The sequence below is a fragment of the Flavobacterium sp. AC267 genome (assembly GCF_979258715.1).
In genome coordinates this window covers 749,344-807,014 of the sequence record NZ_OZ409875.1, presented here as the reverse complement: position 1 = coordinate 807,014, position 57,671 = coordinate 749,344, and the positions used below count along the sequence as shown (strand labels likewise).

At 34.3% G+C, this 57,671-nt stretch carries 45 protein-coding genes and 10 pseudogenes (1 of these 55 running past the window's edge); 33 read left to right on the top strand and 22 right to left on the bottom strand.

Annotated features, from left to right (window positions below; all coding sequences use genetic code 11):
• The 11 genes and pseudogenes from ACZZ95_RS04285 to ACZZ95_RS04235 all read left to right on the top strand — a co-directional run.
• A pseudogene (locus tag ACZZ95_RS04285) lies at positions 1–248 on the top strand (TonB-dependent receptor domain-containing protein); it begins 2,584 nt to the left of the window's first position.
• An 84-nt stretch (positions 249–332) separates the two neighbouring features.
• Complete coding sequence (locus ACZZ95_RS04280; RefSeq protein ID WP_463468141.1) at positions 333–575, top strand: hypothetical protein; 243 nt, start codon at positions 333–335, stop codon at positions 573–575.
• 50 nt (positions 576–625) lie between these two features.
• Positions 626–1,012 carry a hypothetical protein gene (locus ACZZ95_RS04275; protein WP_463468140.1) on the top strand — a complete coding sequence of 129 codons (387 nt, stop codon included), beginning with the start codon at positions 626–628 and terminating at the stop codon, positions 1,010–1,012.
• On the top strand, positions 999–1,859 hold the full coding sequence (locus ACZZ95_RS04270) for an SGNH/GDSL hydrolase family protein (RefSeq protein WP_463468139.1): 861 nt from the start codon (positions 999–1,001) through the stop codon (positions 1,857–1,859). Before ACZZ95_RS04275 ends, ACZZ95_RS04270 begins: the two co-directional genes overlap by 14 nt.
• A 236-nt stretch (positions 1,860–2,095) precedes the next feature.
• Positions 2,096–3,607, top strand: a complete 1,512-nt coding sequence (gene atpD / locus ACZZ95_RS04265; RefSeq protein WP_463468138.1) for a F0F1 ATP synthase subunit beta — start codon at positions 2,096–2,098, stop codon at positions 3,605–3,607.
• A gap of 92 nt (positions 3,608–3,699) precedes the next feature.
• The gene (locus ACZZ95_RS04260) at positions 3,700–3,981 is read left to right on the top strand and encodes a F0F1 ATP synthase subunit delta/epsilon (RefSeq protein WP_463468137.1); all 282 of its coding nucleotides are present in this window, start codon (positions 3,700–3,702) and stop codon (positions 3,979–3,981) included.
• A gap of 142 nt (positions 3,982–4,123) precedes the next feature.
• Positions 4,124–5,261, top strand: a pseudogene (locus ACZZ95_RS04255) (aminotransferase class I/II-fold pyridoxal phosphate-dependent enzyme).
• Positions 5,262–5,263: 2 nt separating this feature from the next.
• Complete coding sequence (locus tag ACZZ95_RS04250) at positions 5,264–5,668, top strand: putative signal transducing protein (RefSeq protein WP_463468136.1); 405 nt, start codon at positions 5,264–5,266, stop codon at positions 5,666–5,668.
• A 116-nt stretch (positions 5,669–5,784) separates the two neighbouring features.
• Positions 5,785–6,648, top strand: a complete 864-nt coding sequence (locus tag ACZZ95_RS04245) for a TraB/GumN family protein (protein WP_463468135.1) — start codon at positions 5,785–5,787, stop codon at positions 6,646–6,648.
• A gap of 7 nt (positions 6,649–6,655) precedes the next feature.
• Entirely contained in the window at positions 6,656–7,159 is a 504-nt protein-coding gene (locus tag ACZZ95_RS04240; RefSeq protein WP_463468134.1) for an RNA polymerase sigma factor, read from the top strand.
• Positions 7,149–7,763 (top strand): hypothetical protein, encoded by a 615-nt coding sequence (locus ACZZ95_RS04235; RefSeq protein ID WP_463468133.1) that lies wholly within the window; start codon positions 7,149–7,151, stop codon positions 7,761–7,763. Before ACZZ95_RS04240 ends, ACZZ95_RS04235 begins: the two co-directional genes overlap by 11 nt.
• A 45-nt stretch (positions 7,764–7,808) precedes the next feature.
• On the opposite strand, the gene ACZZ95_RS04230 is transcribed toward ACZZ95_RS04235, so the two are convergent.
• The 6 genes from ACZZ95_RS04230 to ACZZ95_RS04205 all read right to left on the bottom strand — a co-directional run bounded on the left by ACZZ95_RS04230 (position 7,809) and on the right by ACZZ95_RS04205 (position 15,946).
• Positions 7,809–8,561: a T9SS sorting signal type C domain-containing protein gene (locus ACZZ95_RS04230; protein ID WP_463468132.1), complete on the bottom strand. Its 753-nt coding sequence runs from the start codon at positions 8,559–8,561 to the stop codon at positions 7,809–7,811.
• On the bottom strand, positions 8,551–10,230 hold the full coding sequence (locus ACZZ95_RS04225; RefSeq protein ID WP_463468131.1) for a DUF7507 domain-containing protein: 1,680 nt from the start codon (positions 10,228–10,230) through the stop codon (positions 8,551–8,553). Before ACZZ95_RS04225 ends, ACZZ95_RS04230 begins: the two co-directional genes overlap by 11 nt.
• Positions 10,130–10,831, bottom strand: coding sequence for a hypothetical protein (locus ACZZ95_RS04220; protein ID WP_463468130.1), 702 nt, complete (start codon positions 10,829–10,831; stop codon positions 10,130–10,132). Before ACZZ95_RS04220 ends, ACZZ95_RS04225 begins: the two co-directional genes overlap by 101 nt.
• A gap of 174 nt (positions 10,832–11,005) precedes the next feature.
• Complete coding sequence (locus tag ACZZ95_RS04215; protein ID WP_463471622.1) at positions 11,006–11,566, bottom strand: T9SS sorting signal type C domain-containing protein; 561 nt, start codon at positions 11,564–11,566, stop codon at positions 11,006–11,008.
• 647 nt (positions 11,567–12,213) lie between these two features.
• Entirely contained in the window at positions 12,214–14,817 is a 2,604-nt protein-coding gene (locus ACZZ95_RS04210; RefSeq protein ID WP_463468129.1) for a PA14 domain-containing protein, read from the bottom strand.
• Between the two features lie 646 nt (positions 14,818–15,463).
• Complete coding sequence (locus ACZZ95_RS04205; RefSeq protein ID WP_463468128.1) at positions 15,464–15,946, bottom strand: regulatory protein RecX; 483 nt, start codon at positions 15,944–15,946, stop codon at positions 15,464–15,466.
• A gap of 279 nt (positions 15,947–16,225) precedes the next feature.
• Here ACZZ95_RS04205 and ACZZ95_RS04200 point away from each other — a divergent pair, with 279 nt between their 5' ends.
• The 8 genes from ACZZ95_RS04200 to ACZZ95_RS04165 all read left to right on the top strand — a co-directional run bounded on the left by ACZZ95_RS04200 (position 16,226) and on the right by ACZZ95_RS04165 (position 29,775).
• Entirely contained in the window at positions 16,226–20,542 is a 4,317-nt protein-coding gene (locus tag ACZZ95_RS04200; RefSeq protein WP_463468127.1) for a hypothetical protein, read from the top strand.
• Entirely contained in the window at positions 20,487–21,290 is an 804-nt protein-coding gene (locus tag ACZZ95_RS04195; protein ID WP_463468126.1) for a T9SS sorting signal type C domain-containing protein, read from the top strand. Before ACZZ95_RS04200 ends, ACZZ95_RS04195 begins: the two co-directional genes overlap by 56 nt.
• A 306-nt stretch (positions 21,291–21,596) precedes the next feature.
• Positions 21,597–21,728 (top strand): delta-60 repeat domain-containing protein, encoded by a 132-nt coding sequence (locus ACZZ95_RS04190; RefSeq protein WP_463468125.1) that lies wholly within the window; start codon positions 21,597–21,599, stop codon positions 21,726–21,728.
• Entirely contained in the window at positions 21,697–23,391 is a 1,695-nt protein-coding gene (locus ACZZ95_RS04185; RefSeq protein WP_463468124.1) for a hypothetical protein, read from the top strand. Before ACZZ95_RS04190 ends, ACZZ95_RS04185 begins: the two co-directional genes overlap by 32 nt.
• A complete protein-coding gene (locus ACZZ95_RS04180; RefSeq protein ID WP_463468123.1) occupies positions 23,273–25,303 on the top strand; it encodes a T9SS sorting signal type C domain-containing protein in 2,031 nt (676 codons plus the stop codon). The genes ACZZ95_RS04185 and ACZZ95_RS04180 overlap by 119 nt, the downstream gene beginning before the upstream one ends.
• A gap of 473 nt (positions 25,304–25,776) precedes the next feature.
• On the top strand, positions 25,777–26,097 hold the full coding sequence (locus tag ACZZ95_RS04175; RefSeq protein ID WP_463468122.1) for a glycine-rich domain-containing protein: 321 nt from the start codon (positions 25,777–25,779) through the stop codon (positions 26,095–26,097).
• Between the two features lie 8 nt (positions 26,098–26,105).
• Positions 26,106–29,519: a beta strand repeat-containing protein gene (locus ACZZ95_RS04170; RefSeq protein ID WP_463468121.1), complete on the top strand. Its 3,414-nt coding sequence runs from the start codon at positions 26,106–26,108 to the stop codon at positions 29,517–29,519.
• Positions 29,482–29,775, top strand: a complete 294-nt coding sequence (locus ACZZ95_RS04165; RefSeq protein ID WP_463468120.1) for a T9SS sorting signal type C domain-containing protein — start codon at positions 29,482–29,484, stop codon at positions 29,773–29,775. Before ACZZ95_RS04170 ends, ACZZ95_RS04165 begins: the two co-directional genes overlap by 38 nt.
• 45 nt (positions 29,776–29,820) lie before the next feature.
• On the opposite strand, the gene ACZZ95_RS04160 is transcribed toward ACZZ95_RS04165, so the two are convergent.
• From ACZZ95_RS04160 to ACZZ95_RS04145, 4 genes and pseudogenes are all read right to left on the bottom strand, one after another.
• The gene (locus tag ACZZ95_RS04160) at positions 29,821–30,687 is read right to left on the bottom strand and encodes a cupin-like domain-containing protein (protein ID WP_463468119.1); all 867 of its coding nucleotides are present in this window, start codon (positions 30,685–30,687) and stop codon (positions 29,821–29,823) included.
• A 79-nt stretch (positions 30,688–30,766) separates the two neighbouring features.
• A pseudogene (gene bioB, locus ACZZ95_RS04155) lies at positions 30,767–31,856 on the bottom strand (biotin synthase BioB).
• A 172-nt stretch (positions 31,857–32,028) separates the two neighbouring features.
• On the bottom strand, positions 32,029–32,466 hold the full coding sequence (locus ACZZ95_RS04150; protein ID WP_463468118.1) for a hypothetical protein: 438 nt from the start codon (positions 32,464–32,466) through the stop codon (positions 32,029–32,031).
• Positions 32,467–32,583: 117 nt separating this feature from the next.
• Positions 32,584–33,514, bottom strand: a pseudogene (locus ACZZ95_RS04145) (bifunctional riboflavin kinase/FAD synthetase).
• Between the two features lie 192 nt (positions 33,515–33,706).
• Here ACZZ95_RS04145 and ACZZ95_RS04140 point away from each other — a divergent pair.
• Genes ACZZ95_RS04140 through ACZZ95_RS04120 form a run of 5 tightly spaced genes read left to right on the top strand, consistent with a single transcriptional unit; the run spans position 33,707 to position 36,417 of the window.
• The gene (locus tag ACZZ95_RS04140; RefSeq protein ID WP_463468117.1) at positions 33,707–34,129 is read left to right on the top strand and encodes a hypothetical protein; all 423 of its coding nucleotides are present in this window, start codon (positions 33,707–33,709) and stop codon (positions 34,127–34,129) included.
• Positions 34,074–34,736 (top strand): reprolysin-like metallopeptidase, encoded by a 663-nt coding sequence (locus ACZZ95_RS04135; RefSeq protein WP_463468116.1) that lies wholly within the window; start codon positions 34,074–34,076, stop codon positions 34,734–34,736. Before ACZZ95_RS04140 ends, ACZZ95_RS04135 begins: the two co-directional genes overlap by 56 nt.
• Complete coding sequence (locus ACZZ95_RS04130; RefSeq protein ID WP_463471621.1) at positions 34,631–35,455, top strand: reprolysin-like metallopeptidase; 825 nt, start codon at positions 34,631–34,633, stop codon at positions 35,453–35,455. Before ACZZ95_RS04135 ends, ACZZ95_RS04130 begins: the two co-directional genes overlap by 106 nt.
• Positions 35,361–35,933 carry a proprotein convertase P-domain-containing protein gene (locus ACZZ95_RS04125; protein ID WP_463468115.1) on the top strand — a complete coding sequence of 191 codons (573 nt, stop codon included), beginning with the start codon at positions 35,361–35,363 and terminating at the stop codon, positions 35,931–35,933. The genes ACZZ95_RS04130 and ACZZ95_RS04125 overlap by 95 nt, the downstream gene beginning before the upstream one ends.
• Entirely contained in the window at positions 35,917–36,417 is a 501-nt protein-coding gene (locus ACZZ95_RS04120) for a T9SS type A sorting domain-containing protein (protein WP_463468114.1), read from the top strand. Before ACZZ95_RS04125 ends, ACZZ95_RS04120 begins: the two co-directional genes overlap by 17 nt.
• A gap of 53 nt (positions 36,418–36,470) precedes the next feature.
• Here ACZZ95_RS04120 and ACZZ95_RS04115 read toward each other — a convergent pair whose 3' ends face one another.
• Positions 36,471–37,154, bottom strand: a complete 684-nt coding sequence (locus ACZZ95_RS04115; protein WP_463468113.1) for a ComF family protein — start codon at positions 37,152–37,154, stop codon at positions 36,471–36,473.
• Positions 37,155–37,252: 98 nt separating this feature from the next.
• On the opposite strand from ACZZ95_RS04115, the pseudogene ACZZ95_RS04110 reads away from it, so the two are divergent.
• The 5 genes and pseudogenes from ACZZ95_RS04110 (at position 37,253) to ACZZ95_RS04090 (ending at position 43,147) form a co-directional block, all read left to right on the top strand.
• A pseudogene (locus ACZZ95_RS04110) lies at positions 37,253–38,792 on the top strand (glycine--tRNA ligase).
• A gap of 269 nt (positions 38,793–39,061) precedes the next feature.
• Positions 39,062–39,880 carry a LytR/AlgR family response regulator transcription factor gene (locus tag ACZZ95_RS04105; RefSeq protein WP_463468112.1) on the top strand — a complete coding sequence of 273 codons (819 nt, stop codon included), beginning with the start codon at positions 39,062–39,064 and terminating at the stop codon, positions 39,878–39,880.
• 176 nt (positions 39,881–40,056) lie between these two features.
• Complete coding sequence (locus tag ACZZ95_RS04100; RefSeq protein WP_463468111.1) at positions 40,057–40,233, top strand: hypothetical protein; 177 nt, start codon at positions 40,057–40,059, stop codon at positions 40,231–40,233.
• Positions 40,234–40,404: 171 nt separating this feature from the next.
• Positions 40,405–42,459, top strand: a complete 2,055-nt coding sequence (locus ACZZ95_RS04095; protein WP_463468110.1) for a tetratricopeptide repeat-containing sensor histidine kinase — start codon at positions 40,405–40,407, stop codon at positions 42,457–42,459.
• The gene (locus ACZZ95_RS04090) at positions 42,449–43,147 is read left to right on the top strand and encodes a response regulator (RefSeq protein WP_463468109.1); all 699 of its coding nucleotides are present in this window, start codon (positions 42,449–42,451) and stop codon (positions 43,145–43,147) included. Before ACZZ95_RS04095 ends, ACZZ95_RS04090 begins: the two co-directional genes overlap by 11 nt.
• Before the next feature lie 92 nt (positions 43,148–43,239).
• Here the strand turns inward: ACZZ95_RS04090 and thiL are convergent, their stop codons facing one another.
• The 6 genes and pseudogenes from thiL to ACZZ95_RS04060 all read right to left on the bottom strand — a co-directional run bounded on the left by thiL (position 43,240) and on the right by ACZZ95_RS04060 (position 48,501).
• Complete coding sequence (thiL, locus tag ACZZ95_RS04085; RefSeq protein ID WP_463468108.1) at positions 43,240–44,286, bottom strand: thiamine-phosphate kinase; 1,047 nt, start codon at positions 44,284–44,286, stop codon at positions 43,240–43,242.
• Between the two features lie 154 nt (positions 44,287–44,440).
• Complete coding sequence (locus ACZZ95_RS04080; RefSeq protein ID WP_463468107.1) at positions 44,441–45,244, bottom strand: T9SS type B sorting domain-containing protein; 804 nt, start codon at positions 45,242–45,244, stop codon at positions 44,441–44,443.
• Positions 45,241–45,549 carry a hypothetical protein gene (locus ACZZ95_RS04075; protein ID WP_463468106.1) on the bottom strand — a complete coding sequence of 103 codons (309 nt, stop codon included), beginning with the start codon at positions 45,547–45,549 and terminating at the stop codon, positions 45,241–45,243. The genes ACZZ95_RS04080 and ACZZ95_RS04075 overlap by 4 nt, the downstream gene beginning before the upstream one ends.
• A 72-nt stretch (positions 45,550–45,621) precedes the next feature.
• Positions 45,622–47,520, bottom strand: coding sequence for a hypothetical protein (locus ACZZ95_RS04070; RefSeq protein WP_463468105.1), 1,899 nt, complete (start codon positions 47,518–47,520; stop codon positions 45,622–45,624).
• A gap of 130 nt (positions 47,521–47,650) precedes the next feature.
• Positions 47,651–48,209 (bottom strand): annotated as a pseudogene (locus ACZZ95_RS04065) (choice-of-anchor L domain-containing protein).
• Entirely contained in the window at positions 48,199–48,501 is a 303-nt protein-coding gene (locus ACZZ95_RS04060; protein WP_463468104.1) for a hypothetical protein, read from the bottom strand. Before ACZZ95_RS04060 ends, ACZZ95_RS04065 begins: the two are co-directional and overlap by 11 nt.
• Before the next feature lie 316 nt (positions 48,502–48,817).
• On the opposite strand from ACZZ95_RS04060, the gene ACZZ95_RS04055 reads away from it, so the two are divergent.
• Entirely contained in the window at positions 48,818–49,297 is a 480-nt protein-coding gene (locus ACZZ95_RS04055) for a DinB family protein (RefSeq protein ID WP_095953827.1), read from the top strand.
• 63 nt (positions 49,298–49,360) lie between these two features.
• Here the strand turns inward: ACZZ95_RS04055 and ACZZ95_RS04050 are convergent.
• Positions 49,361–50,321: pseudogene (locus tag ACZZ95_RS04050) on the bottom strand (helix-turn-helix transcriptional regulator).
• A 168-nt stretch (positions 50,322–50,489) separates the two neighbouring features.
• On the opposite strand from ACZZ95_RS04050, the gene ACZZ95_RS04045 reads away from it, so the two are divergent.
• The 3 genes and pseudogenes from ACZZ95_RS04045 (at position 50,490) to ACZZ95_RS04035 (ending at position 52,818) form a co-directional block, all read left to right on the top strand.
• Positions 50,490–51,194 (top strand): prolipoprotein diacylglyceryl transferase family protein, encoded by a 705-nt coding sequence (locus ACZZ95_RS04045; protein WP_463468103.1) that lies wholly within the window; start codon positions 50,490–50,492, stop codon positions 51,192–51,194.
• Between the two features lie 29 nt (positions 51,195–51,223).
• A pseudogene (locus tag ACZZ95_RS04040) lies at positions 51,224–52,616 on the top strand (radical SAM protein).
• 4 nt (positions 52,617–52,620) lie between these two features.
• Positions 52,621–52,818 carry a hypothetical protein gene (locus ACZZ95_RS04035; protein ID WP_463468102.1) on the top strand — a complete coding sequence of 66 codons (198 nt, stop codon included), beginning with the start codon at positions 52,621–52,623 and terminating at the stop codon, positions 52,816–52,818.
• An 87-nt stretch (positions 52,819–52,905) separates the two neighbouring features.
• Here ACZZ95_RS04035 and ACZZ95_RS04030 read toward each other — a convergent pair whose 3' ends face one another.
• From ACZZ95_RS04030 to ACZZ95_RS04015, 4 genes and pseudogenes are all read right to left on the bottom strand, one after another.
• Positions 52,906–53,523 carry an outer membrane beta-barrel protein gene (locus ACZZ95_RS04030; protein WP_095953832.1) on the bottom strand — a complete coding sequence of 206 codons (618 nt, stop codon included), beginning with the start codon at positions 53,521–53,523 and terminating at the stop codon, positions 52,906–52,908.
• Positions 53,524–53,796: 273 nt separating this feature from the next.
• Positions 53,797–55,594, bottom strand: a pseudogene (gene lepA / locus ACZZ95_RS04025) (translation elongation factor 4).
• 163 nt (positions 55,595–55,757) lie between these two features.
• Positions 55,758–56,460: pseudogene (locus ACZZ95_RS04020) on the bottom strand (NUDIX hydrolase).
• Between the two features lie 56 nt (positions 56,461–56,516).
• A complete protein-coding gene (locus tag ACZZ95_RS04015; protein WP_463468101.1) occupies positions 56,517–57,233 on the bottom strand; it encodes an NUDIX hydrolase in 717 nt (238 codons plus the stop codon).
• Positions 57,234–57,671 lie beyond the last annotated feature (438 nt).

Below are 57,671 nucleotides of genomic sequence, written 5' to 3'. Positions count from 1 at the left end.
TGTTTAAAAATTTCGGATTTAGTGTAAGTGGAAGATGGAATAGCGAATACGAATGGCAGGCAGGTTTTGCTGATGGTATAATTAAATCTGCAACTGTAATTGATGCTCAGATAAATTATGGAATTCCAAAATTGAAATCGGTTGTAAAATTAGGTGCGGCAAATATTGGTGGAAAAGAATACTATCAAGTTATCGGAGCAGGATTAATCGGACAACAGTATTTTGCTTCTTGGACTATTAACCCATAATTGATTATTAACTTAAAGTAAAATTCATTATTTAGGTTTCTGAATTAATAATTTGGAAATAGATAATTTTAAAATATAGAAATTATGATAAAAAATTTCAAGTGGCTTGTATTGGTTTCATTAACCTTTATGGCTTGTAATAGTGATGATGATGTGGTTGTTCCTGTAGATTCATCTGATGGTAAACCTTTGACAGCTGGAAGTGCAGATTTTTCTAAATATGTTGCACTAGGAGATTCTTTTGCGGCGGGTTTTAGTGATAATGCTTTATTTATTAAAGGGCAGGAAGGGGCTTATCCGAATATTTTAGCGCGCAGTTTACTTTAGTTGGAGGAGGAGAATTTAAAACGCCTTTTTCAAATGATAATATAGGAGGATTGTTATTGGGTGGAAGTGTTATTTTTGGTCCTAGACTATATTTTAACAGCACTCCAACTCCAGTTGAAGGAACTCCGACAACAGAAGTTACAGCACATTTGTCTGGAACTTTTGGTAATTTAGGAGTGCCTGGTGCTAAAAGCTTTCATTTGCTGGCTCCTGGTTATGGTAATCCTGCGGGTGTGGCCACGGGAACAGCGAATCCTTACTTTGCCCGTTTTGCATCAAGTACAACAACTACAGTTTTGGCAGATGCTTTAAGTCAGAACCCTACTTTTTTTTCTTTATGGATTGGAGGGAATGATGAATTAGGTTATGCAACTGCAGGTGGAGATCCAACTGTAAATCCTTTGACGCCAACTGCTACTTTTGATGCTCGCGTATAAGGCTTTGGTTGGGCGACTCGTTTCTGGAGGAAGAAAAGGAGTTGTGGCTAATTTGCCAGTTATTACAACGTCGCCTCATTTTCATGTGATTACGTATAATCAGTTGACGCAAGCTAATTTGAGTGTAGGCGGAGTTAGTTTGGTTAGTACATTAAATGCTCAATTGTACGGGCCTTTACATAATGCTTTGGCTTTTTTAGGACAAGGAAATAGAATTAATCTTTTGTCTGCAACAGGAAATAATCCGTTGTTAATTGTAGACGAAACGTTACCTGATCTTTCGGCAAATTTAAGAGCGGTTTTAATGGGTGGCGGATTAGATGCTACTACTGCTACGGTGATGGGACAGATTTTTGGAAGAGCCAGACAGGCGCTTCCTACAGATTTAATTGTTTTGGGTGCTTCATCTAGAATTGGGAAAGTTCCAAGTGTAGCGGCTGACGGAATTGCTTCGCCTTCGCCATCTTTGTCGCAATTAGGGGTTACTTTTCCTTTGCCAGACAGGTATGTTTTACTGCCTTCTGAAGTGGCGGAAATAGGAGTGGCTACTGCGGCTTATAATTTGACTATAAAAACTGTTGCCGAGGCAAACGGTTTGGCTATTGTCGATGCAGAATCAATAATGGCTGATTTAAATAAGCCAAACGGAATTACAATGAATAATTTTACATTGAAAGCGACATTTGTTACCGGTGGAATGTTTTCGTTAGACGGAGTTCATCCCACTCCAAGAGGATATGCATTTATTGCTAACAAATTTATTGAAGCGATTAATGTTAAGTATGCTTCAAACTTAAAAGGTGTGGATATTGGTAATTATCAGGTTTTGTTTCCTGCTAAATTGTAATAAAAACTATTTTAACTTCAAAAAACCGCTCATTTTTAGGATGCGACGGTTTTTTTTCTTTTGCTTAAAAAAATGCCGTTTTTGTTATTTTTTAAGGAAGTTTTATGAATCAAACAAAATCATGGTATTTTTTATGAAAAAAAAATTGATTTTATATTTTAAAAAATTATCTTTGCGCTCTGAAAAAAGAGGTATTTTCGATAAACCTAAATAGCTATTTAATAAATACATAAGTAATGTCAAAAGTAATAGGAAAAGTTGCTCAAATCATTGGACCAGTAGTAGACGTAGTTTTCAACGGTAAAGATGTTGAACTTCCAAAAATTTATGATTCACTAGAAATCACTAAAAAAGACGGAACTATTTTAGTTCTTGAAGTACAATCTCACATTGGAGAAAACACTGTTCGTACAATCTCTATGGACTCTACAGACGGTTTGTCAAGAGGATATGAAGTAGTTGGAACAGGAAATCCAATCCAAATGCCAATCGGTCCGGATGTATACGGAAGATTATTTAATGTAATTGGAGATGCGATTGATGGTTTAGGAAACTTGCCAAAAACAGGTGAAAACGGTTTGTCTATTCACAGACAAGCTCCTAAATTTGAAGATTTATCAACTTCATCTGAAGTTTTATTCACAGGTATCAAAGTAATCGATTTGATCGAGCCTTACGCAAAAGGAGGTAAAATTGGATTGTTTGGTGGTGCAGGTGTTGGTAAAACAGTATTGATTCAGGAGTTGATCAACAATATTGCAAAAGGTCACGGTGGACTTTCAGTATTCGCTGGAGTAGGTGAAAGAACACGTGAAGGAAATGACTTACTTCGTGAGATGTTGGAGTCAGGAATTATTAAATACGGTGATGATTTCATGCACTCTATGGAAAATGGAGGATGGGATTTATCTAAAGTAGATATGCCAGGAATGAGAGAGTCTAAAGCTACTTTCGTTTTCGGACAAATGAATGAGCCTCCTGGAGCTCGTGCACGTGTGGCACTTTCAGGATTATCTATTGCTGAGTATTTCCGTGATGGAGCTGGATCTGATCAAGGTAAAGATGTATTATTCTTCGTTGATAATATCTTCCGTTTTACACAAGCAGGTTCTGAAGTATCAGCACTTTTAGGTCGTATGCCATCTGCGGTAGGTTACCAACCAACTTTGGCAACAGAGATGGGAGCTATGCAAGAGCGTATTACATCTACAAACAAAGGATCTATTACATCTGTACAGGCGGTTTACGTTCCTGCGGATGACTTAACTGACCCGGCGCCGGCAACAACGTTTGCTCACTTAGATGCTACAACTGTATTGTCTCGTAAAATTGCTGAGTTAGGTATCTATCCTGCGGTTGACCCGTTAGATTCTACTTCAAGAATTTTAACTCCTCAAATCTTAGGAAATGAGCACTATGACTGTGCACAAAGAGTAAAAGAGATTCTTCAAAAATACAAACAATTACAAGATATCATCGCGATTCTTGGTATGGAAGAGTTATCTGAAGAAGATAAATTATCTGTATCTAGAGCACGTCGTGTACAACGTTTCTTGTCTCAGCCTTTCCACGTTGCGGAGCAATTTACAGGTATCCCAGGTGTATTAGTTGATATTAAAGATACTATCAAAGGATTTAACATGATTATCGATGGTGAGTTAGATCACCTTCCAGAAGTCGCTTTCAACTTGAAAGGTTCTATTCAAGATGCAATCGAAGCTGGAGAAAAAATGTTAGCTGAAGCATAATCAAGCAAAGCTTGATAAACATCAAAAATAAAAATTCCAAATTCCAATATTGGGATTTGGAATTTTATAATTTGGAACTTTAAAAAACAGTTATGATTTTAGAAATAGTATCACCAGAAGCTAAATTATTTTCGGGAGAAGTAACATCGGTTACTTTGCCAGGAGTTGATGGAAGCTTTCAGATTTTAAATCATCACGCGCCAATTGTTTCTATTTTAGAAGAAGGAACGATTAAAATTGCGACTCCAAGCTTCAGTTTTTCTAAGGAAGCAGTTGATAAATTCAAGAGAGTAAATGACCAAACTTATACTTTAGAGATTAAGTCAGGAACTATCGAGATGAAAAACAATAAAATAATTGTATTAGTTGACTAAAACAATTTTACAATAAGCAAAAAGCCAGACAGATTTGTCTGGCTTTTTTGTTTTTACTTCTGGAAGATTAATGTATTTTAAACAGCAGATTCTTTAGTCAGCTGTATATTTTGTCGTAACTTCAATTTTATAACTTTGCTTTATGAAACTGCCTGACAACCTCAATAATAAAATAGAAAATTATAAGCGACGACAATCTGCTTCGAAAACCGCCTGCATTTAATAATGTAGTTGATTTTGCTTCTAATGATTATATTGGGTTTGCAAAATCGGAAGTTATATTTAGAAATGTTCATGCCTATTTGGTGGAAAACGAAATATTTCAAAACGGTTCTACAGGTTCAAGATTGATTTCTGGAAATCATTCTCTTTATCCAATTGCGGAAAATTTTATAGCCCAATTTCATGATGCAGAAACTGCTTTAATTTTTAATTCGGGTTACGATGCCAATATTGGTTTTTTTAGCGCTATACCGCAGGGAAATGATGTTGTTTTGTATGATGAACTCTGTCATGCATCAATAAAAGATGGAATTGCAATGTCTAGTGCTCAATCCTATAAATTTATCCACAATGATTTTGAAAATTTAGAAGAGCTGATTCTTAAATTTCAAGGTTCAGCGATTTATATTGTTACTGAAAGTGTCTTTTCAATTGATGGAGATACTCCCAATTTGGAAGAATTGATAATGCTTTCAGAAAAATACAATTGTTATCTAATTGTTGATGAAGCGCACACACTTGGTGTTTTTGGAGAAAGAGGAGAAGGTCTTATTCAATACCTTAAATTACAGGATAAAATTTTTGCTAGAATTATGACATTCGGAAAAGGTTTAGGATGTCAAGGTGCGACGATTTTAGGATCTGCTGAACTCAAAGAATATCTTGTGAATTTTGCAAGAAGTTTTATTTACACAACGGGTTTGTCTCCAAATGCTGTCGCGACAATCTTTACAGCTTATCAACAGTTAGAGTTGGAAAATGAAGCAATTCAAAAACTTCGCGAAAATATTATATATTTCAATCAGCAGAAAAATTTATTAGGGCTAAAACCAATGTTTGTGCACAGTAAATCTGCGATACATTCTGCTATTGTTCCCAGCAATGAAAACGTAAAACAGCTGGCACAAGAACTTCAAGATAAAGGATTCGATGTGCAGGCATTTCTTTCACCAACCGTTCCAGAAGGTCAGGAGCGTCTGCGTTTTTGTATTCACAGTTTTAATTCTCATGAAGAGATTAATCAGGTTTTAGAATTGGTAAGGGATTTTATTTTTTAATTATGGAAGAAGAATTTAAGTTGGTTCAAAGTTATCAATATTCATCAGAAGCGCTCATATTTAGTGGTAAGCTGGAATCTGAAGTAATTGAAGTTTACATTCGTGATAATCATGTTGTAGATTCAAATCCGATTTGGAGCAACGCCGTTGGAGGAGTTAAACTCTTCGTTGAAAGTAAAGACTTTAAAAGAGCAAATGAAATTCTATTATCAGTAAGCCAATATTCCTTAGACGAAAAAAATAATTTAATTAAATGTCCTAAATGCGATGCAGAACAAGTAGAAATGGTTACTTCAATAAAAGATATTAAATCATTTTTAGCATTTCTTCTTTCACTGCTTTTTGTTGTGATGCCTTTTTACTCAAAATATAGATATAAGTGCAATAATTGTAAAGCTGAATTTTAGATAAAAAATGTTTCCAAAATCCTCTTTTTATGGATTTTAAAAAAGTTTACAGTTTTTTTGTAACATTTTGATTATTCGATTACTTACGAGTAGTAATCAAATAAACCAAATATAATATGAAAACAATCTTTCAATCCACAATAGCAGTATTTCTATTCTTTTTCATTGTTGCTGGTACAGCACAGACAAAATCTCCAAAACTCCAAAATTCTCTGCTTTGGGAAGTTTCAGGAAAAGGTCTTCCTAAACCGTCTTACTTATATGGAACCATTCATATGATTTGTTCAAAGGATTATTTTTTATCCGAAAAGGCAAAAAAGGCATTTGAAGCTTCAGACAAATTATTTTTAGAAATCAATTTTACAGATCCTGCAGAAATGAGTCAGATGCAGCAATTGGCGATGGGAAAAGAACCACTTAGTAAAAAATTAAGCCCAGAACAATTGGCAAAATTAGATGTAATTTTAAAAAAGAGCACCGGAATGAATGTACAGCAAGTAGACAGCTTTAGTCTTTTGACTGTCTTGAGTTTAATTTCTATGAAAAGTTTTGGCTGTGCGGACCTTAAGTTTTATGAAATGGAATTTTCAGATGCGACTAAAAAAAGAAATGTTCCCATTTTTGGTCTTGAAACTGTTAAATCGCAATTTGAAATTCTGGAAAATGCTTATTCAAATGATGAGGTTTTAAAGCTTCTGGAAGAATCAACTTCTGAGGAAACGGATGGATTAGTTACTGCATATAAAAATGAAAATATTGACGCTATGTATGCTTTAACAACCGATGAAAAATTTACCAGCGAGAAAACAAAAAAGCAGATTCTTGATAATAGAAATGTAAACTGGGTAAAAGCAATGCCTGAATTAATGAAGCAAAATGGTGTTTTCTTTGCAGTTGGAGCGGGACATTTGGGAGGTGAGCTTGGCGTTATTAATTTATTGAGAAAAAAAGGATACACTGTAAAACCTGTAATGAACTGAATCTGTTTTGAAAGAGAAAGAACAAGAATTTTTGAATCGGATAGAAAGCCATAAGGGAATTTTGTATAAAGTTTCTAAGATGTATATGGATAATTCTGATGATCAGCAGGATTTGTTTCAGGAAATTGTCTGCCAGCTCTGGAAGTCGTATGATTCTTTTCGAAATGAAAGCCAGTTTTCAACCTGGATGTATAGAGTTGCAGTAAATACAGCCATTGTGTTTTTAAAGAAAGAAAAGCGAAAGGTTGATAAATATGAAATCGCTTCAGAGAATATAAAGGAAGACGAAAGTGATGCTCATATAAAAGAAAGTCAGCTGGATCATTTTTATAAGGCGGTACAAAAACTGGAAAAAATCGATAAGGCCATAATTTTCTATCAATTAGAGGGTTTCTCTCATAAAGAAATAGGTCAGAATCTCGGAATTTCAGAAGGAAATGCCAGAGTAAAATTAAACAGAGCGAAAGAAAAATTAAAAGAAATTATAAAAAATCAGGGATATGGATTTTAACGATATACAAAATGCCTGGAATAACGAAAAACCTGAAAATGTTATTCTGCCGAAAGACTTAGAAAAAATCCAATCTGCTAATACGCCATTGGATAAAATTAAAAAAAATCTAAAAAATGAATTTATTTACCAAATATTTTCTGTTGTTTTAATAGGGATAGTTCCTTTGATATGTAGTTTTTCACCGAAAATAACTTTGTTGTATTATTTGCTTTACAGTCTTTTCGTAGCAGTTTGCGTGTTCTATCTGGCAAAATTTTATTTCTTTTACCAACGATTGAATAAAACAGCTTTGACGACAAAAGATAGTTTGTATGAGACCTATTTTGATATTAGATTAAATATGGAATTGTACAAAACGTTTGGTTTTGCTTTAACACCGTTTTTAGTTTTGTATTTACTGGGTTTTTACTACTATACATTTACAAAAATACCAGGATTTTTGGATCATGAATTCTCTAATGGACAATTGTTTGGATTCTTTTTGATTGTTGTTTTTGTAGTGCTTTTTATGGGGGTTTCTTTAGAATGGTGGGTTCATAAATTTTATGCAAAATCTGCCAAAGAAATAAAGAAAGTAATTGACGAATTAAAAGAAGAATAAAAACAAGAAACCCATCAAATTTTGATGGGTTTCTTGTTTTATGAATTAATCGATTATTATCTTTTTTGTCGAAACATGACCGTTTTGTAAACTGGTTTTTACCAGTAAAACTTGATTTCCGGTCTGCAAATTCGAAATTTGGAATTCTGTGCTGTTGATTTTCTTTTTGCTGAATATTTCCTGACCTAGTACATTATAAATAGTTACATCATTGATTGCTTCTTTTGAAGCAGTAATTTTTACTATTTTATTTTTGACTGAAACTATAATTCCATCTGAAATATTTTCAAAATCGTCTGTTCCTAATGTTTTAGAAGTATAACGAATAACAAAACGACTGTTGAAAGATCCTTCAGTTGTTGTAAACTTATAATTTTCCAGACGAAGATTTGTTGTTTTTCCGGTTTCCTTATCTTCTAAATAAACATCTTGATTATCAAAAATTCCATCAGCATGATCGATTGAAATGGTGTAAGCACCTTTAGCTGATAATTTATATCCTAACGGAACTTCGTCGCTTTTTTCAAATGGAAGTGTACGTCCTTGTATGGTTAGTTTTTTGTTGCTGTTGATGCTGTAAAAATCAACAAATGTATTTGCTCCCATCGAAACAGCATCGTAATTAACGTCGATTGTGTTTGTTGCTCCTTGGATATATCCTACCAGAATTTGTTTGAAAACACCGTCAGTATTTGCAAAATTCAGCCAGACACGATTTTTCTCAATACCTGCAGATTTAGCTGTTTTATAAAACTGGCTGTTGTCGCCAGGTAAACGAATATCATTATTAAAGATCACTGTACCTGAAGCCGGTCTTGCAATGAATCCCTGAGCATATTGCAATATATCCTTGAAAAGGCAATCCGCTTCCGCCTACAGTAGCTCCAGAGCTATTGTAAACTGTAAAGTCACCATTGTAGTAGTATTTACCATCTGCAGGGTTCAGCACAGGAAGTGCTTCATGTCCCCAGAAATATAAAGAACCTAAAGTTAAATTGTCAAGCATTAATTCATCCGCATCAATAGCAGAAGGATAAGGGTTTCCAATTAGATTCCATTTTCCACTTGCAACTGGAACGGGGTAATCTCCGTTATTAGGAACACCTGTAAATACAGCAGTAAAATTCTGTGGAGTGGTTAGATCAAAACTCTGTGGAGCCCTAATGTTGTAACCTTTACCGTTCTCCATCGGCATTGTTCCGTTAAAGTCAACGGACCATCCTGCATCTGGATCGTAATATTGAAATTTATCGTTTAATGTCCCTGGAGATAAATTGTACATACTGAAGCCTGGTTTTGTAACCGGCATAGACCAGTATGTAAAGTCATAACGACGTGCGGCAGTAGTTCTTCTGTAAATAATATCTCCGGTATTTACTGCATTTGTAGTTTGTACTAAACTTGAACCGCTTTCAAAAATTAATTGGCCGTTTGTAGTAACACTATTTGTAACTGTCAAAGTTATTCCACCGGTAATTGTAACAACGGCACTTGAATTAACAATTAAAGAACAGATAGTTGCATTTGCTGTAAAAGGCTGGTTTGGTGTCGTTGAATTGATAACAGCTCTTTTAGTTACACTTGGCAGTCCGTTTGACCAGCCAGTTCCATTCCATGTAGTCGAAGAGTCTTCACCAATAGTTATACTGGTTGTGGTTGGTGAATTACATCCGCCAATGCTTACCCTGAAAGAATAAGAACCAACAGCTAAATTTGGTACTGTAAAACTTGTCCCCGTTCCAGTATGAGTGGCAGATGCAGTTCCTGTTTGTGTTATCTGCCAAGTTCCTGAAACAGGAAGGTTTGTTAGGTCAGCACTTCCTAAGCCTGCACATGTCACTGGATGTGTAGCGCTGATTGTTGGGGACGCTAATAAAATTGTAGTAGTTGGTAAATTATTATTGTAATCATCACCAGAGATATCAGTAACGGTATTTAAGGAAGGATCGGTTCCAGTAACTGTAGCTGAATTTACAATTCTTCCAGCAGTTACATCTGCAGGAGTAATGGTATAAGTTGCACTTATAGTTGCAGTTGCATTTACGGCCAAACTAGAAATTAAATTACTTGAAAATACCATTCCAGGCATTGGATCTGAAACACTTATGTTGGTAATTGGAACTTCTCCAGTGTTTTTAATATCAAAATTATAAGTTATAACGTCGCCAGCTTTACCACAAGATGATAAAGTAGCTTTTTTAATCATACTAAGTTCCGCTATTTTAAGTGATTTGGTATTTACAGCAATAAATGCACAATCTGAACTTCCTGAAAAAACAACAACAAAACGATCCACTTGAGAGGCATTTGTATTGTCGATTCCAAATGAACTGGTTTCTATGCCCAGCATTCGAATATCTCTGGTATCACCTGGAGTAAAAGCCATAGTCGCCATTGGTGGCTCTAAATAAATCCAAACTGTAAGTTCCGATAACTGGGACAGAACCAAAATTAACGGATATCTCATTACCTACGGTATTACCTAAAGCATCAACAAATTTAAATATATCTGCTGTTCCTCCAGGTGATGCAACTTGTGTTACAAGTATATCTGGAACATTATCATTGATGCTCGCTGTATTTAAATTGTTTGTTCCGATTCTGAATTCTGCTACACCGGGAGCAATGTTGGCGATTCCTGTGCCTAAACTCAATCCGTTTTCACCATCAGTAAGTCTGGAAGCAAGTTCAGCTCCTGTTGCACTGCTTCCTGCCAATCCAGGTATTAAAGTTGTGCCTGTTGCAGATCCATCTATCATAGAACCTTGTAAAAAATAAGTATCAGCTGTATAGGCTAAGGTCTGAATTTTTAACGCTCTATATCGTTGTGGGTCAAAGGAGACCAAATTTGTGTTTAGTTTTGTGTCGTCTATACCAGTGGAGAAAGTTGTACCTCTCCATTGAAATGCTAAAAGATTATTAGCAGTAGTTGGACGGTTTCCTACTCCTGTCGCACCATTTGATGTCCAATACCCAGTGCCGGTTCTATTCCAGTCTGTATGTATTCTGGTTATTGTATTGCTTTGACTAGTAATTTTTAATGATATCAGAAAAAAAAGCAGGGACATTTTTTTTAATGATAATGAACGAAAATTCGATCGCTTTGTGCTCATGAAAATTTTGTTGGTTAAAAATTGGTTGATAATAGGGTTTTTTAAGTATAATTTTTAAATTTTGGTTCTTTATTGCAAATGCAAAATCCGACATTGATTAGGTGTCGGATTTTGTGTGTATAATATGTATTAGTTAAAAATCACTTTTTTCGTGACCGAACTGCCATTTTCTAAGACAACTTTGACCAGTAAAACTTGATTGCCAGATTGTAAATTCGTTATCTGCAATTCATTAGAATCAATTTTGTTTTTAGTATAAACCGATTGTCCTCCGATATTGTAAATCTGTACTTCTTTTATATTTTCGGTATTAGAATTTACTCTTATTATTTTTGATTTTACTGACACAAAAACACCACTTTGTGAATTTTCAAAATCGTCTGTTCCTAATGTTTTGGAACTGTATCGAATAACAAAACGACTGTTGAAAGATCCCTCAGCTGTCGTGAACTTATAATCTTCCAGACGCAGATTGGTTGTTTTTCCAGTTTCCTTATCTTCTAAATAAACATCTTGATTATCAAAAATTCCATCAGCATGATCGATTGAAATGGTGTAAGCACCTTTAGCTGATAATTTATATCCTAACGGAACTTCGTCGCTTTTTTCAAATGGCAATGAACGTCCTTGTATGGTTAGTTTTTTATTACTGTTGATGCTGTAAAAATCAACAAATGTATTTGCTCCCATCGAAACAGCATCGTAATTAGCATCGATTGTATTTGTTGCTCCTTCGATATATCCTACTAGAATTTGTTTGAAAACACCATCAGTATTCGCAAAATTCAGCCAGACACGATTTTTTTCAATGCCTTCAGATTTAGTCGCTTTATAAAACTGGCTGTTACTGCCTGCTGAACGAATTTGGTTAGTAAAGTTTACTGTGCCCGAAGCCGGTCTAGCAATGAATCCCTGAGCAGCTGCAATATATCCTTGAAAAGGCAATCCGCTTCCGCCTACAGTAGCTCCAGAGCTGTTGTAAACTGTAAAGTCACCATTGTAGTAGTATTTTCCATCTGCAGGGTTCAGCACAGGAAGTGCTTCATGTCCCCAGAAATACAGCGATCCTAAATTTGAATTGGTCGCCAAAAGTTTGTCGGCATCAATAGCAGAAGGATAAGGGTTTCCAATTAGATTCCATTTTCCGCTTGCAACTGGAACCGAGTAATCTCCGTTATTTGGAACACCTGTAAATACACCTGTAAAATTCTGAGGAGTGGTTAGATCAAAACTCTGAGGAGCTCTAATGTTGTAACCTCTACCGGTTTCCATCGGCGTTTTTCCATTAAGGTCAACGGACCATCCTGCATTTGGATCGTAATATTGAAATTTATCATTTAATGTCCCTGGAGATAAATTGTACATACTGAAGCCTGCTTTTGTAACAGGCATAGACCAATATGTAAAGTCATAACGACGTGCAGAAGTTGTTCTCTGTAATTCAAAAGCATCTGAATTTCCAGTAAACATAGTTTTGCTGGTACTTGTTTGAAGTAATGATCCATGCTTTGTACTAATAATTTTCCTCCAGTTCCTACATTTATATCTTCATCAACCGTTAATGTAACACCCTTTGGAACTGTTAGTGTGTACGTTGGATTAACAGTACAAGAACATACCGTAATATCTGAGGTTAATGTTGTATTTGAATTGATTTGGATTGCGCTATTAGCGGCAAGAGTACCTGTCCCGTTATAAGGTGTTAGTACTTTTAAAAAGTTGATTCCAACATTTGCATTACCACCATCTTCTCTTAAACGAACTTCTACTTTAGAGCTGCTATTTAGGGTATAAAGATCTCCATTGTTTATCAAAGCAGGGTTATTATCCCAGCCTGATCTAGAAAATATTTCAACTCCATTTATAAAGATCTGAATAGCATCATCATAATGTGCACGTTGGATTTGATATTGACCACAAGGAAAACCTTCACGTTTGTATGATACTGTGAAATTATCATTTGGTATTGCGACTCCTTGCCAATATATAGTCGCAGATGGTGAGGCGACTGTATTCCAATAATCTCTTGAATTTATATTTAAGTTTGGTTCAACATAATATCCAGCGTATACTGTAGTTGCTAAGGTTATGTCATTTTTAAGATATCCATAAACATTCCAAACCTTGTCACCATAAATTGTTGGGTCACCTTTTGTTAAATCAAATGAAAATGTAGCTCTTGCATCACCTCCATTTTCATAATATTCGATAACAAATTCATGAGAACCGGCAGTTAAATATTTTGATGTAACATCAGTTGTATAACCATGGTCATTCCAGCGAGTTATAACTGACTGACCGTCAATGTAAAGTCTTATGCCATCATCGCCTGCTAAGACCATATAATAATTTCCAGCTTCTGCAATGGTAGTTCGCATTTTATATCGTACAAAAAACTTGTTAGTCGGAGCGACTTCACAAGGAATATTTGTGGTAACGCCGCTAATAGCGTCAGCTCCCATGTTTCTGTCAAAAGTTTTATTTTCTGTTACCGTTCCGATGTAAGTTGCTATACTAGTATCTGGTAAAGTACTTGTATTAATAGGATTTGGAGCAGTGTTTCCTGTCCATTTGTAAACATATCCGATCCATGATTCAGTTCCAAATGATGTTTGGTTTCCAGTTGGTGTACAAGGAAGAACTTCGTCAGCGCCCATGTAAGGTTTAACTCTTGTTTCTCCATCTATATCTGTTGTAACTGTAGGAATAGCAACTCCAATTAAATTAGCGTTGGCAGTAACATCTTGAAGGTGATAATCTGAAGTAAACGCAGGTAAAATAATTCTAGAATTAGAGTCAGAAACAGCTGTATTCCATGAAGCAGGTACGGTTCCTGCTGTAGTTGCAGAATATTCAGTTCCATTTATTCTATTTTGAAAATTATTACTAGCATTTGTTACATAGTAATCATTATTGCTAATTTGGCCTAAAGTTCCTCCATTATTAAATACTGCATATTGTTTGTTAGTCTGCGTATTAACAAAAATATTGTTTCTAATATTAATACCAGAACCACCAGAAATATATAGACATGAGGCATACGCTGTACCAGTTGGAGCTCCACTTCCGATAATAGTATTATAATATATATTTGTTGTACTACCAGATGCTATATGAATACTATTTCCTTTATTGTAATAATTATAGTTATTATTATCCGCAGTAGTATTGTATACATTGCTGATAATGTTATTATGTATATTTGTTGTTCCACTTGATCTAACTAAAATACCAGCTGTAAAGTAGTTATTATTGTGTACAGTATTGACGATGTCATTAATTATATTACCTGAAATTGTTCCAGAACTTGCTCCTAAAAGAATTAATGCGGCTCCATCATTACTTAAATTTAGAGTGTTTCTTACTCCTGAAATAGTATTGCCAGAAATTTCATAATTTGATGCGTTAGATATATACATTCCTCTAACTGGTTTTTCAGCATCTATAGTACTTCCTATTTTATTTCCTTGAATTTTCCAGCCTGCTGGTGATAATGTGTTTGTTGCGCCATTAATATTGATTCCATCTTTGACGTTAAACATTTCATTGTTTACGATATTGATATTTGAATTAGCACTAGTATTTACTTGTTCGTTTATTGCATTATTTGCATCCAATGTATTATTTCCAGAATATACACCAGTTTGAAGTCTCAATTGATCATTTCTATTTGAAAATCTAAATATGCTGTTTTTAACAGTAATATTTGTTGATCCTTTAGCGCCATTACTTGCAATCCAAATTATAGATTTTTGCGATCCAGAGCGATTATCGTTATTTAGTAATGTTAAATTTTTTGTACTCGCCGTAGAGTTGCTTCCATCTATTATAACATTACTTACGCCATTAAACATGAAAATTGCTGGTACACTTGTAGAAGAGTTTGCCATATTAACAGTAATATTAATATTGGTTCTTCCTGTATTGGGTTTTATTGTCAATGTATTTACCGCACTAGAATTGGAGTATTCTCTAATGGTATATTGAGAAGTAGCGGTTTGGTCCTCATCAAGTAAAAACTTTACAGGTCCAGAAACTCCAACATTGTTTAATCTAGCAACTGCAGCGCAAGAGTTCTAAAATTTGGATCACTATTTGCAGAACTGATGATGTAATCGCCGTTTAGTTGGGCAAACCCTAAAAAAGGCAAAAATAAAAATAAAAGTAAAGTTTTCTTCATGCTTAAATGTTTTCTATCAGTTTGTTATGCTGGCATAATAATTAGTGCCCGCGCAAATATAAAGACATCTACGAGCTAGAAATAGGTAGGGTTTTCATAATGGGGAGTTATTCGATGAGTTGTTAAAATACTCGATGAACTACATCATAAAAAATAACAATCGAGGTGATTTCTTATAAAATATTAAAAAAATATATAAGAATAATCGTAAAATTTAACGTTTTTAAGGGTAAGTTTTTGAGTTTGTTGACCCAAAAACGTCTAGTTTGCTATGAATTACGCAAAAAAGGAATAATTTACAACCAAAAGTAGTTTGAAATTATGTAGGGTATTTATAGTGCTTTTGAGTTAATAAAAATGATTTATAAAGAGTTAGAAGCTGTTCTTTTTTATTGAAAAATGGCAATCTATTTCTTTTCCAATTCCTGAACTTTTTCGTACACTAAATTACTTTCATAACCTCTTCGAAGGATGTAGTCGCAAAATTTCTTACGTTTTTTTAAAAGATTGGTTTCTGTCAAATTGTTCCAGCATTTTTCTGTTAGATTTTCAAAAGTTTCGAAGTATTCTTCCGCTGAAATTTCTTTTAAAGCTAAAGTAATATTCGTCGACGAAATATGTCTTGCTTTTAATTCGTTTGTAATCCTAATTTTCCCCCATTGTTTAATGCGATGCTTTCCTCTTGCAAAACTGCAGGCAAAACGGGTTTCGTTTAGAAAATTCCCTTCAATAAGTTGTACGATAATTACATCAATTTCGTCTAAAGTCATTTTTAAGCTGTATAATTTAGTTACAACTTCGTCGTGACAACGCTCCTGATAAGCGCAAAAATGTTCTAATTTTTGTAAAGCTTCTTTGATGGTAAAAGTATCTTTCGTCGGGTTTTTCATTCTTTTTAACGTTTAAAAGTGATAATGCTCAATTAGTTATAAAATAATTCTAAAAATTGTTAATATATTCTAAAAAGAATTAATTTATAACCTTGCGTATTAGGCTAATTTAAATATTTTTGTACGCGAATTTAAATGTTTATAACTGTACTAAAAGTCAGGATTTTAAAGTTTGAATTCGAGTTGAAAAAACAAAGGCCACACTTCTTTTAGAGTAAATATTGCCCTTTTTGCTTTTAAGCGACCAAAAACAAATTTAAAACAAATACCTACTAAAATATGATGAGAAAACTACTTTACTCGTTTTTATTGTTTTTTACTTTTTTTATTAATTATGCACAATGTCCTTTCGGAAGTTCGCAATTTGGTACTACGCAGTCTATCATTTACAATCGCGAAGCTGTTTCAGGAACAAACGTTGGTACTGTAACTTTTTCAAATGTTCCAGTTGGTCGATATGTTGCAGTTAATGTAATTCAGGGACTAACATACACTATTACTGCTACATCAAGCCAGTCTTTCAGGAAGCGGATTACATTTTTTAATCAGAATGAAACCAATTCAAATGTAGGGAGTGCATTGGCTACTAGTGATAATGGAGTCGCTACTTCTACCAACTGGTTAGCTAGCTTTACAGGAACATTATATATTAGAATTAATAATAATGCTAATTGTTCAGCAACAACAGGGAATCCTTCTATCATTACTGTAACTTATACAGGGGGTAGTAACGTTGAGCTTCAAGATAGAGAAGGAAATAACTCATGGATTGCTCACGTTTATGATTTCTCGAATTCGGTAGCAGTAAATCCTCTTTCCGATGCAAATGCCTTTACTAATTCTAGTTATTTGGGGGCTTTCACACAAGCCAATACTATTACAGGAACTACAACCTCGTTTTCTCAAAATTACGGTGGAGGAAATACACCTTCTTTTCCTTTTGTTGCGGGGGGGAGTTCCCAGACATTTTACGCTGAGACTTTTGCTGTGCGCTATAAAATGCGATCGACCTTAACATCAGGTTGTTATTTCGTTAGAGTAAGGGGAGATGACGGAGTAAGACTTTTTGTTGATGGTGTTAAGGTTTTTGATGCATGGATACAACAAGGTGCTACAGATTATACAAATATATTGGTTTATTTGAATGGAAATAGCCAATTAGTTTTGGACTACTATGATAAAGATGAAGCCAATATAACGGAGTTTTCTATTAATCCAGCAGAAAGTACAATAAATTCTTTAAATGTTATAAATACTTTAGGTCCTGTTTATCGTTGTGCTAATGGGGGAAATACCGTTTTAGATGGTTCGGCTATTGCTTATCAAGGATCAAATGCTAATCCATCACTTAAGTTTCAATGGCAATCATCTCCAGATAATGTAAATTGGACAGATATTGGAAGTGCAACTGGGGAAAACTACACAGTTGCATCAACAAACCCAGCATCAACAACAATTGTTTATTACAGGAGAAATATTACAGGAACGGCAGTAAATGCGGCATCATGTGTTTACAGTACAGAATCAATTGCCGTTATAACAAGTCGTAATGTTGCTCCTGCCGTTCCGGTTCTTTCAACAGCGACTAATATATTTTGCTCACAGTTTACAGCAAATTGGGCCACTGTAAGTTCGGCTTCTGGTTATTATTTGGATGTTTCTACAAATAGTAATTTCTCACCAATGGTCTCAGGTTATAATAATTTAGATGTAGGATTAGTAAATTCTTATAATCTTACTGGATTAAACACTAATACTCTTTACTATTATAGGTTAAGAGCCTATAATAAATGTAGTAATAATACAAGTGCATCTTCTACAGTTGTTTCAACTTCAACAGTTTCACCAGTGGTGACAATTAGTGGAAATATAACAATTTGTCAAAATGCAAGTTCTCCAAATGTAACTTTTACAAATCCACAAGTTTTACCTGTTACTGTCACTTATAACATTAATGGAGGATCAAATACAACTATAAATTTAGGAGCAAGTTCAACTGCAAATACTGCAGTGCCAACAACAAATTCTGGAGTATTTGTTTATAATCTTGTAAGTGTGGCTTATCAATCTACACCAACTTGCTCAAATTTAATTTCTGGTTCAGCAACGGTAACGATAAATCCTTTACACATCATTACCGCAGGATCGAATCAAAGCGTTTGTCAGAATACTGCAATGACAAATATTACGATGACATTGGGAGGTGGTGCTACAGGAGCAACGGTTATAGGTCTTCCTGCTGGAGTAACTAATTCAGTATCTGGAAATACTTTAACAATTAGCGGAATTCCAACTGTTAGTGGTCAATTTACTTATAATGTTACTACGACTGGAAATTCTTGTACTGCGGCAACAACAACTGGTATTATAACAGTCGGAATAGGAAATAATATTATTACATATGCAAATGGGACATCTGGATCTATTTGTGTAAATGCTGCAGAAAATAATGCTACTGCAACAGATTTTATAGCTCCAGCTGGAACTTATTTTAACAATGTAAGTTTTGCAAGTTATGGAACAGCAAATGGGAATTGTTCCTCTTTTTCACTAAACTATACATGTCATGCTCCAAGCAGTCAAAGTACAGTAGAAAATGCCTTATTAGGGAATGCGGGTACGATTAAAATTCTTCCTAGCAATACTGTTTTTACAGATCCTTGCGTTGGAACAGTGAAAAGTTTAAAAGTAATTGCAAATTATTCGCAGGCAATCTGTCCAGGAACCACAGCTCCAGTAATTACAGGTAGTACACCAACAGGAAGTGGAACTTATACTTATTCTTGGGAAAGAAGTACTACAGGTTTAGCTGGAAGTTTCTCTCCAATATCTGGTACAGATTCAAAAGATTATTCTCCAGGAACCTTAAACCAAAGTACTTGGTTCAGAAGAATAGTGACCTCTAGTGGTTGTACCAATACATCCGCTGTGGTATTGGTAAAAGTAAATCCAAGACCAACTTCAGTAGTAAGTGGTACAACAACTGTTTGTAATGGTATAAGTACAGCAGTTTCCGTTGCATTAACTGGAACTGCACCTTGGAGTTTAACCTATTCGGATGGTACAGCTACGACAAACGTTACCGGAATTACGGCAAGTCCATATACATTTAATGTTAGTCCAACAACTAATACAACATATACTGTTACTGCGTTAAGTGATGCAAATAATTGTCCGTCAATTGCATCAGATAGAACAGGGAGCGCTGTAATTACACTTAACTCTAGACCTACAGCAACTGTAAGCGGATCAACAACTATTTGCAGGGGTACAAGCGCAACTGTTTCAGTTGCATTTACGGGTACAGCACCTTGGAATATATCATATACCTATGGAGCAACATCTGGTAACTTTTCAACTAGTTTAAATCCATATACTGTTGACGTTAGTCCAACCAGTACAACAACTTATTCTATTACAGCTTTAAGCGATGCAAATTGTACAGCATTAGCGGCAGGAATAACAGGAAATGCGACAATAACTGTAAACCCACTTCCAACTGCTCCAATAGTTACAAAAAACGGTGACGCAACTTGTGAAAGTTTAGGAAGAGTTACGCTTACAGGTTTACCATCAGGAAGCTGGACAATTAATCAAACTGGTTTTGCTTCACAGCCAATTACAGGTAACACAACTTCTCGAATCATTTCAGGATTAGCACCAGGAACATATTATTTTACTGTAACCAATGCTTCAAATTGCACTTCGAATCCAGTAGTTCCTATTACTATAGTAAATCAAACATCTACAACAATTTGGAATGGTTCAGCTTGGTCAAATGGAGATCCAGATAGTTCGAAAACAGTAATTATAAACTCTGCGGCAAATCAGCCATTTACAGCTAGTATCGCGACTTGTTCTCTTACTATTAATGTTCCTACAGGAGCAAGTGACCCTAATGTTATAATTCCAGATGGAGTAACTTTAACAATTACAAATTCTGTAACATCAAATGGGAAATTAATTTTTGAAAGCGGTTCAAGTTTAGTACAGACTACAAATGCAGTAAATACCGGAGATATTATTTACAAGAGAACAACTGCTGCACGTCGTTATGACTTTACATACTGGTCTATGCCGGTTACAAAATCAGGCTTCAGTATGTACGATTTATCTCCAGGGACATTAAACGATAAATTTCAATATTATGATCCAGATGCAGGATGGTCCGTTGACTTTAACGGAACAATGCCGATGGAAAACGGTAAAGGTTACAACATTAGGGCTCCACAGAGTTTTGACCTAACCACTCCTCAGAATTTTACTGCTGTATTTACAGGTGTTCCTAATAACGGAGATTACCCCGTTCCAGTTGCAAGTGGAAAATGGAATCTAATTGGAAACCCTTATCCTTCTGCTATTGATGCGGATGAATTAATGCTTGACAATTTAACTTTAGGTTCTTTATATTTCTGGGGACATGAAGCACTTCCTGTGCTGAACCCTGCAGATGGTAAATACTACTACAATGGTGATTTTACAGTTTACAACAGCTCTGGAGCTACTGTAGGCGGAAGCGGATTGCCTTTTCAAGGATATATTGCGGCTGACTCAGGGATTCATTGCAAGACCAGCGTCGGGTACAGTAATCTTTAATAATGATATTCGTTTACCAGGCGACAACAGCCAGTTTTATAAAACAGCTAAATCTGCAGGTATTGAGAAAAATCGTGTCTGGCTGAATTTTACAAATACTGACGGTGTTTTCAAACAAATTCTGGTAGGATATATCCAAGGAGCAACAAACACAATCGACGTTAATTACGATGCTGTTTCGATGGGAGCAAATACATTTGTTGATTTTTATAGTATCAACAGCAACAAAAAACTAACCATACAAGGACGTACGCTTCCATTTGAAAAAAGCGACGAAGTTCCGTTAGGATATAAATTATCAGCTAAAGGTGCTTACACCATTTCAATCGATCATGCTGACGGAATTTTTGATAATCAAGATGTTTATTTAGAAGATAAAGAAACAGGAAAAACAACAAATCTACGTCTGGAAAATTATAAATTTACAACAGCTGAAGGATCTTTCAACAGTCGTTTTGTTATTCGATATACTTCAAAAACATTAGGAACAGACGATTTCGAAAATCTTCAAAATAGTGTTATAGTGTCGGTAAAAGATGGGGTTATAAAAATTACTTCTTCAAAAGAAGCACTAAAAGAAGTGAATATTTATAATGTGGGAGCACAATTGTTATACACTAAAACCAAAGTGAATTCATCAGAATTAGTAATTTCAAATTTATATTCTAGTGATCAAGCATTATTGGTAAAAATCACTTTAGAAAACGGACATACATTTACTAAGAAAATTATCTATAGTAACTTGTAATTGTAAAACCCAAATAAATTTAAAGTCCATTCCTTAAAAAGAATGGACTTTTTTTATGCTGTAATATCCCTAAATCTAGGTATTGCGACGCTTGCTTATACTTTATAATTTTAATTAATTCTTACAAATATTAACTTTAATTGTATTGTTTTGATTAAAAACTTTTTTTGGCTATCAATTTTTACTTTTTTCTTATCTTTTAATTTGAACCTTTTTGCATGACAAGGCAAAGTAGATACTACTTTTAATACACTTGATGATGGTCAAAACGGTGACGGATTTAACGGAGCTGTTAGGACACTTCTTTTGCAGAGAGATGGTAATTTAATTGTAGGAGGCGACTATTTAAGCTTAAATGGATTTCCAGTATCTTATCTGACACGACTAAATCCTGATGGCGCAATAGATGAAAGTTTCGGCTGCTGGCACAGGTTTTAATGGTAAAATTTATGCTTCTTATTTACAAGATGATGGTAAAATAATACTTGGCGGTAGTTTTACAAGTTACAATGGAATTAGCGCAGGAAGACTCATTCGCTTAAATCCTGATGGCTCTTATGATCCTAGTTTTAATACATCCGTAGGTGCAACTACAGGAATTGTTTATGATATTGCTCCACAATCAGATGGAAAAATAATTATTGTTGGGAGTTTTACTAAATATACTAATAGTACAGTTAATCGAGTGGCACGTTTATTACCAAACGGTACACTCGATACCTCATTTTTAACAGGTTCAGGTTCTGCATTAAATGTCTCACATGTAAGAATTACTTCGAATGAAAAAATAATTTTGACAGGAAATTTTACCACATTCAATGGAACCCCAGCGAATAGAATTATCCGATTAAATGCAAACGGTAGTTTTGATCCAAGCTTTGATACTGGAAATGGCTTTGATGATGATGTAAATGCAGTTGCCTTCCAGCCTGATGGCAAAATGATTTTAGGAGGGAATTTTACCACTTATAATGGAGCTACTGCAAATAGATTAATCCGTTTAAATGATGACGGAATTAGAGACGAAAGTTTTCAAACAGGCTCAGGTTTTAACAAAGAGGGAGTTCAAATAGTAAAAATTAATGCGACTGGGGATTTAATGGTGGGAGGATCATTTACCGGTAATTATAATAACACGGAAGTTAACAGACTGATTTTTCTTAAACCTGATGGAACATTGCAACCAAATTTTGATATTGGAACAGGGCCAGGATCCGCGTCTGTTCTAAGTTTAGAATTTGATCAAGATGGGAATTGGTTCATAGGAGGTTCGTTTTCTGTTTTTAATGGACAAAATCAAGGCAGATTAGCTAAAATCAGTAATGACGGAGAACATGATAGTGCTTATTTATCTTCTGGAATTGGATTTGACAATTCAGTTTGGAGTATTCTCCCTTTACCTAACAAAAAAACAATCATTGGAGGAAATTTTAAAAAATTTAATGAAGTACCAATTTCTAAAATTGCTTGTCTTTTAGAAGATGGTTTAATAGATCCTTCTTTTAATGCTGAAAATTCTGGGGCTAATAATTTAATAAAAACGACAGCGTTACAAGCTGATGGGAAAGTAATTTTAGGAGGCAGTTTTACAAAATATAATGACGTTCAAAGTAATCGAATTGTCAGGATTTTTGCGAACGGACAAATTGATAATTCCTTTATAATCGGCGAAGGATGTAATGCTCAAGTTTATTCATTGGCTGTTCAGTCCGATCAAAAGATAGTTGTCGCCGGAAATTTTACAAAATTTAATGGATCATCTGTAAACGCTGGCAGAATTGTCAGGTTACTGCCAGATGGATCAAAAGATTCTAGTTTCAATACTGGTTCAGGGGCAGATGGAATTATTGAAACCATAGTATTGCAAACTGATGGAAAGATTTTGGTGGGAGGCCATTTTAAAACATTTAACAACCTGTCTTTTGCAGGTTTAGTGCGCTTAAATCCCGACGGAAGTATTGATTCTGATTTTAATATTCAAGATGGTTTCGATAAATTCGTATACGCAATTGCCGTACAGTCCGATCAAAAAATTATTATCGGAGGTTCATTTGCTAGCTTTCAACGGAATTTCACAAAAGAAAATACTTCGACTAAATAGTAATGGAAGTCTCGATACTTCATTTGAATCTGGAACAGGTTTTAGCAAAGGAGATGTTCGTGCGATTTTGATTCAGCCTGATCAAAGAATGTTAGTTGGAGGTACTTTTTCAGGAACCTACAAAAATACTGCGTCCCTTAGACTTATCCGATTACTGCCTTCGGGAGCTTATGACAATTCTTTTAAAGCACCTTTAAATAATATTCTCTATGCAATGAATTTTACTGCCGATTATAAATTGTTGATTGGGGGAAATTTTAATTCAGTATCGGGGATTTCAAAACATAGAATTGCCAGATTAAAACTATGTGTAGATGCTACAAGCTGGAATGGAATTTCTTGGTCAAATGGTTTTCCCTCGCCAGGAAAAGATGTGTCTTTTACAGAAAACTATCCTAATTTAACTTCTACGAATATTTGTGGTTGTTCCATCGATCAAGATAAAACAGTTGTATTGTTAGAGAAAAATACTTTAGGGATAGAATTTGCATACACAGGTTCTGGAACTTTAATTTTGGAAGATGGTGCTAGTTTGTATCAATCTGACGATGATATGATAAACACTGGAATTATCCATTTAAAACGAAAAACAAATCCCGTCATGAGATATGATTATACTTATTGGTCTTCGCCCGTTGATAATCAAATATTAGTTGATCTTTCTCCAGAAACACTTTCGGATAAATACTTGTATTATGATCCAATTACTAAATGGAATGTGAATTATTTAGGAACAATGAAAATGATTCCTGGGCAAGGTTATAATATTAGGGCACCACAAAGCTATTCGCTTACAGAGCGATCAATATTTGAAGGAACTTTTAAAGGAATTCCAAATAATGGCAAAGTTGAATTTAATTTTCAATATGGAAATGGTTATTATTTAGTTGGAAATCCATATCCCTCTGCGATCAGTGCAGATGTTTTTTTAAAGTACAATGCTCCAAAAACAAAAGGGGCTCTTTATTTTTGGACACATAATGCCCCTCCAGTTAACAATCAATATCCTAATGATGGTTTTGCAACGTATAATCTATTGGGAGGAGTTGGAACAAGAGCTTCAATAGATTCTGGAGTGAGCAATCTGGCGCCAGATGGTACTATTGCTTCAGGACAGGGATTTATCGTACGAAGCAGTGTTGCAGGTACAATCGAATTTAATAACAGTATGCGAATTGCGGGACAGAATAGTGCCTTTTTTAAACCTGTTAAAAATTCGACAGCAGATATTCAAGATGTAAAACATCGTTTTTGGCTAAATCTTAAGAATAATGACAACGGATTTAGACAGATTTTATTAGGTTATACAGAAGGAGCATCAGATTTTTTAGATTTGAGTTATGATGCAGAACTTTTAACCTCAGATGGAGCTTTGGATTTATACAGTATTGTAGAAAATAAAAAGTTAGTAATTCAAGGAAAATCTTTACCATTTATGGAAAGTGATTCAATTGTTCTAGGATATAAAGCTAATTTGAAAAGTGCTTTATCTTTAGAAATTGATCATCAGGATAAATTCTTTGATTCGGTTACTATTTTTTTAGTAGATAAAACTTTAAATAAAATTCATAATCTTAGCGAAACTCCTTACCAGTTTGATTCTGAAATAGGAACATTTAATAATCGCTTTTCAATAATTTATACTGATAATACTCTGGGTATTAATGGAAATAAAAGAGAATTTGAAGAAGTTTTAGTATCCTTAAAAAATCGCATAATTAATGTAGATTCTTCAATTGATAATCTTAAAGAAGTCTTGATATATGATGCTTCTGGAAAGCAATTATATAAGAAAGATAAAATAGAAACCAATAAAATCTCTATTCAAAATTTAGTTTCTTCTCATCAAGTTTTATTGGTCAAAGTAATTTTTGACAATGGTAATTCAATATCCAAAAAAGTCATTTTTTAGACTTTAAAGCAGTCATTTATATAAAGCCTTTTGCATAATTAATACAAAAGGCTTTTTTATTTGTATTTATTTGTCATAAATATATGGTATTTAGTTAATTAAGTTATTTAAGCTCAAATATTAACAGTTTTTTCTTATTTTTTTACTAAATCGCTTATCAAGTGTTAAAATTATGTGTTTAATACTACAAGATGAATTTCAATGTAAATAAAATCGTACCTTGTTCGGATTATTTTTCGACTAAAAGCAATAATAGCCGACTAAATACATTTTTTTACAAGCCTTATATCGGTAATCTTTTTCTTTAAAAATATATTTTAAATACTATATCTGCCAAACTGAATAGAACAATTATTGTCTTAATCTTAATCTTACTATCATGAGACTAAAATTACCTTTGTTTTTCATTTTTATCAGTATCTATTCATGGTCTCAGACCACAAATACATTTACATCGAATGGTTCATTTGTTGTTGCTTGCAGGTCTTACGTCTGTAACTGCAGAATGTTGGGGAGCCGGTGGAGCCGGCGGAGGAAATGACACAAGTAGTTCAGCTGGAGGCGGAGGAGGAGGAGGATATAGTAAAGCTCTAATTACTATAAGTCCAAATACTACAATAAATTATTCAGTTGGTGTAGGAGGTTTAGGGTCAACTGCAAGCGGTCCTAGCGGATCAGTAACTACTTTTTCTACTGTATCTGCAAATGGCGGCGGTGGTGGTACAAGTGGTACTGGAGGTGCTTGCAGGTGTGGGAGGAGCGGCTGGTACAGGTACAACATTTTCTGGAGGTAAAGGATCTAATGGGAGTCTTGTTCTTGGATTGTTATATTCAGGAGGCGCAGGAAGTAGTGCGGGTACTGCCTCAAATGGTAATAATGCATCTGGTGGTGCTGGAGGAGTCTGCTGTTACAGGGGGAGGAGCTGGAGGTTCTGGAGCAACTCTAGCTGGGGCTGGAGCCAACGGTGGTATACCAGGTGGCGGAGGCGGAGGCGGTTTGGTTTTGCTTGGTTTGGGTAACAATAAAGGAGGAAATGGAGGAAACGGACAAATAAAATTAACCTATACATGTCCTACTTATAATATTAGTGCAACAGCGACTGGCAATGCTTGCGTGACAGATGGTAATTCTTCAGTAGTACTAACATCAAGTCTTGCTCTATTGCCTGTTGGTAATTATACAGTAACCTATGATCGTAGTAGTCCAGTCGCTACAAGTTTAACAGCTCCAATGACAGTTGCTACAGCAGGAACAGGAAATTTTACAGCATTAGGTTTTACAACAGCAGGCACAAGTACTATAACAATAAGAAGTATTGCATCAGGTACTTGTAGTTCTACAATTAGTACAAATTTAGCAAGTACAGCAAGTATTACGGTTTTTGGTATAAGTGTGGGAGGATCCGCTGGAGGTGGGACTACGATTTGTAGTGGCTCTGTAAGTGGTACTTTAACATTGTCAGGACAAACTGGGACAGTTGTAAAATGGCAATCATCTGTAAATCCATTTTCTACTTGGACAGACATTACGAATTCGGCGACCACAACGTATGTTTCAGGAGCATTAACTCAAACAACTCGATTTAGAGCTGTAGTGAAGAATGGAACTTGTAGCACTGCAGATTCTAATTTTACTACTGTAACTGTAAATCCCAATCCAACCATTTCAACAACTGGAACTTTGACAGCAGTTTGTCAAAATACATTAGCACAGCCCACTTCTCTGGCATATACTGCTACGACAAATTCCCCTATAAGTTATTCTATTGATTGGCAGACTTTGACAGATCAGGGAACAACCGCTTTTGCATTTGGGTCAGGAGCAGGGAGTATAAATAATATAAATGTTCCTGCAAATACGCCTTCGGGAAATTACTTGGGTGTTTTAACTATTTTAAATGGTAATGGCTGTTTTAGTAATCAAAATATTTCTTTAACAGTTAATGCACTTCCAACAATAACAACTACAGGAACTGTAACAGCAGTATGTCAAAGCACATCAGTGCGGCCAACTTCTCTGGCGTATACTGCTACAACAAATTCACCAATAAATTATTCTATAGATTGGCAAACTTTAACTGATCAGGGAACGACTGCTTTTGCATTTGGGTCAGGAACTGGAAGTATTAATAATATAAGTGTCCCTGCAAATACAACTCCCGGAACATACAACGGTGTGATGACAATTTCAACAGCAAATGGATGTTCGCGAACTCAGGCAATTTCTTTGGTCGTAAATACCAGTCCGACAATAAATACAACAGGAGTGTTTACTTCAGTTTGTCAAAGTACCTCGGCCCAGATAACGACTTTAAATTATAATTCTACAACAGGATCTCCCGTTAATTATGCTATAGACTGGGTTGCTTTAACAGATCAAGGGGCAACACCATTTCCTTTTAGTTCTGGCTCAGGAAGTGTTATTAATGTGAATGTTCCTGCAAATACTACAGCAGGAACGTACAATGGTGTTATGACAATTTCAACAGCAAATGGGTGTCCTGTAAATCAAGCAGTTTCTTTAACCGTGAATGCTGTTTCAACTGCGCCAACAGCTTCTGTGACTCAACAGCCAACCTGCCAAAATAATACCGGTATCATAACTGTAACGGCACCAGCATCTGGAACAGGTTATACGTATAGTATAAATGGTACTGATTTTAGTAATACTTCAGGAGTTTTTACGGATCTTACTTCAGGAGCTTATAACGTAACAACAAAAAACACTACATCTGGTTGTGAATCTCCAGCAACACCGCTTAATGTAAATGCAGTTGTTACAAAAATGTGGAATGGTGGTGTTAGTGCAAGTTGGGGAGAAGCATCAAATTGGACTCCAGCAGGAGTACCTCTTGCGTCTGATTGTGTTGAGATACCTGATGTAGCAACTAACCCAATTATTTCGGGAACTAATGGAGCTTTCTTTGCGAATAGAATTACTATAGATAATGAGGGTTCTCTGATAGTTGAGGGAACAAATACAATTACGGTGACTAATGAAGTAAAAGTTTTTGGTAACGGTATTTTTACCTTTGAAAATAATGCCAGCTTAGTTCAGGTTTCAAATGCTGTTAATACAGGAAATATTACTTATAAAAGAAACACGAAACCAGTTAGACGTTATGATTTTACACATTGGTCGTCACCAGTTACCAGAGTTCCAGCCTTTACGCTTTACAATTTTTCGCCAGGAACATTATCGGATAAATTTCAGAAATACGATCCAGTAGCAAAATGGACGATTGTTTTTAATGGAACAGAGGAAATGATTAAGGGAAAAGGTTATAGTATACGTTCGCCTCAATCTTATGACTTAACTTCGCCTCAGGTATTTAATGGTGAATTTGTTGGAGTACCTAATAATGGAGACGTTTTAGGACCAGAGGCTGTAGCAGAGAGATATACTTTTTTTGGAAATCCGTATCCTTCTGCAATTTATGCGGATCAATTTATTTACGACAATTCAACTAATATTTACGGGACATTATATTTTTGGACACATAATACACTGCCAAGTCAAAGTGTACCAGGTGATCATCGTTACTTTTACAGCGACAATGATTATGCAACCTATAATTTATCAGGTAGTATTGTAATTGGAAATATGACAGGAACAGGTGCGCCTAATCCTGGAAATCAAGATCCGCCTTCAGGATATATTGCGACCGGGCAAGGTTTTTTTGCTAAAGCAAGAACAACTCAAAGAGCACTCTTTACAAATTCTATGAGAGTACCTGGACGTAATAGTCAGTTTTATAAGTCGGCACAAACCGACGCCATAGAAAAACATCGAGTGTGGTTAAATCTTACAAACACACAAGGAGCATTTAAGCAGTTATTGATTGCATATGTAACTGGCGCTACAAATTTATGGGATAATAATTACGATGCATTAAGTATGGATGCATATCCTTACATTGATTTTTTTAGCATTAATCAAAATAAAAAATTGGTAATCCAAGGGCGTGAAGTGCCTTTTGTTGCATCAGACACGATTCCTTTAGGGTACAGATCTGCTTTAGAAGGCGAATTTACAATTGCTATAGATCATACCGATGGTAATTTGGATAATCAGGCTGTTTATCTGCAAGACAATGTAACTAAAAAGCTCCATAACCTTAAATCTGGAGGTTATACTTTTACAACCACAACAGGTCTTTTTCCTAATCGTTTCGTCTTTGCGTTATACGGATCCTTCTGCGACTTTAGGAAATGAGGATTTTACGGGTCTTGACCGATATGTTTTTGTTTCGGTTAAAGATAAAAATATAAAACTGCAGTCGACCTCAGATGAAGAAAAACTGCAAGAAACAGCTGTTTATGATGTTGGTGGAAAACTGCTGTATCATAAAACAGGAATTGATGATAAAGAATGGCTTATTACAAATCTGCATTCTGGACCTCAGGTTCTTTTGGTAAAAATCACATTAGATAACGGAAAGACTATCACAAGAAAAATAGTCTATAACTAAAATAAAAAAAGCGGTTGAGTTATTTCTCAACCGCTTTTTTTATAATTAAGCCGAACGCCTCAAATTTTCGTTGGTATTTGTAATCGCCTTTTCATTTTTATAATCAATCCATTTTTGGCCTTTAAATTTTCGCATCATGATATCAAAATGGCGCATGATAAAAACATTATATGCGGCCTTAGATAAATTCATTATGTTTTTTGGAAAAGCACGAAGACTCATTGAAAACCCTGGAGTTAAATATTTCATATAATGCCAATAACCTTCTGGCATATACAACATTTCACCGTGTTTTAGATTAGTAATATATCCTTCTGCATTTTTAAGAGCAGGAAATTTTTCATAATCAGGATTGTCAAAATCAATGTCTTCTCTCGAAATCAAAGCATGAGGTACTTTATACATATATTTTGATTGGTCTGGCGCAAAAATCATGCACTGCTTTTCTCCATGAAAATGAAAATGCAGAATATTCGAATAATCAATATCATAATGCATAAATACCCTTGCATTTTCTCCCCCAAAAAATAACATAGGTAATTGTTTAACCAATCTTAAACCAATATCTGGCCACAAAAAGTCATTTCTTAACGTCGGTACATCTTTCATTAAATTATAAAGAAAAATGCGGTAATTGGTAGGTTTTGATTCCAAAAGGTTAATATAATCACTCATTTTCATTTTCAGATGAGCTTGATTAAATCCTTCTTCATGGTTTACAGGGCGATCATCGTACAAAGGAACGGTGATATTACCTGCGATATCATTAATATAGGATAATTTCCATTTTTGATAAGCCGGCCAGTCCTCGGTCAGTTCTTCAACAACAACTGGAATTTGTTTTTTTACATATTGGGAAATAAAATCTTCTCTAGAGATTTTTTTGACCCTTTCTATTTGCTTTAACTTCATTTTTATAAATAAAAAAATTGCTTATACTCTGTGCATAAGCAATTTAAAAATATTTATCGAAATTTATTAACTCTTTTAACTAAATTTTTGATTTGATCGATGCTTCAATGTTTCTTTCAATTGTGTGTCCTGGTCTTGTCCATTTAGGTTTTTCTCCTAATGAATTAAATTCAGAATCCGAAGCTTCAACTGTTTTGGGCTGTGAAACTTTTATAAACGGTTTTTGCGGAATCAATCCTAACATTTCAAACATTTTCATGTCTTCATTAACATCAGGGTTTGGAGTTGTAAGTAGTTTATCTCCTGCAAATATGGAGTTTGCTCCTGCAAAAAAGCACATTGCCTGACCTTCGCGCGACATATTGGCCCTTCCTGCAGACAAGCGAACTTGCGTTTCGGGCATTACAATTCTCGTAGTGGCTACCATACGGATCATTTCCCAAATCTCAACTGGTTTTTCTTCTTCCATCGGAGTTCCTTCAACTGCCACCAATGCATTAATCGGAACAGATTCCGGCTGTGGATTTAAGGTCGAAAGTGCCACAAGCATTCCCGCTCTGTCTTCAATACTTTCTCCCATTCCGATAATGCCACCAGCCGCAAACCGTAACGTTTGTTTTACGAACATTTTCTATTGTTTGTAAACGATCTTCAAAACCGCGAGTTGAAATGACATCTTTATAATATTCTTCAGAAGTATCTAAATTATGATTGTAGGCATATAAACCAGCTTCAGCCAAACGTTGTGCTTGGTTTTCGGTAAGCATTCCTAAAGTACAGCAAACCTCCATATCCAGTTTATTGATCGTACGGACCATTTCTAAAACTTGATCAAATTCTTCTCCGTCTTTTACATTTCTCCAAGTCGCGCCCATACATACGCGGGAAGAACCATTAGATTTTGCTCTCAACGCTTGTGCTTTAACCTGACTTACAGTCATTAAATCATTTCCTTCAACTCCAGTATTGTATCTTGCGACTTGGGGACAATAACCGCAATCTTCTGGACATCCGCCAGTTTTTATAGAAATTAAAGTAGAAACCTGAACTACGTTTGGGTCGTGTTCTTGTCTGTGAATTGTTCTTGCTTCATAAAGCAAGTCCATCAAAGGTTTAGTATAGATGGCAATTATTTGGTCTTTTGTCCAGTTGTGTTTTGTAATGCTCATGGATAAATTGTTTTTTGGAGCATTAAAAGTAAGTAAATTATGATAACAGATTATCTGACTTGTTAAAAATGAGGATTTTCAATTTTTTTCTAAAAAGAAACACTCTAAAATCACAGAATTAAGAATTTCTATGATTTTAGAGTGCTAAAATGTTTGTTTTTATTCTGATAAATTAATCAGTTGCATATTTATTATTCCAATACAGCATCATCATTAAAGTAACGATTACAGATGAAGCAATTCCTTCAAACAATAAACAAATGCAATACGTTGGTACTGATGGATTTCCTCCAAACATAAATGTTTCAGATAAAGTTCTTACATAAGCGTCTCCGCCTCGCGCATAACTGTAAACCAATAAACCGAATACACTCATAGATACGCCGACTACAGAAGTAGCCATTGCAGAAACGGCATTAGATACAAAATTGGTTTCTCCCTCATGAAGGTTCATCTGCATTGTCCTATTAACACCGTAAAAGATGAAGAATACGTTGAGTGTTCTTAAGTAAAACAAATCGGCTAAACCTAAAACATTCATCAATAAAAAATAAATGCCAATTCCGAGAAAAATCAAAAAACCGTTGGTAATTTCTTTAGGTAATTTCATAGTGGTTATTTTTAAAGAAGTTAATAGTAAATATTTGAAAAACAGTCTTCTATCAAATTTACTAAAAAAATAACTACGATGATTTAAAAACAGGAAAAACTATAATATGCCCATTTTTTAAAGAAGATTTATAAAAGCCAAAGCCTCGTTTTGATCTTGCTTCAGCTGTGCTTTTAAAGCATCAACAGAACCAAATTTTTGCTCTTCGCGAATGTAACGCGGCAACGAAACCTCAATATTTTGATCGTAAATGTCTTTGTTGAAATCAAAAAGATGCACTTCGATAGTTTGCTTTTCGCCATTCACAGTCGGATTAAAGCCGATATTCATCATGCCATAAACAATTTCATCGTTTACAACAGCTTTTACAACATAAACGCCAATTTTTGGGATCAGCTTATAATCTTCTTCAATGTGAATATTTGCAGTAGGAAAACCAATAGTTCTTCCCAATTGTCTGCCTTTTACAACTGTACCGCTCAAAAAGTAATTGTAACCTAAATATTCGTTTGCCAAAGCCATATTGCCTTCGTTTAAAGCTTTTCTGATTTTGGTTGAACTTACAGAAACGTCCTGAATTTCTTCAGCTGAAATTTGTTCTACTTCAAAGCCGTATGCTTGCACCAAAAGCAATCAAATCATCAATATTTGCAGTTCTATTGCGGCCGAAACGATGATCATGCCCGATAATTATTTTCTGAATCTGAAATTTATCTACCAAAATAGTGTGAACAAATTCTTCTGCAGTCAGTCTGGAAAAGCTTTCATCAAAAGGATGAACGATAAGATTTTCAATACCGCTTGCTTCCAGAAGTTTTATTTTTTCGCTGATGGTATTCAGCAGTTTTATTTCAGATTTTTCTTGAAGAACCATTCGCGGATGCGGAAAAAAGGTAAGTACTAAACTTTCGTATTTTCCGTTTTCAGTATTTTGTGTAATTCGTTCCAGAATTTTTTTGTGACCAATATGCACGCCGTCAAAGGTCCCAAGAGTTAAAATTGTTTTCTTGGTTGACTGAAAATCGGTTATAGAATGAAAGAGCTTCAAAACAAATTATTTAAGATGCTTGCAAATTTATACTTTTATGTTTTAAATATAATACTAGCTAAATCGAATTTTAACTGTCAAAGATTTCTTTTTGTGAAAATAAGCCGACTCGTCGATTAAAAAACATTAATTGTCTTATATATTGTACAATTTAAATTAATTGAAGTAATTTTGATATTATATCTTCATAGTATGAAAAAACAATTACTTTATATATTTTTTATTTTTTGCTTCTCGAACATTAATGCTCAGAATGATGGTTTGTGGCAAAAGGTAAGTTCCTCTTCATCGCTTTCGCGAAAAGCAAATATTTCAGAATCTGGAAAGTTGTATTATAAATTAAATGCAAATCTACTAAGTTCTAAACTTGCCTCAACAACAAGCAAATTAGCATCAAGCAATAAAACTGAAATAACAATTCCGAATACAGAAGGAGTTTTGGAACGTTTTTCGGTTTGGGAATCTTCTAATTTTGATCCAGAATTGCAAGCCAAATATCCAGAAATTAGAGCGTATGAAGGAAGAGGAATAGATGACAAAAATGCTAAAATACATTTTAGTGTGGCTCCAATTGGAATGCAGACAATGGTTTTTCGTCTTCGCAAAACCTACTGAATATATAGAGCAAAATCCTGATGATAAATCGGAATATGTTTTGTTTAAATCTACAGACAATGCAGACTCTAAAATGAGTTTAGAGTGCAGAACTGCTAATTCGATTTCTGAAAATAAAACTGCAACTACTGCAAAAACGGCCTCAAATGCCAAGCAGTTTAAAACACTTCGTCTGGCATTATCTTGTACGGGAGAATATACTGCTTTTTTTGGAGGCACAAAACAAGGAGCATTGGCTGGAATGAATGCTACACTGACTCGTGTAAATGGAGTTTTTGATCGAGATCTTTCTGTAAAATTAGTTTTGGTCGCGAATAATGATGCTGTTATTTATACAGATGCATCTACGGATCCTTATTCAATAGCTTCTGTAGGAGCGACTACCAATAATCCAACTTGGGGGCGACAGGTTCAAACTACCTTGACCAATGTTATTGGCGATGGAAATTATGATATCGGACATTTGTTTGGAGCTTCAGGCGGCACGGTCTTGCTAACTGTATTGGTTGTGTTTGTGTCAGCCCAACGTCTAGTGTTCCTCTTGCAAAAGGAAGTGCTTTTACCTCTCCAGCAGATCAAAGACCGCAAGGTGATACTTTCGATATAGATTTTGTTGCCCATGAAATGGGACATCAACTCGGAGGATCTCATACGTTTTCATATTCACTCGAAGGATTAGGTACAAGCTATGAGCCTGGAAGTGGTTCAACAATTATGGCTTATGCGGGTGTAACGCAAGGCTATAATGTTCAAAATAATTCTGATGATTATTTCTCTTATGCGAGCATCAATCAAATACAAAATAATTTAGCTGGGAAAACTTGTCCAGTAACTACCGCCATAACAAATAATCCTCCAGCAATAAGTGCGGGAGAAGATTATACAATTCCAATAAGTACAGCATTTGTTTTAAAAGGAACAGGATCAGATGCTGAAGGGAATTCGATAACGTACACTTGGGAACAATATGATAATGCTACTACCACTTCAGGTGCAAATAGTGTTGCGTATGTCGCAAAACCAAATGGCCCAATGTTTAGATCTTTTTTGCCTACAGCTTCGCCAGTTCGTTATATGCCGGCTTTCAGTTCGGTGTTAAATAATCAATTAACAACAACTTGGGAATCTGTTTCTTCTATAGCAAAAACAATGAATTTTACTTTAACAGGAAGAGATAATGCTCCAGTTGGAACAGCGCAAACTATTACAGATGCGATGGTTGTGACAGTAAGTGTCAGCTGCGGGACCGTTTGCTGTAACTTCGCAAAATACTGGAGATGTTGCTTGGGAAAAAGGATCAGCACAAACGATTACTTGGAGTGTTAATAATACAAACACACTTCCAGGATCTTCAAATGTGAATATAAAATTATCTATCGATGGAGGTTTGACATTTCCAACGACGCTTGCGACAAATACTCTAAATGATGGTTCAGAAACTGTATTGATTCCTTCTAACATTGAAGCGTCTACGAATTGCAGACTTTTGATAGAACCTGTAAACAATATTTATTATGCTTTAAATACCACTCCTTTTGCGATTGGATATTCTGTTGCAACGGATTGTTCTACTTATAATTTTGATGGAGGATATTCAACTGGTAATGGGTCAGTCTTTATAAACAAAACAATTTCGGTGCCATCTGCAGTAGGAACTATTTCAGATGTTAATGTTTCTGTGAATGTTACACACGCAAGATTTTCGGATCTCGAAATGCAGATTGTAAGTCCGAGTGGAAAAGTAGTGACATTATTTAATAAAAGTCTGCGGTACTACAAATTCGACTTTGGCTCTTCAATTTGATGACAGCGGAAGTGCTTTAAATTGCGGTACAACTACTAGCCAAATTGTAATTCCAGCCAGTTTATTAAGTGCTTTTAATGGAGAAAATCCGCAGGGAAATTGGACTTTTGGAGTTCGTGATTCTACAGTTGGAGCACTTGGTACAATAAATTCAGCTTCGGTAAATATCTGTAATAGAGTATATACACTTGGGGATTCAGATTTTGAAAATATTGACTTTGCATTATTTCCAAATCCAAACAAAGGAAATTTTACCATTCAATTTAGCAGAGATTCACTTAAAGAAGTTAAAGTGTATGTTCATGATATTTTAGGTAAATACGTTTACAGTAATACGTTTCAAGGATCAGGCTACTTTATTCAAGATATTCAATTGCCAAATGTGCCAAATGGCGTTTATTTAGTTACGGTTACCGATGGAGAAAAAAAGAACAGTAAAGAAAATTTTGGTGAATTAAATCTGTTTAAATGCCAAATATTTTAAAATCCAAATTCCAATACTAATTAGAATTTGGATTTTTTTTATTGAAATTTACTTTAAGAATTCGCCATCGCCATACAGACAATGCTGATTTTTGCTCCCGGAATTTTTAGTAATGCTCTGGAACAAGCCTCGAGTGTGGCGCCGGTTGTAAGAACGTCATCAACGATCAGGAAATGTTTATCGTGATCTGCTTCATTGAATTCTACATCAAAAATGTTCTCGATATTTTCAGATCTTCCTAATAGATTTTTTTTGGATTGTGTTTTAGAATACACTTTTCGGAACAAAATTTTTTCATTAAAAGGAATTTCAAAACCAGAAGCAATTGCTTTTCCAAAAGTCGTAACTTGATTATAGCCGCGTTCTTTAAATTTCTTTTTATGAAGCGGCACCGGAATTACGAAATCAAAAGGAATTTCTAATTGAATCTCTTTTAAATCTTCGGCGTACCAGTTTCCTAAAACAGTTCCAATTTCTTCGTGACCCTTATATTTTAGATTATGAATTAATTCCTGGACAATTCCCTTTTTATTAAAGTATAAAAATGCCGAGGCAAATTGAACATCAACTTTTCCATAAAACTTTTTTACAGCTTGATTTTTTGGATCTAAATGATATTGAGTAAGAGGCAAATCGTGGCGGCAGGAAGTGCAGAAAACAATTTCATTCTGCAATAAAATGGCGCAGCATCCGTCACAGACTTTCGGGAAAAACAGATTTATTAGGTAATTAATCACAAAAAGAGAGATTTTATTTACAAAAATAACAAAATCAATACTTCAAACTTTATTATTTTTCTTTTTTTTAAAGGTACTTTTTATATTTTTGCATCATTATGGCAAAACAAGAAGATATATTTAAGAATGTGGTTTCGCACGCAAAAGAGTACGGATTTATTTTTCCGTCAAGCGAAGTTTACGACGGACTGAGTGCTGTTTATGATTATGCACAGAATGGTGTCGAATTAAAAAAGAATATCCGTGAATATTGGTGGAAATCAATGGTTCAGATGAATGAGAATATTGTCGGCCTTGATGCTTGCGATATTAATGCATCCAACAACTTGGAAAGCTTCTGGACACGTTGATGCATTCAATGATCCATTAATTGATAATAAAGATTCTAAAAAAAGATATAGAGCAGACGTTTTGGTTGAAGATTATGCTGAAAAGATCAATCAAAAAGCTCAAAAGGAAATCGAAAAAGCAAGAGCCCGTTTTGGTGATGCTTTTAATGAGGAAGAATTTGTTACAACAAATGCCCGCGTTATAGAATATCTTTCAAAATATAAAGAAATTTTATCAAGGCTGGCAAAAGGAATGAGCGAAGATCTTCAGGATGTAAAAGCATTAATCGAAGAACTTGAAATCGCTGATCCTGAAACTGGTTCTAAAAACTGGACAGACGTTAAACAGTTCAATTTAATGTTCGGAACAAAACTTGGAGCTTCTGCAGATTCTGCAATGGATTTATATTTACGTCCAGAAACGGCTCAAGGTATATTTGTAAACTTTTTAAATGTTCAGAAATCGGGTCGTATGAAAGTTCCTTTTGGAATTGCTCAAACAGGTAAAGCTTTCAGAAATGAAATTGTTGCAAGACAATTTATTTTCCGTATGCGTGAGTTCGAACAAATGGAAATGCAGTTTTTTGTACGTCCAGGCGAAGAAATGAAATGGTACCATCACTGGAAAGAAACGCGTTTAAAATGGCACTTATCTTTAGGTTTAGGGCAGGAAAACTACCGTTTTCATGATCACGAAAAATTAGCGCATTATGCAAATGCAGTTGCAGATATCGAATTTAATTTCCCATTCGGATTTAAAGAATTGGAAGGAATTCACTCTCGTACTGATTTCGATTTAAAAGCACACGAAGAATATTCAGGAAGAAAATTACAATATTTCGATGCTGAATTAAACCAAAATTACGTTCCTTATGTAGTAGAAACGTCTGTTGGTTTAGATCGTATGTTCTTGGCTGTTTTTGCTACTTCATTAAAAGAAGAAACATTAGAAGACGGTTCAACAAGAACAGTTTTAAAATTACCAGCAGTTTTAGCGCCAACCAAAGCGACAGTATTACCATTGGTTAAAAAAGATGGTTTACCAGAAATTTCAAGAAAAATCATCGAAGATTTGAAATGGGATTTCAATGTGGCATATGATGAAAAAGATGCGGTAGGACGTCGTTACAGAAGACAAGATGCTTTAGGAACGCCATTCTGTATTACAGTAGATCATCAAACACTTGAAGACGAAACAGTAACAATTCGTCATAGAGATACAATGAAACAAGATCGTGTAAAAATTACGGAACTAAGAGCTATTATCGAAAATGAAGTTTCGATGAAAAACTGGTTAATGAAAATGTAATCTTTACAGCTTATACTATAGATCCCAAATTCCGTAAAGGAGTTTGGGATTTTTGATTTTTAAAAACAGGTATTTTATCGATGTTTTTTGCATTTCATCATTTTGTATCAACATTTTAATGTAATGTGTTAACAATGAAATATTTAAAAATCTAAAATCCGTATTTTTAAATGCGGATAAATGCCAAACTAAATTTTTTCGCATTCGGTCAAATTGAGTCATTTTTTTGATTATGATTGTAAAGTGAGAAAAAGCAACAAAACCAAAAATTGAAGAAGTATTCGTATATTATAATTGATGATGATGCTGAAAGTATTTTGAAGACCAAAACAACCGGCGCAGGTTTTTCAGAATTATCTTTTACGGCATCGGCATCAAATTTTCAAGATGGTTTAAATTTAGTTTTAGAGCACAAGCCGGTCTTAATTTTTCTCGAAATAGAGCCCAAAGATTTATCGAGTCAGTTGTCTCTGACTTTTATCAGCGAATTGCACCGCTTTTTTCAGGAGATTCCAAAAATAATTATTACTACAAATAAAAAAGATAAAGCTTTTGACGCAATTCAATATAACGTCTTTGATTATCTTTTAAAACCAATTGCACATATTGATCTTCTAAAAACCGTTTTAAAGCTTAAAAAAGCTAATTTAGAGTCTAAAACGATACCATTTAAAGAAGAACCAACTTCTATCGTGATTGATAATGTAAATAATGTGACAATTCCTCAAAATGTCGAAAAACCATTAACAATCTGTATAAAATCATACGGTGATTATCGCTATTTAAATGCGGCTGATATTTGTTATTTTCAAGCTGATAATAATTCGACCGATATTTATTTAAATACGGGTGAAATGATCACAGCATTTAAAACGTTAAAGCATTTTGAGAGTGTTTTGACCTATCCTTTTATTCGGATTCACAATAGTTATGTAATTAATCGAAATTATATTTCTAGAATTCACAGCGGAAACTCAATCTGTTACATAAAAAACTCATCCAAAAAGATTCCATTTTCTAAAACCTATAAAGCAAATGTCGATTTGATAATTGCCGATTTTGTTGCAGGAAATTACTTAGAAATCTAAAAACCAGATGTTTACCTCAATTTGCTATCCATTGACTATCAATTGGGTATGATCTACCATAAACTCAATTTTTTGTATAAATTTTTTCCGATCTCCGTATTAGTTTTACACCATGAAACGCAGCAAACAGCGAATCATTCTCCAAAAAATTAAACAAACATTAAAAACCTCAGGTCATGAAAAAAACAGCTTTGACATTCGGATTATTATCTTTAGTAATGGTTGCAACTTCTTTTGCAAATCCTACAACTCCAAGTATCTCTAACGAAAATTCTGGTATTGTTCCTCCATATGGATCTGATGCAGGTGGCGGCAGAAAACAAGATTTTCATGCGAGCAACAACTGGATTTGAAATGAATAATAATCAATCTAATTTTTCTAATGTTAATCAATCTTTAGGAGATAATAAAAAATTGGATTAAATAGTACAAAGAAATAAAACATAAAAAAAAGCTGTCAAATATTTGACAGCTTTTTTTTATGTCCTTAGTTTTAGTATTTTTGGTAAAATTCGCAACTTCTATTGAAAAGAAAATACCAAATAATAGTGTTTGTATTGTTGTTTCTTTCTGCCTGTAATAAGAAAAAAACTTCAGATGAAATATCTTCAGCGCAAGATAGTCTTCCTGTTTATCTAACATTAGCTAATGATATTAATTTAAATTATAACCTTAAACAAGAAAATGCAAAAAAAGCACTTTCGATTATTATGAGTCAGCAAAATGACTCTCTAAATAGGGTTAATTTATTTAAAATTGCTAATAGATATTATAATATGAATGATTTTAAATCATACAATCAAATATCAAAATTAGTTTTAGATAGATCGATAATTGCAAAAGATTCTATAAGTATTGCAAAAGCCTATTCCTATTTAGGAGATTATTATAGTTCTAAGATGGTTTCAGACAGTGCTTTTAGAAGTTACTTTAAAGCTCAAAAAATTTATACTCAAATTAATGACGATTCTAATCTGGCAAAAACCCTAATAAGTAAAGCTACGCTTCAATTTAATGAAGGTGATTTTTTTGAAAGCGAAATAGCAGTATTTAAGGCTTTGGAGATATTGAATCGTCAAAAAAATGTAAATGATAAGCTTTATGAATGTTATAACCTGCTCGGAATTCTTTATAATGAAAGAGAAGAATTTGATAAGGCTCTCGAATACCAGCGTAAAGCATTAAATACATTAGATGATAAATCAATTCCTTTAGATCTTCAATTAAAAGCAACATCTTTAAATAATATAGGATTCATTTATATAAATAAAAATGACTATAAAAAAGCTATACCTTATTTTCAAAGAGGATTAGAAGAAAAAAATCTATTTAAAGAAAAGACGAATTTATATGCGATGTTATTAGATAACTTAGGATATGCTAAATTCAAAGCTGGAAGAACGGATGGACTGCCGGGCGATTTTTATAGATCTTTAAAAATTAGAGACAGCTTAGGATTAAAAGTGACATTGATTGCCAATCAAATTCATTTGTCTGAGTATTATGCTTCTAAGAAAGATACTTTTAAAGCAATACAATTTGCAAAACAAGCTTTATTAGTTTCTCGCTCTTCTGAAAAATTAAATAATACCTTGGGAGCTTTAAAGCAAATTGCGATTGTTGATCCTGAAAACGCATCAAAATATTCAAAAGAGTACATTCAATTGAATGATAAAATGCTCAAAGCAGAACGGAAAATGGGAGAAAAATTCTCTCGAATCGAGTACGAAACCAACGAAATAAAAGATCAAAATTCCAATCTTCAGGAAAAAAATAAAACTTTGGTTTATGTTTTTAGTATTTGTACATTGCTCGGATTGTTTTTTTATGTTTATAAAACCCAGCAGGCTAAAAATCGTGAGCTCCTTTTTAAACAACAACAGCAGATTGCAAATGAAGACATCTACAATATGATGATTTCACAGCAAAATGAAATTGAATTAACAAGGATCAAGGAAAAGAAAAAAGTTGCGCAAGACCTGCATGATGGAGTTTTGGGACGAATGTTTGGTATTAGAATTAGTTTGGACAGTCTGGATAAGGTTGATGAAGCCGAAGCGACTTCTAAAAGAAAAAAGTATTTAGCCGAGCTTAAAAGTATTGAACAGGATATTCGTGAAATTTCTCACGATTTAAATAGAGAAAAATCGGAATTGATTAATAATTTTATTGTTATTCTTGGAAAACTATTTGAAGACCAAAGAAATACATATAGTTCAAAATTAATTACTTCTTTTGATCCCGATGTTAAATGGGAATTAATTAGTAATATTGTCAAGATCAATTTATATCGGATTATTCAAGAAGGACTTCAAAACTGTAATAAATATGCACAAGCAGATATTATTAAAGTGGAGTTTAAAAATGAAGATGATATTTTGATCCTGACTATCGAAGATGACGGAATAGGATTTAATACCAGCAGAACCAAAAACGGAATTGGTTTGCATAATATTGAATATAGAGCGACAGAATGTAAGGGTACAGTTACTATAAAATCTGCCAAAGATGAGGGGACAATCCTCATTATAAAAATCCCAATAGATCCCAATAATAACCTGCAAAATAATGAACTTTGATTTAACAGCTCCAGTTCCGCAATTAGTTAAAAAGAATATTCTGATAGTAGATGATCATCCATTTATTATTGAAGGGTATAAAAATGCGATAACTCGGTATAAGCCAAAACAATATGAATTTTTTATTTCACAAGCACATGATTGCAGATCTGCTTATGATATAATTGAAAATGACAACACACCTGTATTTGATATTGCTTTTTTAGATATCAGTATGCCTCCGTACGAAGAAAAAGAGATTTTTTCGGGTGAAGATTTGGCGAAATTACTTTCAGTAAAAATGCCTTCTTGCAAGATCGTTCTGCTTACTATGTATACAGAACTTCTAAAAATAAAAACAATAATCCGAACGATTCAGCCAAATGGTTTGATCATTAAAAATGACCTGACTTTTGAAGAACTGCTTCTGGCTTTTGATAAAGTAATGAAAAGCGAAAAATATTACAGCCAGTCTGTAGTTAAAATGCTGAACCAATCTACCCACAATGCAATTGAAATAGATCAATATGATAAACAGATATTAGTTCATTTATCAAAAGGAATAGCGGGCAGTGAGATGCTTCAAAATATTCCAATTTCCTTAAATGCAATTGAAAAAAGAAAGAAACACCTGAAAGAACTGCTAAAAATTAGAAGCGGTTCTGACGAAGATTTGCTTAAAGAAGCAAAAAGTAAAGGGCTTTTTTAAAAAATGAAATCCCAAAAATGAAAATTCCAAATTCCAATACGTTAATCGATATTGGAATTTGGAATTTTTTATTTGGAATTTTTCAAAAAAAATTATTCTGTCAAAGCATCCCATCCACGTGCTTTTAAAGCAATTTTTGTGTTGGCACGAGTTACAAGATGGATTCCTTCATTTTCTTCGGCCATGTGTCCGATAACGGAGAAATTTGGGTTTCCTTTTATTTTGTCAAAATCATTAATATCAATTGTAAATAAAAGTTCATAATCCTCGCCTCCATTTATGGCAACAGTTGTACTGTCGATATTAAATTCTTCGCAAGTCGAAATAAATTGCGGATCCAATGGAAGTTTATCTTCGTATAAATTACAACCTACTTTTGACTGCTTACAGATATGAATGATCTCAGATGAAAGTCCGTCTGAAATATCAATCATTGCAGTTGGTTTAATATCTAAAGCATGAAGTAATGCTCGAACATCTTTTCTTGCCTCAGGTTTTAACTGGCGTTCTACTAAATAAGTATACAGATCTAAATCGGGCTGATTATTTGGATTAACTTGGAAAACTTGTTTTTCGCGCTCCAAAACCTGCAGTCCCATATAAGCCGCACCAAGATCACCCGTTACAACTAATAAGTCGGTTTGTTTGGCTCCATTTCGGTAAACCAATTCATCTTCGTCTGCTTCTCCAATTGCAGTTATGCTGATAATTAAACCTTTTTGAGATGAGGTTGTGTCACCGCCAATTACGTCAACTTTATATTCTTTTGCGGCATGCGTAATTCCACCAAACAATTCTTCTAAAGCTTCAAGAGGAAAACGATTTGAAACCGCTACCGAAACTGTAATTTGTGTCGGTCTTGCATTCATGGCGCAAATATCAGATATATTTACCACAACAGATTTATATCCTAAATGCTTTAAAGGCATATAAGCCAAATCAAAATGAACTCCTTCTATTAATAAATCAGTAGAAACTACTACTTTTTTATCTTTAAAATCAAGAACAGCAACATCATCACCAATACTTTTTAATGTTGATTCTTGAGTAACATCAAAATTTTTGGTTAAATGTTCAATTAAGCCAAATTCGCCCAATTGCGCTAAACTAGTTCTTTGTTGATTTTTATCTTCAATCATTTTTTTAAGGTGCAAAGGTTTTTAAGGTGCAAAGGTACAAAGGTTTTTTTAAAGATGCTAAGATTCTGAGATGCTAAGATTTTAATTTTTTTTTAGACGTTTATTTTGTAGAGACGCACACTGCGGTGCGTCTTTGCACAGTATTTACAAATAATTATCGTTTCATGCTAAAATGAGATCTGAATTCCTGAATTATGCCATTTTGGGTATAAGTAACCCGAAACCAGTAGTCTGAAGAAGGAAGCGGACTTCCATCAAAATTACCATCCCAGCCAGCACCAGAGGGCTTAATCATTTTTAGTAATTTGCCATAACGATCGTAAATAGTGATGACAGCATCAGGCTGATAAGCCAGATCGGGGATATTCCAAGTGTCATTGTAACCATCGTTGTTTGGAGTGAAAAATTTAGGGTACTTCAGCACTTTGGCAAATAAAATAAAATTATCACAATTGGCTTTTATATCTCTTATTGTAATAGCATGTTCTCCAGAGTCAACATTCTTGAATATATTGCTGGTTTGAAAATCGCCATCATCCAGCTGATATTCATAGGTTCCGAAACCATTGGTCAGGTTTACAATGATATCAATATTATCTTCGAATTCATCAGACACAGTTACAGTTGCAATTGCCGGACTTGATTTTTCGACAGTTACAGTAGCTGGATTATAACCGCAGTCGTTACCGACATCTGGTACGTTTTTCACGGGCACAACAGTATAAATTCCTTCCTTAATAGCGGTATAAATAGGACCTGTGCCCACTTTACTTCCGCTAAAATACCACTCGACAGTATAATCTGGTGAATTAATTCCTGAATTCAATTGAGCAGAATGCTGTAAGTTTCCTGTTTGATAATCGACACAAATGACTCCGTTTGGTATAGCGAAATTTTTTAAAGGATAAATAGTAATGTAAAAATCATCCTGAGCAAAACAGCTTGAATTTGTAGTCATGGCAGCTGTAGATATACATTTTTTGACTGGCACTTATTTTCTGCCCTGCTCGCATATTGAGTTCCAGTTGCGTTGGCTTCACTATAATAATTACCGACGGCTAAAGGAGGCAAAGTATAACTTTCGCAAATAGCAACATCAGGAGTGCTGGCCAATACAGGAGTTGGGGAAATGGTAACTGAAAAACTCTTTTCGCTAACGCAGGTTAGACGTGTTCCCACAACAGCATAAACATAAATGGTCTGCGAGGTTTTTAAGATGGTTCCAGCTCGCAATGACGCGACCTTTTCCACCTGGTTGTGCATAATAATTACCCAATTTTAGCGCTGGCAAAGTATAACTGTCACAAACATTTATGTCGCTAAAATTTCCAACATCTATTCCGTTGTAATTAACTTTAAAGAAGGTTTCATTGCTTCGCAGGATGTAAAATCGGCCCATTCATTATAAATGTAAATGGTTTGTGTTGTATTGATAATTGTTCCTTCGGCAAGCTGAGTTCCTGAACCTTTTGGGCCTCCTGCGACGGTGTAATATTTTCCATTTTTAAGTTTTGGAAGTTTGAAATCGTTGCAGGTTACTACATCTGTAAAACTGTCAACCAAAGGAAGAGGTCTGATTTCGACAGTAAAACTATGCTCATTTGTACATTCCGGCCCTACAGAAAAGACATAAATGGTTTGTGTCGAGGTAATGATGTCGCCTGCTTTTAGTCGTGTTCCTCCACCGTTGGTTCTTGTAAAATAGTTACCATTTGTTAAAGGAGGTAAAACATATCGTGCACATTCAAGTCTGTTCGCGGGCGTATCTACCAAGGGCAAGGGTTTTATAGTAATTTCATATTTAAGATTTTCGGTACAATTGGGTGCAGTTGTAGTTGTCGCATAATAATATATGGTTTGTGAATTGGTGATAACAGTTCCTGCTGGAATATTTTTTCCCTGACCACCTGGAGTTTCATAGTAGCCGCCAATAGCAATGGGAGGCAAAGTAAAACTGCCGCATCTTGAAATCGGAACAAAAATTGGAGAATTTACAATGTCAATTTTAAAAGAATTTTCATTGGTACATCTTCCGTCATTGGCAAAAATATATACGGTCTGACTTGAAGTTATTCTGTCTCCTGCATTTAGGGCTCGCCCTAGACCTCCGGATAATGTAAAATAATTTCCGTTTGCCAAAGTTGGTAATGTGTACGAATCGCAGGTTACTACATTTGCAGGTTTATCTACCGCTGGTAAAGGATAAACTGTAAAGGGTACGGCTATGTCACGGCAAACCGCTCCATTTATCACGGCATAATAATAAATAGTCTCACTGGTTGTAAATACTGTTCCAGCGGGAATTGAATTTCCTTGCCCTCCAGACTGGGTAAAGAAACCACCTGCTGGCACAGTTGGAACGATATATTGACCGCAGGCCTCTTTTTTAAAACCAATTTCGTAAATCAGGATTACATTAAAGCTGGTCTCGTTAGTACAGTTGTTTGTTGTTGGTGCTTTGAAAATATAATAAAGACCACCTTTAGAGATAACATCTCCTGCATTTAGTTTAGTTCCTGTTCCATTTGGTCCTGTATGGTATTCGCCATTTGTAATTGGCGGTAATGTATAGCTATTGCAGGCAATAACATTCGGAATAATATCTACTGGCGGCAGTGAATTAATTATGACATTGAAATTAACTGTAGTATAACAAGACGAACTCGAAACATTTTCAATCCTTACCCAAATTGTTTGAGGCGATTGTGAAAAAGAGGTAACAAATGCCTTCGGATCAGAAATATTATTTCTGGCACTGTTAGCATCTATTTCGCTGTTGTAGTATCTGATTTTATATTCTGACGAATTTAATCCATTTAGTATAATGGTTTCCTGGACAGTTAAATCAACGGATACATTATTAGAAATATTACAAGCAGTTAAGTCTGGTGGTTTTACAACATTGATGGGATTAGTTATCAATAAATTAAATGAAATTAAATTGGCACAAAAAAAGGTTTTATCATAAACAGGTACCACTTTTATATATATGGTTTGGTTTCCGGAACTTGTATAAGATGTTAATTGATTTTCGGGTATCATGGGGCCATTTGCATTGGCTGAATCTAAGGAATCAAAATAATAAACAGCATATTTAGTTGGATCGATTCCTAGTGCAGTTACATTATTCTGAGTTAAATCATATTGATAAGTGCCAGTTGTGCTGTAACAGGCAGTTAAGTTTTTGGGAGATGTAATAACCAGTTCTTTAATTACAACTTCGTCTTTAACCACACAGCCAGAAAGTGTTGCTGTAACTCCGTAAGTTCCGGCTTTATCGACTGTTAAAGAATTAGTGGTTTCATTTGGAATTACTGCTCCATTTAATGTCCATACATAACTGAAATTACCAACAAGATCAGATTTAAGGGTGATTTTTTTCGCCTTGGCAAATGGTTCTGTCGGGGCCTAAATCCATAGTGGTCATAAAACTGCCTCCTTTTATGAAAACTGCCGAATCATAATTGCTGTCGTTGTAATCCCCAATAGCCAGTTTTATACGATAAGTCCTATTTGGAATCACCGTTGAAGCGAGCAGTTAAAACTTTGGTTTCTCCTCTCATATTGATGGGTGACTGAGAGGGGTTCGCAACATTATAACGGTCAAATAAATTAGCATTGGCAGATAAACAAGACGAATTATATTGTTGATCTCTAATGTTCTTGACCGAAACAGGTGTATTTGTTCCTGGAAGTACGGCGAGATTTGTTGAAATTCCCGTTGTTAAATCGGTCAATATGAAAGCAAAAACATCACTGAATCCACATTGAAATTCACCATATTCATTCGAAGCAAAAAGAAAATCAAAGCTAAAATTGCTTGATAATGGTGTAAAATCAAATTGAATAAAACTGACGTCTGTAACGGGTACAACTTGTCCGTTATTATCACTGATAACCTGCAGATCACTATCAGCGAGCATTGTTCAATTGACTGCTTTCGTTGTTGCCGGTATATGACCCTTCAGTATATTTGGCGATTCCGTTTCGTATAATGATGCCGCTAGAAATGGGAAAGTTTGGATTGCTGTTTGTGAATTTACCGATACCTTGATATGATGAGAATTTGAAATTACTTTCGTTAGAACAGCCATTCTGCATCAACTCCGAACGTATCAGTTCAGGTATGCCCAAAGATGTAGTGTCGACTATAATTCCTTGTGCTGAAGATATTGCCGAATAAAATAATAAAAGTAGAAATAGAAGAAATTTCATAATTCATTATTTGTTGTAATCTTAAAGTTACGAAATTATTTTTTTTAAATTTTTGATTGTCAGTATTTTATGATTTTATTTCGCTTTTTGAATAAAAATGGATTATAAACTTATTTTTGTTAAAATGTAAAAAAAACACAGGTAAATGGCGAAGAGTATAGAGAATAAGTCGTTTATAGAAAGAAGAATTTAGTTGTTTTAGTGTGGCTAAAGAATGAATAATAAAATATTTCGTAAAATTATTTTCCTGCTGACAAACTGTTGTCACCAGCCCAATTTACTTTTGAAGTATTAAAAATATTTAAACTTTAAAACCATGAAAACATTAGAAGCACAAGTTATTACTTCAGAAGATTTATTAAAACACTGGCAGGGGCACAGAACCCTGACTCGTCGTTTAATTGAAATTTTTCCTGAAAAAGATTTCTTCGAATTTTCAATAGGAGGGATGCGTCCTTTCGCAAAATTGGTTGATGAACTTTTAGCGATTGCAGTTCCAGGACTTAAGGGAATTGTAACGAAACAAACCGAAGCATTTTCGGAAGGAGGAGAAAAATTGATTTTTAAAGCGCAGTATCTTGAAAAATGGGATGAAGCTACAGAAGAAATTAATAAATACTGGGAGCAGTTATCGGTTGAAGATTTCAGCGAAACATTCAATCTTTTTGGGCAATATGAATTTCCTGTAATTCAGAATATTTTATATTTTATTGATAACGAAGTACATCATCGCGGACAAGCTTATGTGTATTTAAGAGCTTTAAATATCGAACCTCCATTTTTCTGGGAAAGATAAATCTCAGAAAAATAAATAAAAAAACTCCCAAAGATCGAATCTAATTCTCTTTGGGAGTTTTTTTTATAAAAGTCTTTTTTTATTAATCTCGAGCAGATTCAATACTTTTTCCTTTAGTATTTCTGGTTCCAGAATTTTGGCATAATCTCCAAACATAAGAAACCATCTCGGGAAACCGCTTTCTATATCTCGGCACATAAAAGTCATTTCTATTTGATCGCCAATTTCTTTTTCTGAAACAAAACCATGATATTTTCTTTCGTACGCCAAATAGCGCGCTATTTTCTTTTCAATCAAAATACGGACTTTAGTTGTCGTGCAGGTTTCTGTTTTATTTAAATACGTTTCTAATGCATCATGTTCGATTGTAAAATCAAGTTCCGTCTTTTTAATTTCGTGAATACGATCCGTTCTAAACTGACGATAATCTTTTCGCAAATGACAATAACCTAGAAAATACCAATTATTATTGTCATGAAAAACCCCAACAGGTTCCAGATTTCGGCGCGTTGTTTCGTCCTTATCATAAGTTTTATAGGTCAAAAGAATCTGCTTCTTTTCGGCAATACTTTCAAACAAAACAGCTAAAGTGTTTGGAGAATTATCATTAAACATTGGCTCTGCCGTCTGCATAACCACTCTCGATTCAATATTCGAAAGCCAGTCTTTGTCTGTACTTCTTAAAACCGATTTGAGTTTGTACATCGCAGATGCGTAATGCGTTCCCAAAGAAGGATCAGTAAATTTTTGCATCAGCTTTTCAGCGAGCAATAAAACTGCTTATTTCTTCTCGTGTAAACATTACGGGCGGAAGTCTGTAGCCTTCCATTAAAGCATAACCAACTCCTGCTTCACTATAAATAGGAACGCCAGAAGCTTCGAGCGTTCTAATATCCCTGTAAATAGTTCGTAAACTGCAGTCGAAACGATCTGCCAATTCTTGTGCTTTTACAATCTTTTTAGATTGCAATTGAATAAGAATCGCAACAATTCGGTCAAATCGTTTGGGAGTTTCGTCAGGCATTTTTTCTTTTAGCTTCAAAAGTTCAGATGCTCAAAGTTACAAAGGTTTAATCTTTATAGAAATAAAAAAGGTGTTCCAAATTGAAACAGCTTTTACTTTATAAGTCGAATTAATTTAAACATTTTTCGCATCTTTACAGAATTATAGTATTAAATTTTAGAATATAGAATGAAACTTCCTTTTGAGCCAGTTATTTTTGGTTATGAAATCAATATCCATTTACTTTTAGAATATCTGGCATTTTTTTTAGGATATCGATATTATGTTTTTTTGAGAAAAAGAACGAACGATACTATTGTTTCTTCCAACAGATTATCAATCATATTGGGAGCCGCAATTGGGGCTTTTTTGGGTTCTAGAATTATGGGTTTTTTGGAAAATCCTGTTTTTCATCTTGATGAAACATCGATTTTAGAACTCTTCAATGCGAAGACCATTATGGGGGGATTGTTTGGAGGGCTTTTGGGCGTTGAAATTGCTAAGAAGGTGATAGGAGAAAAAGAATCATCGGGAGATTTATTTACCTTTCCGATTATTCTGGGAATTTTTATAGGAAGAACTGGTTGTTTTTTATCTGGAACCAATGAGTTTACATATGGAAAAGAAACGGCCTTTTTTACGGGTATGAATCTTGGCGACAATATTATGAGGCATCCAATTGCCTTGTACGAATTAATTTTTCTGATCATTTTATTTTTTGTTCTGAAGAAATTAAAAAATAGAAATAAAAAAAACGGACTTATATTTCAGTATTTTATGATCGCCTATTTTGCATTTCGCTTTTTTTGTAGAATTTCTGAAACCCAATTATTTCCTGATTTTTGGAATAAGTTCGATTCAGATTTTATGCTTGATTTGTCTGCTCTATTATAACAAAACAATTTTAAATTTATTTGTAAAAAATGCCAGTTAGAAAATATACTTATTATGACTTTACATTAAGCCTTTGCCCAGAATGCTTAAAAAGAATTGATGCTAAAATTGTTTTTGAAGACGAGAATGTCTACATGCTTAAAAGATGTCCGGAACACGGGAGTTCTAAGGTTTTGATTGCTGACGATATTGAGTATTACAAGAATATCCGAAACTACAATAAACCATCCGAGATGCCGTATACTTTTAATACAAAAACGCACTATGGCTGTCCGTACGATTGTGGTTTATGTCCAGATCATGAACAGCATTCTTGCCTTACAGTTGTTGAGGTTACAGATCGATGTAATCTGACATGTCCGACTTGTTATGCTGGTTCATCGCCTAGTTATGGCAGACACCGAACTCTTGAAGAAATAAAAGCAATGCTCGATACGGTTGTTAAAAACGAAAAAGAACCTGATGTAGTTCAGATTAGTGGTGGAGAACCAACCATACATCCTGAGTTCTTTGAAATTTTGGATTACGCAAAATCAGTTCCGATAAAGCATTTAATGCTAAACACAAACGGAATTAAAATTGCAAAAGATAAAGAATTCGTTAAGAGGTTAAAAAGCTATTCTCCAGATTTTGAAATCTATCTTCAGTTTGATTCTTTTGAAGATAGTGTATTACAGGAATTGCGTGGAGCCGATTTAAGCGAAATACGAAAACAGGCTTTAGAAAATCTAAATGAAGTTAATTTGTCAACCACTTTGGTTGTTACACTTCAGAAAGGATTAAACGATAATGAAATAGGTAAAATTATTGAATTTGCACTAAAGCAAAAGTGCGTTCGAGGTGTGACATTTCAGCCGACTCAAATAGCGGGTAGATTGGAGAACTTTAACTTAGAAACAGATCGCATGACTTTAACAGAAGTAAGAAGAAAAAATTCTGGAGCAAACTACCGTTTTCAATTCAGATGATTTACTTCCTGTTCCTTGTAATCCTGACGCTTTAGTAATGGGTTATGCGTTGAAGTTAGGAGATGAAGTTTTTCCGTTAACACGATATATTAATCCAAATGATTTATTGGACAATAGTAAAAACACTATTATTTATGAGCAGGATGAAGTGCTTCGAGGTAAAATGATAGATTTGTTTAGCACAGGAAATTCTGTAGAAGTAGCACAAGAAAACTTGAAATCGATATTATGCTGTCTTCCTAATATTGATGCACCAGAATTAGGATATGACAATCTGTTTAGAATTATTATAATGCAGTTTATTGATGCCTATAATTTTGATGTGAGGGCAATAAAAAAATCATGTGTACATATTGTCAATAAGGATAATAAAATAATTCCTTTTGAAACCATGAATTTGTTTTATAGAGATGATAAAGTAAAAAGATTAGAAGAATTAAGAACTAACATATAAGAATATGACAGGGTTAGAAGTAGGTAATTTGGGTGGTTTAGTCGCATTTTTTATAGCGATTATGGTTGGTCCGCCAATTTTAATGGCTATCATTGGTTTTGCAATTAAGAAAAATAGCCCCAATGCGACAAAGGTTTGTTTTATTATAGGAGCCCTATATCTGATTATTGGATTAGGAATATGCGGAACGCTTTTATCATAAGAAAAATCCAAACAAATAAAATTATTTGGGAATAAAAAAGCTGTCCCAAATTGAGACAGCTTTTTTATAAATAAATCGGAGAACGATTTAGAATCTATACAAAAGACCAAATTGCGGTTGATCGAAGATATTTTCAAATAAATTAATATTTAATTGGAAAGTATCAGATGATGGTCCGTCTTCTGGAGAAACACTGTTGTAAGACAGCATATTTGCTAATACAAAAGTTACAGCAATGTTTTTAGTAACAAAATAGTTTAATCCCACAGTAATATCAGCAGTTAAACTGTTATCAGTATCACTTCCAACATTTGGAATATCAGTTTTGTTTCTTCCAAACCCTAAACCAGCTTCCGCATAAGTTTTTAAACGTTTTTTGTCCAATTCTAAGAAATAGTAACGAGCAAAAGCACCAACTCCAAAAACATTAGTTTCTACTTGCGTAGTTTCTACTTTATTGCTTGCATAATTTAGTTTAGCTCCTACTGCAAATTTATCATTTAGTAAATAGCCAAACTTTGGGCTAAAGCCGTAATAGTCAGCATCACCACCTGTGCTAATTTTGATTGAACCTTCAAGAAACATATCACCGCTTTGAAAAGTTACGCCTTTTGCTGAGTTCATTTCCGAATCAACTTCTTCTTGTTGTGCGTTAGCAAATGAGAAAGTTAACATCGATAAAAGAATAAAAAATTTAGTTTTCATAATAATAATTTTAAGTTGTAAGATTAAAGTTATATTTAAAAATCTAGAAATTTTAGAATCTAAATCGAATGCATCAACAATGAATCAATTGAGTTAAAAAACATACAATTTTATAAGTATTTACTTGTTTAATTATGATGTTAAATTTAAGTTTTAAGGTATAAAGCCAAGTGTTTATTGAGAACTAATTCTTAAAAAAATAAAAAACCCAATAACTTTCGTTATCGGGTTTTAATCTATATTTTGGGTTCTTTATTCTATTTTCTAAAAAACTTAATCATTCAATTTCAAAACAGCCATAAAAGCTTCTTGCGGAATCTCAACGTTTCCTACTTGACGCATACGTTTTTTACCTTTTTTCTGTTTTTCCAGCAATTTACGCTTACGCGAAATATCTCCACCGTAACATTTTGCGGTAACGTCTTTACGAAGAGCTTTAATCGTTTCACGAGCGATAATTTTTGCTCCAATTGCGACTTGAATCGGAATGTCAAATTGTTGTCTTGGGATTAACTCGCGTAATTTCTCGGTCATTTTTTTACCAATATTGTAGGCGTTATCTTCGTGAATTAAGGCTGAAAGTGCATCAACTGTTTGAGCATTTAAAAGCACATCCAGTTTTACTAATTTCGAAGTTCTCATTCCAATTGGAGAGTAATCAAAAGAAGCATAACCTTTAGAAACCGTTTTTAGACGATCGTAAAAGTCAAATACAATTTCTGCTAAAGGCATATCAAAATTCAATTCAACACGCTCCGTTGTCAAATACGTTTGATTGGTAATTTGTCCACGTTTTTCGATACATAAACTCATTACGTTTCCTACGAAATCAGCTTTTGTAATAATAGTAGCTTTAATAAAAGGTTCTTCAACTCTATCTAAACGAGAAGGTTCAGGTAAGTCAGAAGGATTGTTTACCACAAATGCAGTTTCAGGGTCTTTTTTGGTGTAAGCCAAATACGAAACGTTAGGAACCGTAGTAATTACAGTCATGTCAAACTCACGCTCTAAACGTTCCTGAATAATTTCCATATGTAGCATTCCTAAGAAGCCGCATCGGAAACCAAATCCTAACAGCCGCAGAACTTTCTGGCGTAAAAACTAAAGATGCATCATTCAATTGCAATTTTTCCATAGAAGAACGCAAATCTTCATAATCTTCCGTATCAACTGGATAAATTCCAGCAAATACCATTGGTTTTACATCCTCAAAACCAGTAATCATATTCGTTGTCGGCGTTTTGGCATCGGTTAGAGTATCTCCAACTTTTACTTCTTTTGCTTCTTTAATTCCAGAAATCAAGTATCCAACATCTCCGCTGGAAATTACGTTTTTCGGAACTTGGTTTAATTTTAAAGTTCCAATTTCGTCAGCAAAATATTCATTGCCAGTAGCCATGAATTTAATTTTCTGACCTTTTTTGATTTCACCATTTACAACTCTAAATATTACTTCGATTCCACGAAACGGATTGTAAACCGAGTCAAAAATCAAAGCTTGTAATGGTTCGTCTGGGTTTCCTTTTGGAGCAGGAATTTTTTCGATAATAGCGGCAAGAATGTTCTCAACACCAAAACCTGTTTTTCCAGAGGCATGAATAATATCTTCTAATTTACAACCTAATAAATCGATAATATCATCACTAACTTCTTCTGGGTTCGCGCTTGGTAAATCGACTTTATTCAAAACCGGAATGATTTCTAAGTCGTTTTCAAGAGCTAAATATAAGTTTGAAATCGTTTGTGCCTGAATACTTTGTGCGACATCTACAATCAATAAAGCTCCTTCGCAGGCGACAATAGATCTAGAAACTTCATACGAAAAATCTACGTGGCCTGGAGTATCAATTAAATTCAGGATGTATTCTTCACCTTTATAAGTGTATTCCATCTGAATGGCATGACTTTTAATGGTAATACCACGCTCACGTTCCAGGTCCATGTTGTCAAGCAATTGCGCTTTTTCTTCACGAGCTGTAACGGTTTGTGTTGCGCCTAATAATCTGTCCGCCAATGTACTTTTACCGTGGTCAATGTGTGCAATAATGCAAAAGTTACGTATCTTCTTCATTTTTATATATCAGTTCTCTAAACGAGTTTAAGTATTTTTTGGGTGTAAAATAACGCCAAAGCAATTGCTTTAAAGCATGTTATTAAGGCGCAAAGATAGCGCAAAGTTTTGGATTCTGGAATGTTGATCTACGATAGTTGATCGTTGTGAATTAAAAACAGGTTTAAAATTCAAAATTGACTCCTTTTTCTGTTAATTTCTTATACATTTCTGCATCAAATTTATAAAGTTTAGTCGCTCTGTGCGAAACGTCTTTTTGCTTTTCATCCAGTGCTGTCAGCAATTTCATGTGGAGAATTTTTCGTCTGAAATTGGATTTGTCCAATTCGATTCCTAAAATTTCTTCGTACAAATGCATTAGCTGTAAAAGGGTGAATTTTTCTGGTAATAAATTGAAACCAATTGGTGCCTGACGGACTCTGTTTCGCAATTGCAATAAACTGAAATCCAGAATTTCGTTATGGTCAAAAATCAAATCCGGAATCTCATTTATTTTATACCATTTTGCTTCGATAACTCGTAAACTGGCTTTAATATTATAGTCTTCTCTGTTGACCAAAGTGTAATAACCAATAGTAACCACACGTCTTTCAAGAACACGATTCGGATTTGTAAAAGCTTTTAACTGCTCCAAATAAATGTTTTCAAGACCCGTAAGTTCTTGTAAAATGCGCTGAGCGACATCATCGGCACTTTCGTCTATTTGAAGCCATCCGCCAAGAAGTCCCCATTTACCTTTACTTTCGCCTTGGGCATGCTTGCACTAAGAGAACTTCGAGACTCTCTTTATTAAATCCGAAGAAAACGCAGTCAATTGTGATTCCGTCTACGGCTGGTTTGTGATAATTAGTAGTTGTTTCTGTCAATTTATTATGTTGTTTCGAAGTGCAAAAGCGTTTTTTTGTTAATTTTTATATGAAAATCAGAATTCGAAATTAAATCCCTTTTCAGTCAATTTTTTATAGATTTCAGGATCAAACTTATACAATTGAGTCGCTCTATGCGATACATCCTGCTGTTTTTCATCTAAAGCGACTAGAAGTTTCATATGGAGAATTTTTCTTCTAAAGTTTGGTTTGTCCATTCCAACACCTAAAATTTCTTCATACAACTGCATCAATTGTAATAAAGTGAATTTTTCTGGAAGCAGATTAAATCCAATTGGTGTTTGACGGACTTTATTTCGAAGATGTTTTAAGCTGTAATTCAGAATTTCATTATGGTCATAAATCAAATCTGGGATATTATTTATTTTGTACCATTTCGCATCCGAAGCTGTAAAACCAGCTTTAATATTGTAATCTTCTCTTTTTACCAATGCATAATAGCCGATTGTAATTACACGTCGCGACGGAAAACGATCTGGATCTCCAAATGCTTTCAGCTGTTCCAGATAAATATTGTCAAGACCCGTAAGTTCGTTCAATAAGCGATGCGCGGCATTGTCTGTACTTTCTTTTTTAAAAATCCATCCCCCTGGAAGACCCCACTTTCCTTTGCTGATACCCTCACCGTCTTGCACCAAAAGTACTTCCAGACTGCCTTTGTCAAAACCAAAAATGACACAGTCAATCGTGATCGCATTCATGGCACTCTGTTCGTTTTTTGAAGCAGTTCTGTCATCTACATTTTCAACCATATTCGAGATAAATTTTGACAAATTAAATAAATAAAATGATTACGAGCCTTCTTAAAAGCTTTATATTTTTTTTAACGAAACAAGATTTTGATAATCAGTGAATTAAAAATGTGCTAAAATATGGCTTAAAACATATCGATTTTTAAATGTCTGATTGTCAATTTTATAAATCGTTGTTTTTTCTATATTTTTTATTTCAATTTCAATTCTCTTTTTACAACATTGATAAAAATGACTTACTATTTATCAGAATTGAAAAAAAATAACCCTAATATTTTGTTAATATAGAAAATTTGTTTTACACTTGTAGTCAAATTTACCATAAGATAAATTCAAATTGACTATAAGTAAAAAAGGCAAAGCTACGACTTAACTTAAACTTACCACAAATGTTTTTTCTAGAAATTGATTTTAAATCGATTTTGATGTTTAAAAAAT

Excerpts from the sequence above, each read along its gene's own strand:
- ACZZ95_RS04090 (WP_463468109.1), top strand. The coding sequence starts at position 42,449 with ATGAACTTTGATTTAACAGCTCCAGTTCCGCAATTAGTTAAAAAGAAT.
- ACZZ95_RS04030 (WP_095953832.1), bottom strand. The coding sequence starts at position 53,523 with ATGAAAACTAAATTTTTTATTCTTTTATCGATGTTAACTTTCTCATTT.
- ACZZ95_RS04270 (WP_463468139.1), top strand. The coding sequence starts at position 999 with ATGCTCGCGTATAAGGCTTTGGTTGGGCGACTCGTTTCTGGAGGAAGA.
- ACZZ95_RS04150 (WP_463468118.1), bottom strand. The coding sequence starts at position 32,466 with ATGAAATTACCTAAAGAAATTACCAACGGTTTTTTGATTTTTCTCGGA.
- ACZZ95_RS04225 (WP_463468131.1), bottom strand. The coding sequence starts at position 10,230 with ATGAGATATCCGTTAATTTTGGTTCTGTCCCAGTTATCGGAACTTACA.
- ACZZ95_RS04215 (WP_463471622.1), bottom strand. The coding sequence starts at position 11,566 with ATGGGAGCAAATACATTTGTTGATTTTTACAGCATCAACAGTAATAAA.
- ACZZ95_RS04260 (WP_463468137.1), top strand. The coding sequence starts at position 3,700 with ATGATTTTAGAAATAGTATCACCAGAAGCTAAATTATTTTCGGGAGAA.
- atpD (WP_463468138.1), top strand. The coding sequence starts at position 2,096 with ATGTCAAAAGTAATAGGAAAAGTTGCTCAAATCATTGGACCAGTAGTA.
- ACZZ95_RS04245 (WP_463468135.1), top strand. The coding sequence starts at position 5,785 with ATGAAAACAATCTTTCAATCCACAATAGCAGTATTTCTATTCTTTTTC.
- ACZZ95_RS04035 (WP_463468102.1), top strand. The coding sequence starts at position 52,621 with ATGACAGGGTTAGAAGTAGGTAATTTGGGTGGTTTAGTCGCATTTTTT.
- ACZZ95_RS04015 (WP_463468101.1), bottom strand. The coding sequence starts at position 57,233 with ATGGTTGAAAATGTAGATGACAGAACTGCTTCAAAAAACGAACAGAGT.
- thiL (WP_463468108.1), bottom strand. The coding sequence starts at position 44,286 with ATGATTGAAGATAAAAATCAACAAAGAACTAGTTTAGCGCAATTGGGC.
- ACZZ95_RS04185 (WP_463468124.1), top strand. The coding sequence starts at position 21,697 with ATGAAAGTTTCGGCTGCTGGCACAGGTTTTAATGGTAAAATTTATGCT.
- ACZZ95_RS04170 (WP_463468121.1), top strand. The coding sequence starts at position 26,106 with ATGGGAGTCTTGTTCTTGGATTGTTATATTCAGGAGGCGCAGGAAGTA.
- ACZZ95_RS04220 (WP_463468130.1), bottom strand. The coding sequence starts at position 10,831 with ATGTCCCTGCTTTTTTTTCTGATATCATTAAAAATTACTAGTCAAAGC.
- ACZZ95_RS04280 (WP_463468141.1), top strand. The coding sequence starts at position 333 with ATGATAAAAAATTTCAAGTGGCTTGTATTGGTTTCATTAACCTTTATG.
- ACZZ95_RS04205 (WP_463468128.1), bottom strand. The coding sequence starts at position 15,946 with ATGAAAAACCCGACGAAAGATACTTTTACCATCAAAGAAGCTTTACAA.
- ACZZ95_RS04075 (WP_463468106.1), bottom strand. The coding sequence starts at position 45,549 with ATGCACAACCAGGTGGAAAAGGTCGCGTCATTGCGAGCTGGAACCATC.
- ACZZ95_RS04055 (WP_095953827.1), top strand. The coding sequence starts at position 48,818 with ATGAAAACATTAGAAGCACAAGTTATTACTTCAGAAGATTTATTAAAA.
- ACZZ95_RS04200 (WP_463468127.1), top strand. The coding sequence starts at position 16,226 with ATGATGAGAAAACTACTTTACTCGTTTTTATTGTTTTTTACTTTTTTT.
- ACZZ95_RS04160 (WP_463468119.1), bottom strand. The coding sequence starts at position 30,687 with ATGAAGTTAAAGCAAATAGAAAGGGTCAAAAAAATCTCTAGAGAAGAT.
- ACZZ95_RS04080 (WP_463468107.1), bottom strand. The coding sequence starts at position 45,244 with ATGACTACAAATTCAAGCTGTTTTGCTCAGGATGATTTTTACATTACT.
- ACZZ95_RS04250 (WP_463468136.1), top strand. The coding sequence starts at position 5,264 with ATGGAAGAAGAATTTAAGTTGGTTCAAAGTTATCAATATTCATCAGAA.
- ACZZ95_RS04045 (WP_463468103.1), top strand. The coding sequence starts at position 50,490 with ATGAAACTTCCTTTTGAGCCAGTTATTTTTGGTTATGAAATCAATATC.
- ACZZ95_RS04140 (WP_463468117.1), top strand. The coding sequence starts at position 33,707 with ATGAAAAAACAATTACTTTATATATTTTTTATTTTTTGCTTCTCGAAC.
- ACZZ95_RS04235 (WP_463468133.1), top strand. The coding sequence starts at position 7,149 with ATGGATTTTAACGATATACAAAATGCCTGGAATAACGAAAAACCTGAA.
- ACZZ95_RS04100 (WP_463468111.1), top strand. The coding sequence starts at position 40,057 with ATGAAAAAAACAGCTTTGACATTCGGATTATTATCTTTAGTAATGGTT.
- ACZZ95_RS04060 (WP_463468104.1), bottom strand. The coding sequence starts at position 48,501 with ATGAAATTTCTTCTATTTCTACTTTTATTATTTTATTCGGCAATATCT.
- ACZZ95_RS04180 (WP_463468123.1), top strand. The coding sequence starts at position 23,273 with ATGGTTTCGATAAATTCGTATACGCAATTGCCGTACAGTCCGATCAAA.